Raw genomic sequence first — 55,808 nt, 5'->3', positions numbered from 1 at the left:
TTTCAGGAAGTTTATATTCTGAAAGGCCGTGAGGATAAGCGCCTGCTGCCGCTGATCCATGCCCTGGAAGCGCAGGGCGTGGTGATTCAGGTGGCCAACCGCCAGTTCCTCGATGAGAAGAGCGAAGGCGCGGTGCATCAGGGGATCATTGCCCGCGTGAAGCCAGGACGTCAGTATCAGGAGAACGATCTGCCGGATCTGCTGGCGCAGCACGATCAGCCGTTCCTGCTGATCCTCGACGGCGTAACCGATCCGCACAACCTCGGCGCCTGCCTGCGTAGCGCTGATGCCGCTGGTGTGCATGCGGTGATCGTGCCAAAAGATCGTTCCGCTCAGCTGAATGCGACGGCGAAGAAAGTGGCCTGCGGCGCGGCGGAGAACGTCCCGCTGATCCGCGTGACCAACCTGGCGCGTACCATGCGTCTGCTGCAGGAAGCGAACGTCTGGATCGTCGGGACCGCTGGCGAAGCCGACCATACGCTGTTCCAGAGCAAAATGACCGGCCCGATGGCGCTGGTGATGGGCGCTGAAGGTGAAGGTATGCGTCGTCTGACCCGCGAGCACTGCGATGAGCTGATCAGCATCCCGATGGCGGGTAGCGTCTCCTCGCTGAACGTCTCGGTGGCCACCGGCATCTGCCTGTTTGAAGCGGTGCGCCAGCGCAGCTAAGCTGAACCGTCGACGAATCCAAAAAAGCCATCCTCCGGGATGGCTTTTTTGTGACCGCTTTCGCGGGCGAGAATCCCCCTGGAAAACCATACTTATGGCTATCGCCATTGATGGAGGGAGACACGATGCACTGGCAAACGCACACCGTTTTTAATCAACCGACTCCGCTGAATAACAGCAATCTTTTCCTGTCCGATACCGCCTTGCGTGAAGCGGTGGTCCGCGAAGGCGCCGGCTGGGATGGCGATCTGCTCGCCAGCATTGGCCAGCAGCTGGGGACCGCCGAATCGCTGGAGCTGGGACGCCTGGCCAACAGTAACCCACCGGAGCTGCTGCGCTATGACGCCACTGGCGCCCGGCTGGACGACGTACGCTTCCATCCCGCCTGGCACCTGCTGATGCAGGGGCTGTGCGCGAACCGGGTGCATAACCTCGCCTGGCAGGAGGATGCCCGCGAAAGCGCGTTTGTGGCGCGTGCCGCCCGCTTTCTGCTTCATGCCCAGGTGGAGGCCGGGACGTTGTGCCCGATTACCATGACCTTCGCCGCGACGCCCCTGCTGCAGCACGCCCTGCCCGCGCCCTTTCGCGACTGGCTGTCGCCGCTGCTGAGCGACCGTTACGATCCCCACCTCGCGCCTGGCGGCCAGAAGCGCGGCCTGCTGATCGGCATGGGGATGACCGAGAAGCAAGGGGGCTCCGATGTGCTGAGCAATACCACCCGCGCGGAGAAAACGGCGGAAGGGTTTTACCGGCTGGTGGGACACAAGTGGTTCTTCTCAGTGCCGCAGAGCGATGCCCACCTGGTGCTGGCCCAGGCCCCCGCGGGACTGTCGTGCTTCTTTGTGCCGCGTCTGCTGCCCGACGGGCAGCGCAACGGCGTGCGTCTTGAACGCTTAAAAGAGAAGCTCGGCAACCGCTCCAACGCCAGCAGTGAAGTGGAGTTTTATGATGCCTGCGGCTGGCTGGTGGGCGAAGAGGGCGACGGCGTGCGGCAGATCCTCAGGATGGGCGGCCTGACCCGCTTTGACTGCGCGCTGGGCAGCCATGCCCTGATGCGTCGCGCCTTCTCGGTGGCGCTGTATCACGCGCTACAGCGTCAGGCGTTTGGCAAAAACCTGGTCGATCAGCCGATGATGCGCCAGCTGCTGGGGCAAATGGCGCTGCGTCTGGAGGGGCAAACCGCCTTTCTGTTTCGCCTGGCTCGCGCCTGGGACCGTCGGGAGGATGCCCGGGAAAGCGCATGGGCGCGCCTGTTTACGCCGGCGGCCAAGTTTGCCATCTGTAAGGCCGGCATCCCGTTTGTCGCCGAGGCGATGGAAGTGCTCGGCGGCATCGGCTATTGCGAGGAGAGCGAACTCCCGCGCCTCTACCGTGAGATGCCGGTCAACAGCATCTGGGAAGGTTCCGGCAACATTATGTGTCTCGATGTCATGCGGGTGCTCAGCAAGCAGCCGGCGGCGATGGAGCTGCTGGCGGCAGAGTGCGCGGAGGTGAAAGGACAGAATCGCCATCTCGACCGCGCGTGGCGTCAACTGCAGCAGCTGCTGAGACGGCCCGCCGAAGAGCAGGGGAGAGAGATTGCCCGGCTGGTCTATCGTCTTGGCGCGGGGGCGCAGATGCTGCGCCACGCTTCGCCGCCGCTGGCTGAAGCCTGGTGTCGGATGATGCTCGACACCCGCGGCGGCATGCGTCTTGATGCGCCGACCCTCGACGACCTGCTGCTGCGGGCCATGGGGCGAGGGCGCCAGGCGCCTCAGGCGTAGAGAATGGCCTGAACGCGCCAGCTGTCCGGCTGTTGTTCTTCGTACATCTGAATAATGCGATACCAGGAGGCGCCTTGCTCGTCCGCTTTGCGGGCAATGGCGTGCTCCACATCCTGTTGGCTGCCGGAAAGATTAGTGACGGAGATCAGACCGATTTCATTCAGGCCAGTGACGCAATCCGCGCTGGCGAATTCGGCTGACTGCGCGGACGTATTGGCCGTCGCAGCGGTAAACAGCAGGCTGGGTAGGGTAAAAGATCGTTTCATCGTCAGCTCCATTTCACGTAGTCCCAAGGGCAGTCCGTTGCTAACGTCCTGCCAGGTGGCTGGCCGAACGTTATTATGCACAGGAGAACGTGAATGGACGCAAAGCTGTGTAAAGCAGATTTAAAGACGCCGCCTCGTCATCGACGATAGAGGATCGCCTGCGAATACCACTGGCCGGGTACCATGGTGTCATCGATCATGATGATGACGTAGTAATCGGCTTTGGCCGCTTCTGCTTTGGCCTTCAGTGCCGCTTCGACATCCATCGGCGAACCGTACATCAGCACACTCACCGTGGCCATTTTCTGCAGGCCAGCCGTCTGGTTACGCTGGATCTCCTGCGGATGGTCGGTGGCGGGCGGCGGGGCTTCCGGCGTTCCCTGCAGGGCACTACACCCGCTGAGGACGATAGCCAGTAACCACGGTGAAAACCTGCGCATAACCATATCTCGTTTCCTGATAGTGATAGTGTAGTGGTAGCCTTAACAGGATTGCCGGGGAATGTTCCCGAACTGTTATCTCTGACGCGATTTTCGAATGAAAATGTTGTGAAAGCGTAACCGGGTTCTCAACATTATGAATCGTAGCAAACTGGGTTGCCCGGTGAATGAATTTTCCCATGACGCCTTACCACGATAGAGAAGGGAGACGATAAATGATTGCACTAGAAATGCGCAACCTCGGCGGCGGTGAAATTTTGCATGCCTGCCCGCAGGAGAGTCTGGATAAACCCTTGCCCTGTATCGTCTTTTATCATGGCTTTACCTCCTCGAAGCTGGTCTACAGCTACTTTGCGGTGGCGTTGGCCGAGGCGGGCTTCCGGGTGATCATGCCGGATGCGCCGGAGCATGGGGCGCGTTATCAGGGCGACGAGGCCGGGCGGATGCAGCGCTTCTGGCCGATCCTGCAGCAGAATTTCAGGGAGTTTCCCGCGCTGCGCGAGGCGATTATCGCCGAGGGATGGCTGGAGGGAGAGCGGCTGGCGGTGGCTGGCGCCTCGATGGGAGGGATGACGGCGCTGGGCATCATGACGCACCATCCCGAACTGAACAGCGTCGCTTGTCTGATGGGGTCGGGCTATTTTCGTTCGCTGTCGCAAACCCTGTTTCCCTCGCCTGGCTTTGATGCTGACAGTCTCCGCGAATGGGATGTCAGCCATCAGCTGGCGTCCCTTGCCCGGCGGCCGCTGTTGCTCTGGCATGGGGACGCTGACGATGTGGTGCCGCCGGAAGAGACCTTCCGTCTTGAGCAGGCGCTGCGGCAAGGCGATCTTACCGCCAGGCTGACCTGCGTCTGGCAAAAGGGCGTCCGCCATCGCATTACGCCAGAGGCGCTGGCCGCGACGGTCGCCTTTTTCCGCCAGCATCTTTAAACGCGGATCACGCTGACGCCCTGATCCTCAAGCTGTTTGAGGATTGCGGCATCAGCCTGTTTCCCGGTGATCACCACGTCAATTTGCCCGGCCTGGCTGAATAACATCCCGGCGCGCTCGCCGACCTTGCTGCTGTCGACCAGCACCGCCAGTTTGCCGACCACGTTGAGCATTTTCTGCTCGGCCATGGCGGTCAACATATCGGTTTTGTAGAGCCCTTCGGCGGTGAGTCCTTTGCCGCTGGTGAACATCCAGTGCCCGGCATACAGGCTGTTTTCGCTACCGTGGGGGCTGAGCGTGATGGCGTGGCTGCGGTTGTACTGTCCACCCATGATAATCACGCTGTCGTGCTCCTGGTCGATCAGGTAATTAGCCAGCGGCAGATAGTTGGTGATGATCTGCACCGGTTTACCGCACAGTTCCCGCCCCAGCAGAAAGGCGGTGGAGCCGCAGTTAATGACGATACTTTCCCCCGGCGCGATCAGCTGCGAAGCGGCGCGTGCGATACGCACTTTTTCATCCAGGTTTTGCGCCTGATGGATATTCATCGGCGTCCAGCGGGGGCGCTGCTCACTAATGGCTTCCGCGCCATTGCGAACCTTTTTCAGTTTGCCGCTTTCATCCAGCTTGTTGATATCACGTCGGGCGGTTGCGGGTGAGATCCCGAGCCGCGACATCACCTGCTCTACGGTAACAAACCCCGTTTGGGCGAGCAGATCCAGCAGAATTTGGTGCCTTTGCGCTTCCGTCATGAGCGAATCCGATTAAAAGTGAACGGCAAAGATGATATTTGAAATCATGTGAAAATACTAACCCTGAGACGGGGTATTTCCGGCAGGCAGTGCCTGCCGGAGGCGGCTTACAGGAAGGATTTGAACGGCAGGTCCGGCTCAATGGTAAAGCAGTCATCGAAGCCGCGCGGGTAGTGATATTCGAAATTGTCTTTATCCAGCGGCCAGGTAAATTTGCCGCCGACCTGCCAGATAAACGGCTTGAAGCCGTACTTCAGACGATCCTTTTTCATCTCCCACAGGACGCGGATCTCCTGCGGATCGGCCTGAAAGTTTGACCAGATATCATGGTGGAACGGGATCACCACTTTGGCGTTGAGCGACTCCGCCATACGCAGGATATCGGCGCTGGTCATTTTGTCGGTGATGCCGCGCGGGTTCTCGCCATACGAGCCGAGGGCGACGTCAATTTGATGCTCGTTGCCGTGCTTCGCGTAGTAGTTGGAGTAGTGGGAATCGCCGCTGTGGTAGAGATTGCCGCCCGGCGTTTTAAACAGATAGTTGACTGCGCGCTGGTCCATGCCGTCCGGCAGCACGCCGGCGGCTTTTTGATCCGCCGGGAGGGTGATCAGCGCTGTGCGATCGAACGCGTCGAGCGCGTGGATCTCAATGTCTTTGATCTTCACCACATCACCGGGCTTCATGACGATACAGCGCGCTTTCGGTACGCCCCAGCCGATCCACAGGTCGACACAGGTTTTCGGCCCAATAAAGGGCACATCGGCCGGGCAGTTCTGCATCACGGCGGCGGCGACGTTGACGTCAATATGATCGTTATGATCATGGGTCGCCAGTACGGCGTCAATCTGGCGAATGGCGAACGGATCGAGCACGAACGGCGTGGTGCGCAGGTTCGGCTGCAGTTTCTTCACCCCCGCCATCCGCTGCATTTGATGGCCGGTTTTCATCAGCGGATTGCCGTGGCTCTGTTTACCGGTGCCGCACCAGAAATCGACGCAGACGTTAGCCCCTCCCTCGGATTTTAACCAGATGCCGGTACAGCCCAGCCACCACATGGCGAAGGTGCCTGGCGCAACCTGCTCTTGTTCAATCTCTTCATTCAGCCAGCTACCCCATTCCGGAAAGGTGTTCAGGATCCATGATTCTCGGGTGATGGTTTGGACTTTACTCATCGCGGTCTTCCTCATGCATTTTCAAAAGTGATCAGTATTTGATTGGTTTTGATTTATGTTGTCACTGTGTTTTCAAGATTGCAATCTCGTTTTCCTGCATTTTTGCGAGGCGTCGCGCATAATTTCCGGGCTCCATCCGCTCAAATTGACGTTAGATGTTGTTTTATCTATATGATTTAAAAATGTTTATTTGTGTGTCTACGTACATAATTGGTAATGACCAGAGTGAAAGTGAGGATTATTGCGGCGTACGTCACATTTAATCAAATTCAATCTTGTTGTGATTATTTTTGATTATTAGAGTGAGGGCGACGACAACTGCTGAGCGACATGCGCGTTCAAAGCCTTCCTCTTCTGGAGTGTGTTATGGAGATCCTCTACAACATCTTTACCGTCTTCTTTAATCAGGTCATGACCAATGCCCCGCTGCTGCTGGGTATCGTGACCTGTCTTGGCTATATTCTGTTGCGTAAAAGCGTCAGCGTGATTATCAAAGGTACGATCAAAACCATCATTGGTTTCATGCTGTTACAAGCTGGTTCCGGCATCCTCACCAGCACCTTTAAGCCGGTGGTGGCGAAAATGTCAGAGGTCTATGGCATCAATGGCGCGATCTCCGATACTTACGCCTCGATGATGGCGACCATCGACCGGATGGGCGAGGCCTACAGCTGGGTAGGGTATGCGGTGCTCCTGGCACTGGCGCTGAACATCTGTTACGTCCTGCTGCGCCGCATTACCGGTATCCGCACCATCATGCTGACTGGCCATATCATGTTTCAGCAGGCGGGGCTGATTGCGGTCTCGTTCTTCATCTTTGGTTACGGGATGTGGACGACCATTATCTGCACCGCGGTACTGGTCTCTCTGTACTGGGGGATCACCTCCAACATGATGTTCAAGCCTACCCAACTGGTCACCGACGGCTGCGGTTTTTCCATCGGTCACCAGCAGCAGTTTGCCTCGTGGATTGCCTACAAAGTGGCGCCGTATCTGGGGAAAAAAGAGGAGAGCGTCGAAGACCTCAAGCTGCCCGGCTGGCTGAATATCTTCCACGACAACATCGTCTCTACCGCGATTGTGATGACCATTTTCTTTGGCGCGATCCTGCTTTCCTTCGGTATTGATGTGGTGCAGGCGATGGCGGGCAAAACCCACTGGACGGTCTATATCCTGCAGACCGGTTTCTCCTTCGCGGTGGCCATTTTCATCATTACCCAGGGCGTGCGGATGTTCGTCGCCGAACTGTCCGAAGCCTTCAACGGCATCTCGCAACGCCTGATCCCCGGCGCGGTGCTGGCGATTGACTGCGCCGCGATCTACAGCTTTGCGCCGAATGCGGTGGTGTGGGGCTTTATGTGGGGCACCATCGGCCAGCTGATTGCCGTCGGCATTCTGGTCGGCATCGGCTCTTCAATTCTGATTATTCCAGGCTTTATCCCGATGTTCTTCTCCAACGCGACGATTGGCGTTTTTGCCAACCATTTCGGCGGCTGGCGTGCGGCGCTCAAGATCTGCCTGGTGATGGGCATGGTTGAAATTTTCGGCTGCGTATGGGCGGTGAAGCTCACCGGTATGAGCGCCTGGATGGGGATGGCGGACTGGTCGATTCTGGCGCCGCCGATGATGCAGGGCTTCGCCTCCATCGGGCTGGCGTTTATGGCCGTCATCATCCTGATTGCACTGGCTTATATGTTCTTCGCCGGCCGCGCGCTGCGTGCCGAGGAAGACGCGGAAAAACAACTGGCAGAGGCCTCTGCCCAATAAGGAGTTCTGATTATGACCGTACGTATTCTGGCTGTGTGTGGCAACGGGCAAGGCAGTTCCATGATCATGAAAATGAAGGTGGATCAGTTCCTGACGCAATCCAACATCGACCACACGGTAAACAGCTGCGCGGTAGGTGAATACAAAAGCGAACTGAACGGCGCGGATATCATCATCGCTTCAACCCATATCGCGGGTGAGATTACCGTCTCCGGCAATAAACACGTGGTGGGCGTACGCAATATGCTGTCGCCGGCGGATTTCGGCCCAAAACTGCTGGAGGTGATCAAAGCTCACTTCCCGCAGGACGTGAAATAAGGAGCGGCCATGAAACTGCATGACTCACTGGCGCAGAACCACTCCATTCGCCTGCAGGCGGAAGCGGAAACCTGGCAGGAGGCGGTGAAAATCGGCGTCGATCTGCTGGTGGCCGCCGACGTCGTGGAACCGCGTTACTACCAGGCTATCCTCGACGGCGTCGCGCAACATGGCCCCTATTTTGTTATCGCGCCGGGGCTGGCGATGCCGCACGGGCGGCCGGAAGAGGGCGTTAAGAAAACCGGCTTTGCGCTGGTGACGCTAAAAAAACCGCTGATTTTCAACCATGAAGATAACGACCCGGTCGACATTCTGATCACCATGGCGGCGGTTGACGCCACCACCCACCAGGAGGTGGGCATCATGCAGATCGTTAACCTGTTTGACGATGAAGCCAATTTCGACCGTTTACGCGCCTGCCGTAGCGAGCAGGAAGTGCTGGATTTAATCAAAAACGCCACCGCGGCGGCTGTTTAAAAGGAACACCATCATGTCATTACCTATGTTACAGGTCGCTCTGGACAACCAAACGCTGGCCAGTGCCTATGAAACGACCCGCCTGATCGCCGAAGAGGTGGATATCATTGAAGTCGGTACTATTCTTTGCGTCGGCGAAGGGGTGCGTGCGGTGCGCGATCTGAAGGCGCTGTATCCGCATAAAATCGTGCTGGCGGACGCCAAAATTGCCGACGCCGGCAAGATCCTGTCGCGGATGTGCTTTGAAGCCAACGCCGACTGGGTCACGGTGATCTGCTGTGCCGATATCAATACCGCCAAAGGGGCGCTGGACGTCGCCAAAGAATTTAACGGCGATGTGCAAATTGAGCTGACCGGCTTCTGGACCTGGGAACAGGCGCAGGCATGGCGCGAGGCGGGTATTCAGCAGGTGGTCTATCACCGCAGCCGCGACGCACAGGCGGCAGGCGTGGCGTGGAGCGAGGCGGATATCAGCGCGATTAAACGTTTGTCCGATATGGGCTTCAAAGTGACTGTCACCGGCGGTCTGGCGCTGGAAGACCTGCCGCTGTTCGCGGGTATCCCTATTCACGTCTTTATTGCCGGGCGCAGCATCCGCGATGCCGCCTCGCCGGTGGAAGCGGCGCGCCAGTTTAAACGCTCTATCGCCCAGCTGTGGGGTTAAGGAGCGGTTATGTTGGCGAAATCCATTCCGCTCGGCATCTATGAAAAAGCGCTCCCCGCCGGGGAGTGCTGGCTGGAGCGGCTGCAGCTGGCGAAGGCGCTGGGCTTTGATTTTGTGGAAATGTCTCTCGATGAAACGGACGTGCGCCTTGCGCGACTGGACTGGAGCCCCGAGCAGCGTCTGGCGCTGGTCAAGGCGGTGGCTGACACCGGCGTCCGGGTACCATCGATGTGCCTTAGCGCCCATCGCCGTTTTCCGCTGGGTAGTGAAGACGACGCGGTGCGTCATCAGGGGCTGGAAATTATGCGTAAAGCCATCCAGCTGGCGCAGGATGTGGGGATCCGGGTGATCCAGCTGGCAGGCTACGACGTCTATTACCAGCAGGCGAACGATGAGACGCGCCGCCGCTTTCGCGATGGCCTGAAACAGAGCGTCGAAATGGCCAGCCGTGCCCAGGTCACGCTGGCGATGGAGATCATGGATTACCCGCTGATGAACTCGATCAGTAAGGCCTTAGGCTACGCCCATTACCTGAATAATCCGTGGTTCCAGCTTTACCCTGATATCGGCAATCTGTCAGCGTGGGATAACGATGTCCAGATGGAACTGAAGGCGGGGAGCGGGCATATCGTGGCGGTACACGTCAAAGACACGAAACCTGGCGTCTTTAAAAACGTGCCGTTCGGCGAAGGGGTGGTCGATTTTGAACGCTGCTTCGAAACGCTCAAGCAGACCGGCTACTGCGGACCGTATCTGATTGAGATGTGGAGCGAAACCAGCGCTGATCCGCTGGCGGAGGTGGCGAAGGCACGTGACTGGGTGAAGGCGCGGATGGCCCGCGCGGGCCTGATGGAGGCGGCGTAATGCAACAACTGAAACAGCAGGTGTTCGAGGCCAATATGGATCTGCCGCGCTACGGTCTGGTGACCTTCACCTGGGGCAATGTCAGCGCCATTGACCGGCAGCGCGGGCTGGTGGCGATCAAGCCCAGCGGCGTCGCCTATGAGACCATGAAGGCGGACGATATGGTTGTCGTGGATCTTGAGGGCAACGTGGTGGAAGGGCTGTATCGCCCCTCCTCTGATACCGCCACCCATCTGGCGCTCTATCGTCGTTATCCCGACCTTGGCGGAGTGGTGCATACCCACTCGACGCATGCCACCGCCTGGGCGCAGGCGGGGCTGGCGATCCCGGCGCTTGGCACCACCCATGCGGACTACTTCTTCGGTGATATCCCCTGTACCCGGGCGCTTAGCGCACAGGAGGTGGACGAGGCTTACGAGCTGAACACCGGGCAGGTGATTATCGAAACGCTGGGCGCGTCGAATCCGCTGCATACGCCTGGGATCGTCGTCTATCAGCACGGACCGTTTGCCTGGGGCAAAGACGCCCACGAGGCGGTACACAACGCGGTGGTGATGGAAGAAGTGGCGCGCATGGCGTGGATTGCCTGCGGGATTAATCCGCAGTTGCAGCCCATCGATAGCTGGCTGATGAATAAGCATTTTCAGCGTAAGCATGGGCCAAACGCCTACTATGGGCAAAAGTAGATAGCGCGCTCCGGGGCTTTCACCCCTCACGGTGAAGCAACTGGTCTGGCCCCGGAGCCGTTTTTTTAGCCCTGACGATAGGCCGACGGCATCACGCGCATGCCGATGAGCGTGACCATACAAATTATCGCGCCGGCGTAAAACGTCGAGGCGGCGCCGAAGGTTTCCCACAGTACCCCTGCGCCGGTACTGGCCAGCAGCAGCGCCAGGCCGCTCATCAGGTTGAACATGCCGAATGCCGTACCGCGTAGTTCCGGCGGCGCGGTATGCGCAACCATCGCTGCCAGCAGGCCCTGGGTCATTCCCATATGAATCCCCCACAGCGCGACGCCGAGCAGTAGCGTACTCCAGTGGCCGCTGAGCGCCAGCACGATATCGGCGAGGATCAGCACCAGCAGTCCCCACTGCAGCAGTTTGCTGTGGCTCATGCTGTCTGAGAGTTTACCGAACGGGTAAGCCGTGAGGCTGTAGACCAGGTTCATCGCCACCATCACCAGCGGGATGGTAAACAGCGGGATCTCCATTTGCTGGGCGCGCAGCACCAGAAAGGCTTCGCTGAAGCGGGCGAGGGTGAAGATGCTGCCGATGGCGACTACCCACCAGTAGGCGGCGGAGAGCTTTTTCAGGTTTTCGCGCTTCAGCGGATTGCTGCGTTTGTGTGCGATGGCGGATTTTGGCTCCTGCAGGCCAAACCCGAGCAGGAGAATGGAGAGCACGGCGGGAATGACCGCCACCCAGAAAATAGCGTGAAAATCGTTGGCCCAGATAAACATCAGCAGCACCGCCAGCAGCGGGCCGAGAAAGGCGCCGACGGTATCCAGCGCCTGGCGGAGCCCGTAGGCGGCGCCGCGGATCTCCGGCGGGGTGACGTCGGCAACCAGCGCATCGCGCGGCGCGCCGCGAATACCTTTGCCTACGCGGTCAATCATGCGGGCGCTAAACACCACTCCGGCGGTGGGGGCGATGGCAAACAGCGGCTTACTGAGCGCGCCCAGGCCGTATCCCAGCAGCGCCAGTCCTTTGCGCTTGCCGACATAGTCGCTGATCACGCCGGAGAAGACTTTCAGGATCAGGGCGGTGGCTTCCGCCAGTCCCTCGATAAGACCGATAATTATCACGCTGGCGCCGAGGGTGGTGGCCATAAACAACGGTAAGAGGCTGTGGATCATCTCGGAGGAGACATCCATCAGCAGGCTGACGCCGCCGAGTACCCAAACGCCTTTGGGGATACGGCCTAAGGTGGCGAAACGCGGAACCATCAATCACTCCTGATTATCAAATGGCGAGTGGCTGATTAAATCAGGTTGCGATGGCGCTGATAAGTCGGTTTGTAAAATAATTCTCAATTGCGTTTAGGTGAAAACCTCGCTTCGCCCCTCGCGAAGAGAGGCGAAGAGTCGGGCAGGCGTTAGCGGTATATCACCGCGCTGGCGCGAAGCGGGCCGTTGGTTTCGGGTTCGTGCATCAGGATAGGCTGAAAGTATTTCGCCCCCTGCGCATCGCTCATCTGGCTAAGGGCCTGCTCGGCCTCGTGCTCAGTGGCCATGTTATGATTGATATAGATAACGCCGAGGCTCTGCACGTCGTCCATGTTGCGGGCCTGACGTTCGGTGATTTGGATAGCTGCCAGCGCGTTGGCGCTGAAGAAAAGCGCAGCCATCATGGCGATGATTTTCAGTTTCATATACTACGCTCCTGACTGACAGTCCTGACGCTGACTCGGGGGCTCTCCTGTGGTCGTTTGGCTCTGATATAAGTGTAATCGCTGCGCGTTCGTCGCATGGCGACCTTTTCTGATGCAGTCGTTCAAAAAAATGCCGCTTCCTTTATTGGTTGATTTTAAATCACCCACTTAGCGCCACTTGGCGCTTAGTGCGAATTATTTGTGCAAATCCGCTTGTGTTCCTGGGGGGGCGCCATTAGAATGACGCGTCAATTTTTCAGCCGCCCTTTAACACGTTCCTTGCCTCCATGGGCCGCGGCTGACCCAGACAGGAGGCTGAATAATCCGTAAGGAGCAATTCGATGCGTCATTACGAAATCGTTTTTATGGTCCATCCTGACCAGAGCGAACAGGTTCCGGGCATGATCGAACGTTACACTGGTGCAATCACTGCAGCAGCAGGTACGATCCACCGTCTGGAAGACTGGGGCCGCCGTCAGCTGGCTTATCCGATCAACAAACTGCACAAAGCTCACTACGTTCTGCTGAACGTTGAAGCGCCGCAGGAAGCGATCGATGAGCTGGAAACTAACTTCCGCTTCAACGACGCCGTTATCCGCAGCATGGTAATGCGTACTAAGCACGCTGTTACCGAAGCATCTCCGATGGTTAAAGCGAAAGACGAGCGCCGTGAGCGTCGCGAAGATTTCGCCAACGAAACCGCAGATGATTCTGAAGCTGGGGATTCTGAAGAGTAATCCTGATGACCAACCGTCTGGAGCTGTCCGGCATTATTTGCAGGACTCCACTTCGTAAGGTCAGCCCGTCAGGAATTCCTCACTGCCAGTTCGTGCTTGAGCATCGTTCAGTGCAGGAGGAAGCCGGTTTTCACCGGCAGGCATGGTGTCAAATGCCCGTTATTATTAGCGGTCACGAAAACCAGGCCATTACTCACAGTATAACGGTCGGTAGCGCAGTAACCGTTCGAGGGTTCATCTCTTGCCATAAGGCAAAGAACGGCTTGAGCAAAATGGTTCTGCATGCCGAGCAGATTGAATTGATAGATTCTGGAGACTAGCCATATGGCACGTTATTTCCGTCGTCGCAAGTTCTGCCGTTTCACCGCGGAAGGCGTTCAAGAGATCGACTATAAAGATATCGCTACGCTGAAAAACTACATCACCGAAAGCGGTAAGATTGTCCCGAGCCGTATCACCGGTACCCGTGCAAAATACCAGCGTCAGCTGGCTCGCGCTATCAAACGCGCTCGCTACCTGTCCCTGCTGCCGTACACTGATCGTCATCAGTAATCGGTCACGGTCCATTAATACGACTTTGAGAGGATAAGGTAATGCAAGTTATTCTGCTTGATAAAGTAGCAAACCTGGGTAGCCTGGGTGATCAGGTTAACGTTAAAGCGGGCTATGCTCGTAACTTCCTGGTCCCGCAGGGTAAAGCTGTTCCTGCTACCAAGAAAAACGTTGAATTCTTCGAAGCACGTCGCGCTGAACTGGAAGCCAAACTGGCTGACGTTCTGTCAGCTGCTGAAGCTCGTGCTGCGCAGATCAACGCCCTGGAATCCGTAACCATCGCGTCCAAAGCTGGCGACGAAGGTAAACTGTTCGGTTCCATCGGTACTCGCGACATCGCTGACGCTGTTACTGCAGCAGGCGTTAAAGTTGCTAAGAGCGAAGTTCGCCTGCCGAACGGCGTTCTGCGTAACGTTGGCGAGCACGAAGTGGACTTCCAGGTTCACAGCGAAGTATTCGCTAAAGTTATCATCAACGTGGTTGCTGAGTAATCGGCCTCTGACGTTCTGGTAACAACAAATCGCCGGCCTTGTGCCGGCGTTTTGCTTTTTAGCGCCTTTCATTTTGCGGCGGCGTAACGCTTGCTGTCGTCTTCTCCGCTATCGCGCACGCACAAAGCTGCCGTTCGACTGGCGGGTAAACAACACCTGCTGGCCGTTGCCGGTATCGATAGTGAGGCCGGTGACTACGCCGTTGGCGTTCTGCCGAATTTGCACCGTCTGTCCGCTCTGCAACGTGCTTAATGGTTTGCCAGCGCCTTCAACCTGCGCCATCGCGTAGACGTCGGTGGCCGGCAGCCCATGATCGCGGAACAGCTGGGCCAGGGTTTTGCCTGACTCGATGCGATAGGTCCGCCACTGCTGCTCAATGCCCGGTGCGGACTGCTGCTGCGAGGATTGATACGGTTGGGAAGCAGGCTGCTGCGTCTGCGCCTGATCTGGCTGCTCGTCCTGAATCGGCTCCGGGGCGACGGGCGCCATCTGATCGGCATCGCTCACGGTCGGCGTATTGGTGATCGGCGGGAGCGGAACGGCCTGATTGCCGCCAGCTTGCGGCTGGGACTGCGACTGAAGATTCAGGTTCGCTTCGCGGCTGTTTGTCGCCGGGCTTTGGCTATCGTCGGAAGGAAGAAGGATACCGATAATGACCAACAGGAAGCCTGCGATGATACCCCGGCGGTGCATCGGGGGAAGCGGGTCCAGGAGGCGAAAATGATCCGGGGCGTGCCAGATCTTCGCCAGGGTAGATGTCAGTTCAAAGCGCCCGGGCATGGCTTTCCTCCTGCTCCGCATATTTTTATCCTGCATATGAGTATAGATGGCTAACGTCCTGATGACCGGAACAAAGTAAAGTTAACCTGCTGCCGCCTATTGTTTCTGTTTCGCTGAGATTTGTCATCATCCGCCGACAAAGTTTTACCCATTTCGCTATGGCTGTTATGCTTTCGCACGCTTTTCTCTTGATGTTTATCACCCAAAAAGGAACAAAGATGGCAACCCCAACTTTTGACACTATCGAAGCGCAGGCAAGTTACGGTATCGGCTTGCAGGTTGGACAACAGCTGAGCGAATCCGGCCTGCAGGGGCTGCTGCCGGAAGCGCTGGTGGCGGGTATCGCTGATGCGCTGGAAGGTAACCAGCCGCAGGTGCCGGTAGAAGCCGTTCACCGCGCGCTGCGTGAAATCCACGAGCGTGCTGACGCCGTACGCCGCGAACGTTTCCAGGCTATGGCCGCCGACGGCCAGAAATACCTCGATGAAAACCGCGAGAAAGAGGGTGTGAACAGCACCGAATCTGGTCTGCAGTTCCGCGTACTGGCCCAGGGCGAAGGCCCGATCCCGGCACGTACCGACCACGTACGCGTGCACTACACCGGCAAACTGATCGACGGCACCGTCTTCGACAGCTCCGTCGCCCGTGGTGAGCCAGCTGAATTCCCGGTGACCGGCGTGATCGGCGGCTGGATTGAAGCGCTGACCCTGATGCCGGTCGGTTCTAAATGGGAACTGACGATCCCGCACAACCTGGCCTACGGCGAACGCGGCGCTGGCGCGTCGATTCCTCCGTTCAGCACCCTGATCTTCGAAGTTGAACTGCTGGATATTATCTAAACAGCAGAGGCTTCCTCTTCCCCTGAGGTGGGGGAAGCCGCAAAAATAGCGTAAAATCCTTAAGTTAAAAATTAATTAGAATTATGTTTTGCATTCATCGCGTATGGGTGTATTTTTGTGAGCTATTTCGCGGTGGATGAGTGATATAACACTCACTTTAAACATAAAATTAACATTATATCTAAATCATAGTATTCATCCCTCCGATTCTTACCTAATATCGACTAGCCCTTGCTGGGGTTAATGACAGACGACGGGCCATCAGAGCCTGAACAACACAGACAGGTACAACAGGAAGAAATCACATGGTAGATCAGGTTAAAGTCGCTGCTATTGAGCAGGAGCCGACTGAACAATCGCTACGGCGAAATCTCACAAACCGACATATTCAGCTGATTGCGATTGGCGGGGCGATCGGCACTGGGTTATTTATGGGTTCTGGCAAAACTATCAGCCTTGCCGGGCCATCTATTATTTTTGTTTATATGATTATCGGTTTTATGCTGTTTTTCGTTATGCGAGCCATGGGCGAATTACTGCTGTCGAACCTCGAATATAAATCCTTCAGCGATTTTGCGGCCGATCTGCTGGGGCCGTGGGCGGGTTACTTTACCGGCTGGACCTATTGGTTCTGTTGGGTCGTCACCGGAATGGCGGACGTAGTGGCGATCACCGCCTACGCGCAGTTCTGGTTTCCCGGACTCTCCGACTGGGTCGCCTCGCTGGCGGTGATCCTGCTGCTGCTGGGCCTGAACCTGGCCACCGTCAAAATGTTTGGCGAAATGGAGTTCTGGTTCGCGATGATCAAAATCGTCGCCATTGTGGCGCTAATCGTCGTCGGCCTGGTGATGGTCATGATGCATTTCAAATCGCCGACCGGCGTCGAAGCCTCTTTCGCCCATCTGTGGAATGACGGCGGCTGGTTCCCGAAAGGGCTGAGCGGCTTCTTTGCCGGCTTCCAGATTGCGGTGTTCGCCTTCGTGGGGATTGAGCTGGTGGGGACCACCGCCGCCGAAACCAAAGACCCGGAGAAATCCCTGCCACGGGCGATTAACTCCATCCCGCTGCGTATCATTATGTTCTACGTCTTCGCGCTGATTGTGATTATGTCGGTGACGCCGTGGAGCTCCGTGGTGCCGAGCAAGAGCCCGTTCGTTGAGCTGTTCGTGCTGGTCGGCCTGCCGGCGGCGGCGAGCCTGATCAACTTTGTGGTGCTGACTTCCGCAGCCTCCTCGGCCAACAGCGGCGTGTTCTCTACCAGCCGTATGTTGTTCGGTCTGGCGCAGGATGGTCAGGCGCCGAAGATGTTCGCCAAGCTGTCGAAGCGTGCGGTGCCGGCGAAGGGTTTAACCTTCTCCTGCATGTGCCTGCTGGGCGGTGTGGTCATGCTGATGGTCAACCCGAGCGTGATTGCCGCGTTCACCATGATCACCACGGTGTCGGCGATCCTGTTTATGTTCGTCTGGACGATTATCCTCTGCTCTTATCTGGTCTACCGTAAAAAGCGCCCGCAGCTGCATGAGAAGTCCAAATACAAGATGCCGCTGGGCAAATTCATGTGCTGGGTGTGCATGGCCTTCTTCGTCTTCGTACTGGTGCTGTTGACCCTGGAAGATGATACCCGTGAAGCGCTGATGGTTACCCCGCTGTGGTTTGTTCTGCTGGGCGCGGGCTGGCTGTTTGCCGGCAAAAAACGTCTGGCGAAATAAAAAAGGCCACCCGGAGTGGCCAAAGTAAGACGGACAATGTCGAGGGCGCCTGCGGGCGCCTTTTTCTTTATTTTCCGGCAAGGGCGCGCGGGAACAGTACGTTATTTTCCAGACTGATGTGCTCCATCAGATCGTCAATCATCTCGTTGATACCGTTATACATCGCCTTCCAGGTGGTGCAGGCTTCCGGCGGCGGCGTCACGTTATGGGTGATGTGCTTAATGACCTCCAGCAGTTCACCCGCTTCATCGTGCTCGCTTTCCATTACGCTGATCGGACCCCCGGCCTGGGCGCCCATCCCCTGTTTGATCATCGGGAACAGGATCTGCTCCTCTTTCATCATGTGGCTGGAGAGTTCCTGATGCAGCATGGTCAGGTATTTGGTCAGCCCTTTCGGCACGTTCGGTTTATCGGCATGCACACGTTCAACCTTGGTGGCCTGCAGGATCAGCTCCGGCAGCTGTTCGCGGTGCCGGTCGTGATAGCGGACGATGATATGGTCGATAATCTCCGGGAGGGGCGCCGCGCGCCAGTCGCGGGAGAGGGGCTGCTCGGCCAGTTTCGCCAGCTCGGCTTCAATCACCGCGACATCCAGCGCTTTCCGCGATGCAGCGCGCGCCAGGGTCTGTTTGCCACCGCAGCAGTAATCCATATCGTATTGACGGAACAGGGCGGAGGCGCGCGGGATGGTCAGCGCCAGCTCGCCTAAAGGTTGGTCACGGAAAGCCATAGCAGTTACCTCGTCATCAGGAATATAAGATGTATTTTAAATGCATCTTTGTGGCGAGAGAATACCCCTTAAGGAGGCCTGGCTACTTTTTTTCGTCCGTCAGCGGCTGCAGCATCGGTTTTTCCGGTCTGGCGCGTACGGCGGAGACCACGCCGAGCACCAGCAACAGGATCCCGCTCAGGGTCAGCAGCGGCGGTAAACTTTGCCGCAGCAGGAAGGTATACAGCAGCCCGGCCAGAGTTTCGAAGACGATCAGCGGCCCGAGGATCACCGTCGGCAGCCGCTGGCTGGCGATATTCCAGCACAGCGCGCCGACCCATGAGCAGAGCACCGCGATGGCCAGCATCAGCGTAATGAACACCGCCGGGCGCGGGCCGAAGGGCAGGGGAAACCCGGCCTGCTGGCCGTGCAGCCAGGCGCAGGCGGCGAGATAGCCGGCCAGCGAAACCGGAAGCGTGACCAGTGCCTGAGCGGTAGCCCACATCATCGGCGGCTGATGCGGATTTTCCCGCAACCAGCGGGCGTTGCGCAGGGCATACCAGGCCCAGCAGGCCACCGATCCCAGCGCCAGCGCGATGCCGGAGCCGTAGCGCCACGGGCTAAAATCAGGCAGCCCCTGGCGCAGTTCTGCGACGTTAACGCAGATCAGGCCCACGGCGATGCAGACCAGCGCCGGAAACAGACGCCGCCACGGCAGCTTTCCGTCGCGCTGGCTGTAGAGCAGATTGGCGAAGACCGGCAAGACCACCGGCAGCGTGCCGATAATCATGGTGGAGACCGGCGCCCCGGTGCGCTGAATGGCGCTGGCCAGGCAGGCGTAATAGATAAGATTTCCCATCATCGTCAGGCCCAGCGCAGTCCACCAGTCGTTCCGGCTCAGCTGGCGCAAACGCGCGCGCCCGAGCCACGCCAGCGGCAGGGCGATCAGGCCCAGCGCCAGATAGCGCCCCATCGACTGCAGCATCGCCGGGTACTCTGGCACCAGCAGAGGCCCGACAAAAATTAATCCCCACATCAGCCCCGCCAGCAGGGCGTACAGCACACCACTAATCATCATTGCATCCGTTTTCATCACTGTTGGTCTGCAGTGTAGAAGGGGGCCGGGCAGGAATATTGTATGAGATTGCGCATTAGCGCCTGGCGACCTGCTTCTGATAGCGCACCGGCGTAATGCCGTAACGCAGGGTGAAGGCGCGGGTCAGGTGGGACTGGTCGGTGAGGCCGACGGCTATCGCCACTTCGGCGGCGGGCATACCGTGGGTGAGAAACGCTTTGGCGCGCCACAGACGGATGGCCATCAGCATCTGATGGGGCGTCACGTGATAGTGGGCTTTAAACTGGCGCTGAAAATGGTATGGGCTAAGCGCCGCCACCTGCGCCAGCTCGTCGAGGGTGATGGGGCGCATATAGTTATCGTGCAGGTAGTCGCGCACCCGGTCGAAGCGATGCCCGGCCTCACCCTGCGCAGAGGCATGGTGGGCCAGAGGGCGGAAGGCGTCGATGAGGTCGAGCAGCAGTCCCTGCTGGGCCAGCGGATCGTCGCTATGCCACAGGCCATAAATCAGCTGGCCAATCTGTCGGGAACGCAGGGGATCCTCGCGGACCACCTCGCTGAACCACCAGTCGCGCACCCCGGTGATGGCTTCCAGACGGTCCGGCTCCAGATAAATCATCCGGTAGCGCCAGCCGTCAGCGGTTTCCGCTTCGCCAGTATGCAGCTCGTCGGGATTCATGGTGACAATGGCGTTCGCGGCGGCGATATGCTGGCTGCCGCGGTAGCGAAAGCGTTCAGCGCCTTGCTCAATCACGCCGATGCCGAAGGCTTCGTGGGTATGGGGTTCAAAGGCGTAGCGAGAGATATGGGCGTGGTAAAGCTCCACCCCGGGCAGCTGTTCGAGATGGCGAAAGCGCGCGCGGTCTTTTTCATCACTAAATTGGGGTGGTACGCCCTGCATGCCTGCCTCCCGACGGTTATTCCTTCAATATGAGAGAGGAACCGCCGGGACGCAACCGCAAAAGCTGACAGGGGTGGTTACAGAATGCCTTTCACGCTTTCAGCAAGGGAGGTGGTCGGACGGCCGATCAGCGTACTCAGGGTGCGGCTGTCGTCAAACAGCCCGCCTTTCGACGCGCCGACATCGGAATCCGCCAGCATATCCGCCAGACCCGCCGGCAGACCGACGCTTTTCAGCGCGGCGGCGAAATCGGCTTCGCTGAGGTTCTGGTAGACCACGTTTTTTCCGCTTTGCGTGCTCAGCTCAGCAGCCAGGTCGCTCAGCGTCCAGGCGTTATCACCCGCCAGTTCGTAAATCTTCCCTTCATGGCCTTCACCGGCGATAACGCGGGCGGCAGCGGCGGCATAATCCGCGCGGGTGGCGGAGGCAATTTTACCCTCGCCGGCGGCACCGATAAACACGCCATGCTCCAGCGCCGGCGGTGCGCTGGCCAGATAGTTTTCGGTATACCAGCCATTGCGCAGCAGGGCGTAAGCGATACCAGAATCGGCCAGCATCTGCTCGGTTTCAATATGCTCTGCGGCCAGGCCCAGCGGCGAGGTGTCGGCGTGCAGCAGGCTGGTGTAGGCGATGAATGTCACCCCAGCGGCTTTGGCGGCGTTGATGACGTTGCGGTGCTGAACGGCGCGCTGACCGACTTCGCTGGAGGAGATTAACAGCAGTTTATCCACGCCCTGCAGCGCGGCGGTTAGTGCCGCTTCATCGCCGTACTCGGCCTGACGGACAACGACGCCCTGCTGGCTGAGGGACTGGGCTTTGGCCGGGTTGCGGACAATCGCCACAATCTGGCTGGCAGGGACGGTTTTTAACAGGTCTTGCAGAACGTAGTGGCCAAGCTGGCCGGTGGCACCGGTAAGGGCGATCATGAGTCTTCTCCTTCGTGTTTAGTGGCAGTTGTGGTAAGCTAACACCTTAACTAACTTTTAGTAAGTACGTACAAAAAGGTAAGTGTGAAAATGGCCGAACCGACGCTGAGCGAGAAACTGCGCAACGGCAACCTGTTTGCGGAACAGTGCCCGTCGCGCGATGTGCTTAAACATGTCACCAGTCGCTGGGGCGTGTTGATTCTGGTGGCGCTGCGCGAGGGGACCCATCGCTTCAGCGATCTGCGCCGCAAAATGGGCGGGGTCAGCGAAAAGATGCTGGCGCAGTCGCTGCAGGCCCTGGAGCAGGATGGTTTTATCGACCGCGTCTCTTATCCGGTGGTACCGCCACACGTTGAATATAGCCTGACGCCGCTCGGCCTGCAGGTGAGCGAGAAAGTGGCGGCGCTGGCGGACTGGATCGAGAGCAATCTGCCTGCGGTGTTGGCTAACCACGGGGAGTGAAAATGTATCACTCCCTGTAGCCCCGCCACCGGGGAGATATTCCCGGATAGCGGCTGGCGTCTTATCCGGGCTACCAGCCAGCCCCGGTTTGTAGCCCCGGTAAGCGCAGCGCCACCGGGGAACAGGCATTACTTGCTCAAATCCAGCTGATAAATGGCGAAGCCGATATCATCGGTGGCCACCTGGCGCATTGGATACTGTGCTTTCTCTTTGATAAACGCCGCGGCTTTGTCGCCTGGCGAGGTCTCAAAACGAATATCCAACGGCGTGTTGCTGTGGATCGGCGCCAGACGCCAGTTGTTATCCGCCGCCGGATGGATCGCGCCATCCTTCTTCGATTGCGCGCCTATCCACGCCGCCAGCACTGAACGGTTTTCATCCGGTGAGGCAAAGGCGATATGGCTCTCACCGGTGCCGGCGAATTTGCCGCCGTAAGCGCGATAGTTATTGGTCGCGACCAGGAAAGTGGCCTGCGGATCGACAGGTTTACCGTTAAAGGTCAGGTGCTTAATACGCTCTGCCTGCGGATGGATCATCTGACATTCGCCGTCGTAGCGGGCCGGCTGGGTGACGTCAATCTGGTAGTTCACCCCGTCAATGACGTCGAAGTTATAGGTGCGGAAGCCGTCCCAGTTGATCAGCGACTGCGGCTTGCTGCTGGCGGGATCGATCTGGTTAAACTGTCCGGCGGAGCACTCCAGCCACTCCTTGACCTCTTTCCCGCTGACCTTCATCACCACCAGGGTGTTGGGGTAGAGATAGAGGTCGGCGGCATTGCGGAAGGTGAGCTGACCTTTCTCCACTTCGACAAAGCTCGCCGGATCGTTTTTACGTCCGCCGACTTTAAACGGCGCGGCGGCGGAGAGCACCGGCAGCTTCGCCAGATCCGGGTCGCCCTGAATATAGTGTTCTACATAGGCTTTCTGCGCCATGTTGACCACCTGCACCGTCGGGTCGTCCTGCACCAGCGCCAGATAGCTGTACATGTTGTCGGCGGACTTGCCGATCGGCTTGCTGACGAATTCGCGAGTGGCGTCGTGGTCGGCTTTCAGCACCGCCACCAGCTTGCCGTCTTCGGCCGCCAGCGATTTCTTCGCCACCGCGTCATAGATTGGCCGCGCTTCCGCTCTATTCTGAGTTACCTGCCATTTGCCGCTGTCGTTGTTCAGCACCAGATCAACCACCCCGAGATGATCGCCCCACATTCCCGGCATCACTGCCGGTATGCCGTTCAGCGTCCCTTTGGCGATATCCGCGCCTTTGATGTTGGCGAAGTCTTTACCCGGGAACACCGCGTGGGCATGGCCGAACATAATGGCGTCCACGCCGGGCACCTGGCTTAAGTAGTAGACCGAGTTTTCGGCCATCGCCTGATACGGGTCGGCGGAGAGGCCGGAGTGCGCGACCACGACCACCACATCAGCCCCTTTCGCCCGCATCTCCGGGATATATTTGCGCGCGGTTTCGGTAATGTCGTTGACCGTCACTTTACCGCTGAGATTGGCTTTATCCCAGGTCATGATCTGCGGCGGCACAAAGCCGATATAGCCGATGCGCAGAGTATGGGGTTGACCATCGCTATCCTGAACCTGGGTATCCTGAATCAGATAGGGCGTAAACATCGGTTTGCCAGTTTTGGCATCGATGATATTGGCGTTCACGTAGGGGAATTTCGCCCCGGCCAGCGCCTTATGCAGGAAGTCGAGGCCATAATTGAATTCATGGTTGCCCAGGTTGCCGACGGCGTAATTCAGGGTATTCATCGCCTTATACACCGGATGCACATCGCCTTCTTTCAACCCTTTCGCGGCCATGTAGTCGCCTAACGGGCTCCCCTGGATAACATCCCCGTTATCCACCAGCACGCTGTTTTTCGCTTCTGCCCGCGCCTGTTCGATCAGGGTGGCGGTACGGACCAGGCCGAATTTCTCCGTGGCGGCATCTTTGTAATAGTCAAAGTCCATCATATTGCTGTGCAGATCGGTGGTTTCCATGATCCGCAGGTCGACCGTCGCGGCGTTGACGCTGGCGGCGATCAGCGTGGCCAGGAGCGTTGCGCTAAACTTAATCATCAGAGGCGTCCTTTTTTTATGAGCGATAGCACAGTAGAAAATGTATTTATATTCTGTTGCTTACAGAAATGTGAATCTTGCCAGAAAAACGGGCAGAGAAACCGCCATCGTTATCACAGATAGCGGAACTCGCGGTGATGCGATATAAATAAAACAACGAGTTAACGCCACTGTAACCAGACGAGGTGGAGAATGTTAGAACAAGTATGTCAGCTTGCACGGAACGCGGGCGATGCCATCATGGAAGTCTACGATGGAAACCAGCCGATCAACGTCGCCAGCAAGAAAGATGATTCTCCGGTCACGGCGGCGGATATCGCAGCGCACAACGTCATCATCAGCGGTCTGAAAGCGCTGGATCCTGACACCCCGGTTCTTTCCGAGGAGGACCCGCCGGCCTGGGAGGTACGTCAGCACTGGCAGCGCTACTGGCTGGTCGACCCGCTGGACGGCACCAAAGAGTTTATTAAGCGTAACGGCGAATTCACCGTCAATATCGCGCTGATCGAAAACGGCAAGCCGACACTGGGCGTGGTTTATGCGCCGGTGATGAAGGTGATGTACAGCGCGGAAAAAGGCAAAGCGTGGAAAGAAGAGTGCGGGGTGCGCAAGCAGATCCAGGTCCGCGATGCCCGTCCGCCGCTGGTGGTGATCAGTCGCTCTCACGGTAACGATCCGGAGCTGCAGGAGTATCTTGAGCAACTGGGCGAGCATCAAACCACTTCTATCGGATCTTCGCTGAAGTTCTGCCTGGTGGCGGAGGGTCAGGCCCAGCTCTATCCGCGCTTCGGGCCGACCAGCACCTGGGACACTGCCGCCGGCCACGCGGTCGCGGTGGCCGCCGGGGCGCATGTTCACGACTGGCAGGGCAAAACCCTCGACTACACGCCGCGTGAATCCTTCCTCAACCCCGGCTTCCGGGTCTCTATTTATTAAGCAATTTATGCAGCAGGTCGATCACCTGCTGCACCTCCTGCTGGGTCAGCGCACCGTCTTTGGCCCACTGCACACGCCCGTTCTTATCCAGCACCACGATCGCGGAACTCTTCTCGTCCAGTTGCCAGGCTTTACGCACCAGCCCGTTGCTGTCGACGATAAACTGCGACCATGGAAAAAGCTTTTTATTACTCTCAATGCTGCTGCGCACGAACATGCCGGTGCCCGGAATGGCATCGTCGGTGTTAACGATGGTGGTAGTCTGGTAACGATCGTGCGGGAAACCTGCCGCTTTAATCGCCTCGATCAGGTTGGCATTTTTCTCTTTGGCTGACGAGCGACCGGCAATGTGCTGGATAACTCGCACTTTTCCCACCAGCTGCGAGCTGTTCCAGTTTTTATAGCTAAACTTATCCTTATCCAGAATGAGTTCTCCCCGATCCGCGACGCCGACCGGCGCCACACGCTGGCCGTCGACGAAGTTATGCGCTGTGGCCAGCAGCGGGAGAAGCAGTAACGAGGCGGCCAGTATGCTACGTAGGGTCATGCGTAATCCTTAATCATTTTTATGCAGGTGATCCGACCACTTGGTCTCGTTTAATCATAAGTGCGATTGGCGGCGATTACCCGCAATGAGGATGCCAGTTTGCGTGTTGACGCACAAATTAGTAGAAAAACGGCGACTTATACTTACTTCATCGTATGTCCGAAACGAAAATTCTGAATTATTGTCATCAAACGGTAAATAAACTTATACACACTGGGTCCCTCTGAGATTCTGGACTATAGTTTTAGGGCATTAAAATTTGCGCTCCCGATACGTGGGCTAACTGTGGCACCACAGGAGCGTAACCCTGGCAGGAGAGAAGAATGAAAATTTTCCAACGCTACAATCCGCTGCAAGTGGCGAAGTACGTGAAGATCCTGTTTCGTGGACGGTTGTACATCAAGGACGTTGGCGCATTTGAATTTGATAAGGGCAAAATCCTTATCCCGAAGGTCAAGGACAAGCTGCATCTGTCAGTGATGTCCGAAGTCAATCGTCAGGTGTTGCGTCTGCAAACTGAGATGGCATAACCTGAAACGTAGCAGTACGTAGTAGGTAAAAGACGGCTCCCGATGGGAGCCGTTGATGTTTTTAGCCCTTCATTTCCGCATAGCGTTTGCGATATTCGCCCGGTGGGATGCCGTTATGTTTACGAAAAAGGCGGGTGAAATAGACCGGATCGCTGTAACCCACCGATAAAGCAATTTTGTTAAGTGGGAGCGAGGTGCTCTGAATAAGCCACCTGGCGCGGTTGATGCGCTGCGTTTCCCGCCACGCATAGACCGTTTGCCCCAGTTCATTTTTGAAAAGGTGCGCCAGACGTGAAGGGGAGATAAACACCATCGCCGCCAGGGTCTCGATTTTTACCTCCTGCGCAATATGGGCGTTAAGATAGTCGCAGATGGCGTTAATCCGTGGGTCGTGGGCATGGCGGTTGCTAATGGGCTGCTGCTGAAAACAGCGGAGAATTAATCTCTCCAGCGCGTTCATTGCCAGCGCTTCTGACAGCGGTACGGACGCAGAGTGGTGGCGTATTACTTCGTAGAAAAGATCGCGCAGCTGCTGGAGCTGGTCGGGATCGTTAATGGTTGTTTTGCCGATACCGTGGGTGGTTTGGTCCCACTTTAGCCAGTCTATCCAGTAGGGGCGGGGGATAAAGTAGATCCACAGATGGTCCCAGTACTCGCTGTGTTCGTCCCTGCCGTAATGATGGGGCACGCCGGGAGGAAACAGCAACAGATCGTTTTCCCGGCACAGCAGGAAGCCATCGCCCGCTTTCGCCCGCGCCTGGCCGCGCAGGGTCAGATTAATGATGTAACCTTTCATCCCCTGCGGGCGATTAATGTAGTAGTCCAGCGTGGAGCCGCGGGTAATCGGCGTGAAGCCTGCGACGACCCAGGCATTGAAGGTAAAGGTCTTCATCAATGGCGAGAAATTGAGTAGCTCATTGATATCCAGTTCCATTCTCTCTCCCACCTGGGCGCCGCCGCGTCGTTAGCTTTCGATGATAGTAAATTCCCAGGCCCTGAGGCGCAACGGCTGGCTGACGTCTACAGCCTCCCCGCTCAGCAGCGCGGTACCCGCGGTCTCGCTGACAACATCCAGCGCCTCGCCGGAGTAATTGAACAGGAAGTGGATAGTATTTCCGGCTCGGTTACGCATCTTTTTAACCACTAACGGATAGCGATAGGCGGAAGTTCGCGAGTTCAGCATGAGATCCGCCGTCAGGACATCAAACAGCTGGCTAATCAGGCGCTTCTGCGGCAGGAAGCCAACGTACAGGGCGCGTCCCTGACCGTAATCCGCCGCCGTTGCGGCGGCGTATTCGCCCCATGCCGGATGCTGATAGCGCAACAGTGTGCGGGTTCCGCCATCGGGCGTCAGCAACTCCATCCACAGCTCAGCCTGATTATCATTGCGGCAATCAATCTCTGCGCAGCAAGAGCTTACCGTCGCCGCTTCCGGCAGGGTGAACTGGCTGTAGCTGACGCCGCAGCTCTGGTGCAAAATCCCCGGCTGCGCGCTGCTGCGCACCTTGACATTTTCATCGCTAAAGCCTGATTTAAAGCCGATCAGCGCTCTGCCGCCCCGGGCGATATAGTCGTTAATCCGCGTTAGCAGGCCATCATCGGCGGCGTACAGACCGGGAACGAGCAGCACCCGGTAGCGCGAGGTTTCCTCGTTCACATCGTGGATGATGTCGAGGCTGATATTGTGGTCATACAGCGCATCGTGGAAGCGGCGGAAGATATCGTTATAAATGTTGCCCTCGGCATCGCCGGGACGGAAGTGATTGAGGGCGTCCATCGCCTCATTGCTTATTAGCAACGCGACGTCATTTTCGGCCTTCAGCTCCGCCAGCTGCGGCGACAGGCGGGCGAAATCGGCGCCGATGGTGGTGGCTTCCTGCCAGGTTGGGTTGCGCGAGAAGTCGTGGCTGAGCAGCCCCTTCCAGTAGGTTTCGAAGGCGTTATGAATCGAATGCCAGTGCCAGTAGGAGACCATGGCGGCGCCGGAGGCGATATGGCTGAATGCCTGCAGGCGTAGCTGGCCCGGGAAGGGGGTCCACTGGGCGAAGCCCTGTGCCTGGGTTTCCAGCACGAAGTAGTTCTGGCCCGGCTTAAGCGAGCGGGTGATGGCGCCGCCAAAGGCGATTTCCCGCCCGGTCAGGTGCGCCTGACTCGGGTGATAGATATCGACACCGGCGATATCCAGCGCCTGCGCCGCCGCAAAATGGTCGACCCGCGGCTGCACGCCGTAAGAGTAACCGCGCCATTCGAAATCGAAGTTGTGGGTGACGAACTGGTGCGGCTGGGCGTATTCCCGAGCGATGGCCGCCTGCCAGGCCAGATACTCGGTGACCTGCTGACGCTGATAGCGGGAGAAGGCGCAGGCGAGGCTGGCGTTGATGGTGTTTTCCACCGGCGGAAAATCCTGCCAGCGGTCAATGCGGTTGCTCCAGTAATCCAGACCGAAATCGTGATTCAGCTGCCGGAGGTCAGGATATTTCTCCTGCAGGCTGCGCACGAAGCCCTCCTGCATATAGCGGCCAATATTGTCGTAATGCTTGGTTTCGTTATCCAGTTGCCAGCCGATAATCGCCGGATGATGTTGCACATGGGCCATCAGCGTGCGGATAATTTTTTCGGCATAGCGGCGAAAGGTCGGATTGACGATATCCATGATCTGCCGCGGGCCATATTTTTGCTGCCCCGCGACGGTGGTGACCAGAATATCGGGATGTTTCGCCGCCAGCCAGGCCGGTACGGCGTAGGTCGGCGTCCCGACGATGACCGCAATGCCGGCCTCATACATCGCCTCCAGCACCCGGTCGATATGGTAGAAATTGTACTGGCCCTCTTCAGGCTCCAGCGTACTCCAGGTGGACTCGGCAATACGCACCACGTTAATGCCGGTTTCGCGCATTAAGGCGATATCCTTCGCCAGCCGATCTTCCGGCATATATTCATCGTAATACGCCACGCCATAAAATAAATGAGACATACACACTACCTCCTGACATTAATTCGCGGGCACCGGTTGTGAAGCGAAGACACGCGCTTTATCCAGCGTAATAAAAGAAATGAGCGTGAAGCACAGAGCGATACCGCCGAGTACGATATAACTGCTGGTAAAGCCCATGCTCTGGTACATATGGCCGATACCGGTCGAGAGAAAAATAGAGCTAAAGCTTTTCGAAAACTGGAAGCCAATTAAGTAAACGGTCGCTGACAGCAGAGGGTTAAAGTTAGCGGTAATATATTTTAGCGCCGCGACGAGGAGCACCGAGCTTTCAAAGCCGTGGAGGAGTTTAATCAGGCTGATGGATACCGGGCCAATAGCCCATGCGGAGCCGATAATGCGCAAGCTCATAATCAGCCCGCAGTATAACAGCGCATTTTTCGGGCCGATTTTATTCACAAACCATGGCGCAAAGAACATCACGATGGCATCAAGGAAAATCTGACCCGTGGTTAAATAACCGAAGACTTCTGCACCCCGGGCTTTACTCTCAAAGAAATGGCTGTAATAGATAGCGAACTGCTGGTCATAGGTTTCATAGACCGCCCCGACGCCAATGACATAGAGGGCGAAGAACCAGAATTTTTTAATTTTTAACAGCGAGACGGCATCGCGGAGGGTAACCGGCGAGGCTTTGCCAGACAGCAATCCCTGCTGCGGGTGGGCGCTGATCTGCATTTTCCAGACAATGACCAGCAGGCAGACGCCTGCGCCGCTGGCCAACCAGAAAATCATATTCTGATCAATGCCGTAGAGTTTTCCTGCCGCAAAGGTGCCGATCGCGGCGCCGATGCCGCCGAACATCCGCGCCCGGCCAAATTCGAAACCGGAAGCGCGGCTGACTTTATCAATGTAGGCTTCGCAAACCCCGCAGCCTGCGCCGTAGGCCATGCCAATATAAAGGCCGCCAGCCAGCGCGCCGAGGAACACATTTATTTTTAACAGGGGAGCAAAGACATAGATCCAATAAGGGGCGAATAACGTGATTATAATCGCCAGCATCCACATCAGATTTTTACGATATACCAGTTTATCGGAGATGAAGCCGAATAACGGCTGAACGCAGACGGCGACAATAGCGATAAAGGAATAGACCAGACCGACGTCCGTATAATTGATGCCGATGGTCTCCGTTAACCACAGTGATAAATAGGGGTAGCAGCATCCCCAGCCTATAAAGAAGAACAGGAAAAACAGACAGCTGATAAAGTAATTTTTATTTGACGTTATCATGGTAACCCTCGCTTCCTTTATTCAGGAATATGATCGTGTAGACGCGGGCAACGTTACCTTTTTGCGTGGCGAGGAGTCATGAACGTTCCGCTATCGAGCAGGAGTAATCTGCTATCGGCAGAGGGGCGTGAGCCGCTTCACATTCGGGACATAAAAAAAGGGCGGATGGTTATCCGCCCTTGAGAGAGAAAAGGTCAGGCTCAGGCGTTCTGGCTTTCCGCCGCTTCGGCCTGCTTGGGCACCAGCACCGTTGGCTTGTTATCGATACGGGTCACCAGCAGCTGGTCGATCCGGTAGTTATCGATATCCACGACCTCAAACTTATACCCGGAGAACTTCACCGCGTCGGTGCGTTTGGGGATTTTACGCAGCATAAACATCATAAAGCCGCCGATGGTCTCGTAATTCCCGGACTGCGGGAACTCGTCGATATCCAGCACACGCATCACGTCATCAATCGGCGTACCGCCATCGATCAGCCACGAGTTTTCATCGCGGGCGACAATCTGCTCTTCCAGCCCCTGGCCGACGAGGTCGCCCATCAGGGTGGTCATGACGTCGTTGAGGGTGATGATCCCGACCACCAGCGCGTATTCATTCATGATCACCGCGAAATCTTCGCCGGCGGTTTTGAAGCTTTCCAGCGCTTCTGACAGGGTCAGGGTATCCGGCACGATCAGCGTGTTGCGGATCTGCACGCCGCCGGTCAGGACCAGGCTCTGGTTGGCCAGTACGCGGTTCAGCAGATCTTTTGAATCGACGTAACCGATAATGTGGTCGATATCTTCATTACAGACGAGGAATTTCGAGTGCGGATGTTCGGCCACTTTATTTTTCAGGCTCTGCTCGTCTTCGTGTAAATCAAACCAAATGACGTTTTCGCGCGAGGTCATGGAGGAAGGAACGGTACGGGACTCCAGCTCGAACACGTTCTCAATCAGCTCGTGCTCCTGCTTGCGCAGCACCCCGGCCAGCGCGCCGGCTTCAACGACGGCATAGATATCGTCGGAAGTAATATCGTCTTTACGCACCATCGGCAGTTTGAAGATGCGGAAGATCATGTTGGCCATGCCGTTAAACAACCACACCAGCGGGCGGAAGACTAACAGGCAGAAGCGCATCGGGTTGATGATGCGCAGAGCCACGGTTTCGGGCGCAATCATACCGATGCGTTTCGGAGTCAGGTCAGCAAACAGGATGAACAAGCTGGTGACCAGGGTAAAAGAGATGATGAAGCTCAGCTGCTCGGACAGCTCCGGCGACATATACCCGCTGAGCAGGCTATGAAACGCCGGGGAGAAGGCCGCGTCGCCCACGATACCGCCAAGAATGGCGACGGCATTGAGGCCGATTTGCACGACGGTAAAGAAGGTGCCCGGGTTCTCCTGCATCTTCAGCACGCGCTGTGCGTTGACGTTGCCTTCATCGGCCAGCAGTTTCAGTTTGATTTTACGTGAGGCGGCCAGTGAGATTTCCGATATCGAAAAAAAGGCACTGACGGCTATCAGACAGAGTATTACTAAAATACTGTTTAACATATCTTTTCTGACCGTTGAGGTCAGATCCTCGGAAGGGAAGTTGATCGAACTATAAGGAAGCTACTTGAACACCCGCCCACAGGCGCGGGCTGGCAATTTCAGAAGGTAGTATAGCGTAACAGTCAGCAAAATCGCCAGAGCATTGATTAATCATTGTTAATTACGCGGTTATCTCTCCGCCACGCGTCAGCGTAAACGCGTACTTATGATGACAGGCGCGCGCCGGTTATTTACCACAACAAGAGCGACTCGCTGCAGGTGAAAGGGAAGGTGATGATCGGCTAATAAAGGGAGCGGAGTCGATCACAGAAATTCACCTGCCATGATAATAACGGATGAAAATTTGTGATGAGAATAGCATCGGTATTTTTACCGTCTTGACCATTGGTATTTAGTAATAGAAATATATCTGTAATTGAAAACGATACTGCAAACGATTTCATATTGATTTGTAAAATATATAGATACGGTCATATTCTTTTCCGTTTTATTTCGAGATGATTAATTTTAGGGATAAAATATGCGTACAAAAACCGCTTTTATTATGTGTTGCGTTCTTGGCATTCCTGCAGCCGGCCACGCGCTGACCTTTGATGTCAGGGGAGGATATCGGGCGGGAAGCCACTCTTACGAGTCCCGCTATAAGGTCAGCCAGGGGTGGGAAACAGGCTGGTGGGCGAGTATGGAGATGGATAACAAAAACAACAAAAATAACCATCAGGGCAACCAGGGTACCGACAGAGCTGATGGTTCCCACTCCTTTGGCGACAGTACGGTCGATTATAATGAAATAGAGGCTAACTATAGCTGGCCATTCGCCGATAAATGGGCCTTGCAGCCTGGCGGCATCTATCACTGGAGCAGCAAAGGCACTCAGCTACGGCCTTATCTGCGCGTTAATTATAAAGCCACGCCCGACCTTACCTTTGGGCTGCGTTATCGCTATGACTACAACACTTATGAAACGGTCAATAGTGCCGGTGAGTCGCATCGGGATAGCGTCAATCGTCTGGATTTATATGTTGCCTATAAATTTAATGCACAATGGAGCGCCTTATATCAAGGCACGGTCTATCGCCACGTCAATGACGACTATAAGTATAAAAATGATAAGTCTTCGGCGACAGAAAATGCGCTAACGCTACGCTATAAATGGAATGACTGGTTTAGTCCCTATATCGAATATGATTATCTCGGGAAACAGGGCTACCATGACGGCCAAAATAAAATCTCAGAATCACGGTATCGTATTGGCATGACGTTTACGCTATAACCTCCCCCTGAAGAGCAAGAATCAATATCTGATAACATTAGCTGGCATAATATTAAATACTGCCCCGGCCCTGTCACACCCTTTGGGCCGGGAACCTTCGCCGCTTAGCGATAAGGCCGCGTGGAAGCGCGCGGGATCAGCGTCGGCAGAGAATAGCGCTGGGGATTTTCCGCATGGTTGCTTAACAGTAATTCGACAGCATGGCTGGCAAGCTGATCAAGCGGCGTTTTTACCGAGGTTAAGGGGATCGGCAGGCGGCTGACCAAAGGAATATCGTTATAACCCACCAGCGAAACGTCGCGGCCTATCTCCAGCCCGAGTCGATGTGCCGCCGCCATCACGCCGATCGCCAGGTCATCATTGACGGCGAAAATGGCGCTGGGGCGCGCAGGACTATTCAGTATTTCATAACCGGCGTTTTCACCGGCCACAATGGTAAAATCGGAATCTCGCCACCACTGGGGATTCACCTCGGCCTGCGCTTCCTGCATGGCCCGCAGGAAACCCTTTTGCCGGTTTAAGGTGCTTGATGAAAAATTCGGCCCGGCAATGATGCCGATTTCCCGGTGCCCTAAATCCAGTAAATGGCGGGTCGCCAGATAACCCCCCAGTTCGTCATCACCAATGGCCGATGGGCTTATACCGTCGGTGCGTAGCGCCAGAACATGATTGATCTGTTTTTCCCGTAGCTGCTGGGGCAGGCGATCGCCCAGGCGGCAGGTGGAAAGGATCAGGCCGTCCACCCGGCGGTCTAACAGAGATTGCGTGGCGCGCTCTTCCGTTTCTGGATCGTTGCCACAGGTGGCCACTACCGTGAAATACCCATGGCGCGCAGCGGCCTGAGAGACGGCTTCATAGAACATCGCCGTCACCGTGTCAGTCAATCTGGGGACCAGGACGCCTATCGTGCCGGTATCGCCCCGGCGCAGACTTGACGCCACATAGTCACGTCGATAACCCAGCTGCTTCGCCGCTTCGCGTATTTTTTCAGCGGAAGGGCTGCGGGACGGGGGGAGACGTTCATCCAGCACGCGTGAAACAGTTGAAACACTCACGCCTGCAGCGCGTGCCACATCCTGCATCGTGATCGTTCTTCCATTTTGCTCTGAAGATGACTGATTTCCCATGACCGATTCCCTGTTTAAATTCAGCTGAGATTGTATTCGTAGTTATTTCGCCCACGCAACTGAATTGGCGTGAGCGGTAACAGGCAATAATGTGGGAAATAGATCACGTAATGCAGATTGATAAACATTTAAGCCGCTCTTTTTTGTGATTCGAATTGCATTTATTCGCAGAGTACCCTTGATCTTGCGGAGTAAAGGGAAGACATTTCAATTCACTTGCAATCGTTCCTGCAATCGATTTCAAGAAGGGGATTTTATCATCTTTATTGTTGAAATGTGTAAGGAGTTAACATGAAAGCACTTGATTTGCGTGGTATTGTTCCAGCCCCCGTTACCCCTTTTACCCGCGATGGACGCATCGATCATCAAGCGATCAAACGCTTAGGTTCCTGGCTTGGCAGCGTGAAAGGCGTGAAAGGTCTGGTGGTGCTGGGACATGCCGGGGAAGGTACCTTCCTGACTCAGCAGGAGCAGGCCGATGTTATCCGTAGTTTTGTGGACTCGACCGAAGGCCGCGTGCCGGTTATCGCCGGTATTACCGGCGAAGGGACGGAAGTGGCGGCGCTGGAAGCACAGCGTGCCGTCGACGCTGGCGCCTCTGCTGGCCTGCTGTATCCCTCCCATGGCTGGCTGCGTTTTGGCTACCAAAAAGGGGCGCCGCAGGATCGTTATCGCGTGGTATACGAAGAGAGCGGCCTGCCGCTTATTCTGTTTCAGTATCCGGATGTCACGAAAGCCACCTATAACCTCGAAACGATGCTGGATATCTCCGCGCAACCGGGAGTCTTTGCGATGAAAAATGGCGTGCGGAATATGCGCCGCTGGGATACGGAAATTCCGGTGATTCGCCGCGAACGCCCTGATTTACAAATCCTCAGCTGTCATGATGAATATTTGCTGCATACCGCTTTTGATATTGATGGTTTCCTGGTGGGGTATGGCAATATTGCGCCGGAACTCCTGTTAGAGCTGCTGGAGGCCGGAAAAGCGCAGGATTATGTGAAGGCCAAAGCGGTTCACGATCGTCTGCTGCCGGTTACCAAGGCCGTTTATCACCGTGGCTCGCATATGGAAGGCACGGTCGCGCTGAAACATGCTCTGGTTGAACGTGGCATCCTGGAACACGCGACCGTTCGTTCACCGTTGTTACCGCTGGAACCCGGCGCGGAAGAAGAGATCAAAGCGGCTATCCGTGAAGCAGGTATTAAAAAAGCGGTTATTTAATTCATTATTTGTATGTTAAACCCGTATTCTTCATGAATACGGGTTGGTTTTACCAGGGACTATCCGGTTTTATTCAATATATAAGGTTGGCCATATAATATTCTGTAAAGATAATATAATGAGGCTGTCATGAATAATTTAGAAAAAACATCTTCCACTGTACCCGCACAAATAGAAAAACTTCCCTTCTCTCAATTAATTCGCCGTATTGGTCCGGGTATTGTTCTTACCGGGGTCGTTGTCGGTCCCGGCGCTATCACCACCGCGTCGATGTTAGGGGCGGACTATGGCTACTCTTTGTTATGGCTGCTGATCCCCATTGCCTTTATGGGGATCACGTTTATGTTGACGACCTATCGTATCTCGATGCTCACCGGAATGCCGTCAATCGAGGCGATACGTCACTATTACGGTAAAGTCGCCTCGGGGTTTGTGGGGGTGGCTACTTTTTTAGCCTGTCTTTTTTTTACCATGGGGAATATCTCGGGTACCGGGGCCGGCATGAACCTGGTTTTCGGCATTGACTGGAAACTCGGTGCGTTAATTATGATTGCGGTGATGATCTATTGCTATTTCTCTAAAGGCGTTTATTCCAAAGTCGAAAAAGGGATCACTATTTGTATTGTGGCAATGATTATCGCTTTTTATATTACCCTGGTAGGGACGGGGGGACCAGACTGGAAAGCCAGTGGCGAAGGGTTAACGCATTGGATGTTTCCTGCGGGGAGTTTAGTCACCGCCCTGGGCTTTATCAGTACCAATGCCTCCCTGACGACCGGGATCTACGGCACTTACCTTGGCAAAGAGAAAAAATGGAAAAAAGATGACCTCTTTAATGGCGTGATGGTGGCGGATACCGTCGCCCATATTATCGGTGTGCTGCTGATCAGCGGGGCGATTATTCTGGTGGGGGCCATCGTCCTTTTTCCGCAAGGGATATCAATCAATACGCCGACGCAGCTGGCCGATTTGTTAACGCCCAGTATGGGACGGGCGGCAAAATACATTATGGGTGTCGCCCTATTGGGGGCGGGTTTCTCATCTCTACTGGGGAATACTCAGCGTGGGGTTGTGCTGCTCAATTCCGGTTTCAATAAATCTACCGCGCTGGAGAGTAAAGCGGTCCAGTGGGGATCCATGGTGGTGCTGGTGGTGGCGGGGTTAATCTGCTTTAGCTTTGGCGGTTCGCCGGTGCAGTTAATTTACTTAGCGAATGTGGCAACGGCGGTATCCACGCCGGTCGCCGGCTTGTTTATTTGCCTGCTGCTGTGGCGAAAGGATATTAATAAAGGATACAAGGCGCCACGGTTATTACAAATATGCATGGCGATCAGCTATCTCTTTTGTTTGTTGCTCACTCTCGTTGCGCTGATAAATACCTTACCTAAGTTTATGTCCTCTCTTTCAACCCTGTTTTGAGGTGGGGTATGACTGATGCTGCGCGATTAAGCGAAGGCTGGAATCAGATGCGTCCCGGCATGGGCGTTGTGCAAGTACGTATAACAGAGGGAAAATAAAATGGAAGAGACTGTTTTACTGGATGTGCAGAGAATACAGACCTCCGAACAGAGCAGCATTATTCTTCACTCTGTCCGGGCGGTGGATTTAGTGAATCACCTGGTACCTGAGTTACACCTCCTCGATAGCCACAGCGAGCCATACAACGTCCAAAAAACAGTGGTTAACTGCCTTTATGCCGGACAGCAGCTTGCCAGAGAACGGCGGGTTGTTTTGCCATTATTGCCAGAGTCGCTCTATTTGCTGGGTGGGATGGTGATTGCTGCCGGGAAGACCATCGAGAAAAAAGAGGTTATTACCCATAATCGTCTGTGCGAAGAGGCCGGGAGGCTGCTGAAAGACGAGGCGGTATGGGAGAGTATCGACATTATAAGAAGTGTTGCTCTGCCTGTTTACCGCCGGCTGGTGAAAGAGCAGCGCACCCACGTCGCCTCTTTATTACAGGCTCTGCTGCATATCCTTGCCTGGCGTAGCGAGAGTGGCTGGGCGCGGGACCAGGCGCAAAGAATACTATGGGCCGGGGGCGTGTTCGGAACGGCAGGCATCGATTCGCTAATCGCTTTCGATCGGGCATTGGCAGAGAAAGAGATGACGTTTCCGTCATTGCGTGAATGGTTAACCGTGACGGCATTTCTGGCCCACTTCCCTGCGGGCCCGGTCTTTTCTGATTAACCACCACTCCCCGATAGCGCAATCGGGTTGTTACTGAGGCGGCAGGCACACGCCGATGCCGCCGATGCCGCAATAGCCGTGCGGGTTTTTATACAGATACTGCTGATGATCGTCTTCGGCATAGTAGAAGGGTTTGGCGGTAGCGATCTCGGTAGTGATGTGACGAGTATCGTGCGCGTCGTTCATCGCCGCCTGGAAGCGGGCGAGGCTGGCCTTTGCCGCTGCCGTTTGTTCCGGCGTCAGCGGGTAAATCGCCGAACGGTACTGGGTACCGTGGTCGTTGCCCTGTCGCATGCCCTGCGCCGGATCGTGATTTTCCCAGAACACCTGTAATAACTGCTCATAGCTAATGACCTGCGGATCGTAAACCACGCGCACTGCTTCCGCGTGACCGGTCTGGCCGCTGCACACTTCGCGATAGGTCGGATTTGGCGTATAGCCGCCGGTATAGCCTGCGGCGGTGCTGTAAACCCCCGGCAATTGCCAGAACAGGCGCTCCACTCCCCAGAAGCAGCCCATGGCGAACAGCGCCACTTCCATCCCCGCCGGGACGTTGGTCATCGAGTGGCCGTTAACTGCGTGGAGCGTCGCCACTGGCATGGGGGTATTGCGTCCAGGCAGCGCATCCGCCTGGGCGACAAGATGCGTTTTATCAAATAGACTCACGGTTGGCCTCTCAATACAGAAATCGTCGTTAAGGTTGTAACGAAGCGTGTCTTTTAACACAATAAACACGCGTAATACGTCTAGATTAATACATAAGAATTATTTGGGTTATTGCCACTTTTTCAACCCTGGTTGTTAGGGTTTTGTTAAGCCGTGGAGCGGCGCCAGTGTTTCCTGTAGGGGGAAACAGGGAGATTCAGGAGAAAATGTGCTAAAAATCCGCCAGTTATGTATCACCAGCCTTTTGCTGGTCAGCGGGGTCGCCAGCGCAGCGAATGTGCGTTTGCAGGTTGAGGGATTATCCGGGGAGCTGGAGAGAAACGTTCGCGCCCAGCTTTCCACCATCCAGAGTGATGAGGTCACGCCGGATCGTCGCTTTCGCGCGCGCGTCGATGACGCCATTCGCGAAGGTCTGAAAGCGCTGGGTTATTACGAGCCGACGATTGAATTTGATTTACGTCCGCCGCCGAAAAGGGGGCGTCAGGTGCTGATCGCCAAAGTGACCCCGGGTGAACCGGTGCGCATTGGTGGAACCGAGGTCATTCTGCGCGGCGGCGCCCGTACCGATAGCGACTATCTGGCGCTGCTAAAAACGCGTCCGGCCATCGGGACGGTGCTGAACCATGGCGATTATGACGGTTTCAAGAGCTCGTTGACCCGCGTCGCCCTGCGCAAAGGCTACTTTGACAGCGAGTTCAACAAAAGCCAGCTCGGGGTCTCCCTTGACCGCCACCAGGCGTTCTGGGATATCGATTACGACAGCGGCGAGCGCTATCGCTTTGGTCACGTCACCTTCTCCGGATCGCAAATTCGCGATGAATACCTGCAAAACCTCGTGCCGTTTAAAGAGGGCGACTACTACACCTCGCAGGATCTGGCCGAGCTAAACCGCCGCCTGGCGGCGACCGGCTGGTTCAGTTCAGTCGTGGTGGCGCCTGATTTCGCTAAATCACGGAAAACCAAGGTGCTGCCTCTGCAGGGCGTTGTTTCGCCACGCAAAGAGAACACCGTGGAAACCGGGGTTGGTTTTTCAACCGATGTCGGGCCGCGCGTGAAAGCCACGTGGAAAAAACCGTGGATGAACTCGTATGGCCACAGCCTGACCTCCAGCGTCAGCCTCTCCGCTCCGGAGCAGCAGTTCGACTTTACCTATAAAGTCCCGCTGCTGAAGAGCCCGCTCGAGCAGTACTATCTGATGCAGGGCGGCTTTAAGCGCACCGATCTTAATGACACCCAGGCCGACTCCACCACGCTTGGGGTATCGCGTTTCTGGGAGATGTCGAGCGGCTGGCAGCGGGCGATCAACCTGCGCTGGAGCCTGGACCACTTTACCCAGGCGAACGTCACCAACACCACCATGCTGATTTACCCTGGGGTCTCGGTGAACCGCACTCGCTCTCGCGGCGGTCTGATGCCCACCTGGGGCGATTCACAGCGCTACTCCGTGGACTACTCCAACACCATGTGGGGCTCGGACATCAACTTCATCGTGATGCAGGCCCAGGACGTCTGGATCCGTACCCTCTATGACCGCCACCGCTTTGTGGTGCGCGGCAACCTTGGCTGGATCGAAGCGGACAACTTTGACAAGGTGCCGCCGGATCTGCGCTTTTTCGCCGGGGGCGACCGCAGTATTCGCGGCTATAAATACAAATCTATCTCGCCGAAGGACGATGACGGCAAGCTGATCGGGGCCTCGAAGCTGGCGACCGGCTCGCTGGAGTATCAGTACAACGTCAGTGGTAAATGGTGGGGCGCCGTGTTTGTCGATAGCGGCGAAGCGGTCAGCGATATTCGCGAGAGCGATTTCAAAACCGGCGCCGGGGTGGGCGTGCGCTGGCAGTCGCCGGTGGGGCCGATCAAGCTGGATATCGCCCGGCCGATCGGCGACAAAGAAGAGCATGGTTTACAGTTTTACATCGGTCTGGGGCCTGAATTATGAGTTTATGGAAGAAGATAAGCCTCGGCGTCTTAATCGTGTTGGTGCTCCTGCTGGGCACCGTCGGGTTCCTGGTGGGGACGACCACCGGCTTGCATCTGGTGTTCAAAGCGGCGGATCGCTGGGTACCGGGGCTGGATATCGGCAAAGTCACCGGTGGCTGGCGTGATTTAACCCTCGATAATGTTCGCTACGAGCAGCCCGGCGTGGCGGTCACCGCCGGCCAGTTTCACCTCAGCGTCAGGTTGCGCTGCCTGTGGGACAGCAGCCTGTGCGTGAACGACATCGCGCTGCGCGATATTTACGTCGCTGTCGATACGAAGAAGATGCCGCCCGCCGCGCCGGTCGAGGAAGAAGACAGCGGGCCGCTGAATCTCTCCACCCCTTATCCGATCACCCTCAGCCGCGTCGCACTGCATAACGTCAACGTCAAAATCGACGATACCGCAGTGTCCGTGCGCGATTTTTCCACCGGCCTGAACTGGCAGGAGAAAAACCTGACCCTGACGCCGACCTCGCTGCAGGGGCTGCTGATCGCCCTGCCGAAGGTGGCGAAAGTGGCGCAGGAGCAGGTGGTCGAGCCGAAAATCGACAACCCGAAGCCGCAGGAAAAACCGCTCGGCGAGACGATGACCGACCTCTTCTCGCAGCCGGTGCTGCCGGCAATGACCGATGTCCATCTGCCGCTGAACCTCAATATTCAGGCGTTCCGCGGGGAACAACTACGCCTGACCGGCGATACCGACATCACCGTGTATAACCTGCTGCTGAAAGTCAGCAGTATCGACGGTCAGATGAAGCTCGACGCCCTCGATATCGACTCCGATCAGGGCAAGGTCAGCGCCTCGGGCCACGCGCAATTGCAGGATAACTGGCCGGTGGACATTACCCTCGCCGGAACGCTGAACGTTGACCCGATGAAAGGGGAGAAGGTGCAGCTGAAGGTGGGCGGCGAAGTGCGTAAAACGCTTAAGGTCGGGGTGGACTTAAGCGGGCCGGTCGCGGCCACGCTGCGCGCGGATGCGCAGCTGGCGGAGGCCGGGCTGCCGCTCAATATGGAGCTGAAGAGTAAGCAGCTCGCCTGGCCATTCAGCGGCGAGAAGCAGTTCCAGGCCGACGACGTCCAGCTGAAGTTTAGCGGCAAAATGACCGACTACGCGCTGGCCTTCTCCACGGCGGTGAAAGGTCAGTCGCTGCCGCCGGCGAAAATCACCCTCAACGCCAAAGGCAATGAGCGGCAGATTAATCTCGACAAGCTGACGGTCAACGCCCTGGAAGGGAAAACCGAGCTGAAGGCGCTGCTCGACTGGCAGCAGGCGATCAGCTGGCGCGGCGAGCTGACCCTCGATGGGATCAACACCGCCAAAGAGGTGCCGGACTGGCCGTCGAAGCTCAACGGCATGATCAAGACCCAGGGCAGCCTGTACGGCGGCAGCTGGCAGATGTCGGTGCCGGAGCTGAAAATTACCGGCAACGTGAAGCAGAACAAAGTGGATGTTTCGGGCTCGCTGCAGGGTAACAGCTATCTGCAGTGGAAAATCCCGGGCCTGCACCTGGCGTTAGGCCCGAACAGCGCCGATATCAAAGGTGAGCTTGGGGTGAAGGATCTTAACCTCGACGCCACTATCGATGCCCCGCATCTGGATAATGCATTGCCGGGGCTTGGCGGAACGGCGAAGGGGCTGGTGAAAGTGCGCGGCACTGTCGATGCGCCGCAGCTTCTGGCCGACATCACCGCCCGGGCGCTGCGCTGGCAGGAACTGACGATCGCCCAGGTCAACGTCAAAGGGGACGTGAAATCCACCGATCAGATTGGCGGTAATCTGGATGTGCGGGTCGATCGCATTAGCCAGCCGGGGGTCAATATCAGTTTGGTGCAGCTCAATGCCAAAGGTACTGAGAAGCAGCATGAGCTGCGGCTGCGCGTGCAGGGCGATCCGGTTTCCGGCCAGCTGACGCTGGCAGGCAGCTTCGATCGTCAGGCCGAACGCTGGAGAGGCTCGCTGAGCGATACCCGCTTCCAGACGCCGGTAGGGCCGGTAGCGCTGACGCGCAGCATTGCGCTGGACTACCGCAACCAGGAGCAGAAAATCAGCATTGGGCCACACTGCTGGACCAACCCGAACGCCGAGCTTTGCGTCCCGCAGACCATCGACGCGGGCGCCAGCGGGCGGGCGCGAGTGAACCTCAACCGCTTCGATCTGGCGATGCTTAAGCCGTTTATGCCGGAGGCGACCCAGGCCAGCGGCGTGTTTACCGGTAATGCCGATGTGAGCTGGGACACCACCAAAGAGGGGCTGCCGCAGGGCAAAGTGACCCTCAGCGGGCGCAACGTCAAGGTGACCCAGGTGGTCAACGACGCGCCGCTGCCGGTGGCATTCGATACGCTGAACCTCAGCGCCGACCTGCATAACAATCGCGCCGAGCTGGGCTGGCTTATCCGCCTGACCAACAATGGTCAACTGGATGGGCAGGTGCAGGTCACCGACCCGCAGGGGCGGCGTAATCTCGGCGGCAACGTCAATATCAGCAACTTCTCGCTGGCGATGATCAACCCGATTTTCGCTCGCGGCGAAAAAGCCGAGGGGAGGCTCAACGCCCGTCTGCGTCTGGGCGGCAACGTGAAAAGCCCGCAGCTGTTCGGCCAGATGCAGCTCAGCGGGGTGGATATCGATGGCAACTTCATGCCGTTTGATATGCAGCCGAGCCAGCTGGCGATGAACTTCAACGGCACGCGCTCGACCCTGCAGGGGACGGTGAACACCCGCCAGGGGCAAATTGCTCTCAGCGGCAACGCCGACTGGACGCAGATCGATAACTGGCGGGCGCAGATTGCAGCGAAGGGCAGCCGGGTGCGGATCACGGTGCCGCCGATGGTGCGTCTCGATGTGTCGCCGGACGTGGTGTTTACCGCCACGCCGAGCCTGTTCAGCCTTGATGGCAAGGTGGATGTGCCCTGGGCGCGGATCGTGGTCAACGAGGTGCCAGAGAGCGCGGTTGGCGTCTCCTCTGATGAAGTGATGCTGGATAAAAACCTCAAGCCGATTAATCAGCAGAGCGCCGGTATCCCGATCAACAGCAACCTGACGATCCACGTCGGCAACAACGTGCGTCTGGAAGCCTTTGGTCTGAAAGCGCGTCTGACCGGTGATTTGAAAGTGGCGCAGGACAAGCAAGGCTTGGGCCTCAACGGGCAGATCAATATTCCGGACGGCCGCTTCCACGCCTATGGTCAGGATCTGATTGTTCGCAAAGGGGAGCTGCTGTTCTCCGGTCCGCCGGATCAGCCGCTGCTGAATATCGAAGCGATTCGTAACCCGGATGCTACCGAAGACGATGTGATCGCCGGCGTTCGCGTCACCGGCTCCGCCGATCAGCCGAAAGCGGAGATCTTCTCTGACCCGGTGATGTCCCAGCAGGAAGCGCTATCTTATCTGCTGCGCGGCCAGGGTTTGAGCAGCGGACAGAGCGATAGCGCCGCGATGACCTCAATGCTTATTGGAATGGGGGTTGCACAAAGTGGTCAGGTTGTGGGTAAAATCGGCGAGACGTTTGGCGTAAGCAATTTGGCGTTGGACACCGAAGGGGTAGGCGACTCTTCCCAGGTGGTGGTCAGCGGCTATGTACTGCCGGGTCTGCAGGTAAAATATGGGGTCGGTATTTTCGACTCCCTGGCGACGCTGACTTTACGTTATCGCCTGATGCCTAGGCTATATGTGGAAGCGGTGTCTGGCATTGACCAGGCGCTCGATTTGCTCTATCAGTTTGAGTTTTAGCAATGCGAATATTTGTTTACGGCAGTTTACGACGCAAACAAGGCAACAGCCACTGGATGACCAACGCCCAGTGGCTGGGCGCTCATAGTGTCAACGATTATCAGCTGTACAGCCTGGGCCACTATCCAGGCGCGGTGCCCGGCGAAGGCACAGTACATGGTGAAGTTTATCGTATTGATGCATCGACGCTGGCCGAACTGGATGCGCTACGCACGAAGGGGGGCGAGTATGCGCGCCACCTCATTCAGACGCCTTACGGCAGCGCATGGATGTATGTGTATCAACGTTCCGTTGAGGGATGCACGTTGATAGCGAACGGCAACTGGTTGGATCGCGACCAGTACTAACCACGACAGCGCCACCTTCGGGTGGCGTTGTTTTTTCTGCTCCATGCCTTACCAGAGTGGCAGACGATCCTTCGCCAGCCACATCGCGGAAGCCAGCGTCGTCAGCGCGAGAAAGAATAATCGTCGTGTTGGAGTACTGAACATTACATGATCTCCTCGAGCGCGGTATGGCGGGCCACTCCCTGCAGGTAGCGCCGCATCGCCGAGCGCATCTTCAGCCAGTCAGCTACCCGGTGTGATAATAACCAGGCCGTTGGGCCAATCAGCTCCAGTACCGCCAGGATCCCGCCGAAACTGAGTAATAATAGGGACAGCATGTCCAGTGAATCCTGAACCTGCCACCAGACGCTCCGGCCTGACTGAAGGGCACTGATGAGTTCAACAGCGAGAAATAGCAGATACATCACCAGCGCGAGGCCGTAAAACAGGTAATAGAGCAGCGCCAGTTGTCGGCGACCTGGATAGAGTGGATGGTTTTTTATATAAGCCGCGCCGTCGCTGGCATTGTATAGCGCGTGGATCGCACGGCTGTCGCGCTCGTACACGGCGACGAGGCGATCGCCAATGGCGATAAACGGTGGCTGACGACGATAGAGAACGGGATGCAGCGCGAAATTGGCGCAGCCTGCCTGCCACCAGAAGGCCAGCGGCGCCGTGTCGCATTGTATCCCAACGCCATGGTATTCCCGCGTTGGGTTCCCCGCGAACCACTTCTTAAAAATGATATTGCTAATTTTTCCCGTCCGGACGGCATAGCGTTCCGGCAGGGCTTGCGTAAAAGGCATTGCCGACTGGCGGACGGCCCGCGCCGTTGCAGGTAGCCGCTGGCAAAAGGAAAAGTCGCGGCGGCGGGCCTGCGCCATCTTCGTCAGCAGATCGCGCATGGCGGGGTGCCGTTTTAGCGCCGGGTGGAACAGTCGCTCATAGAGCCCTGTTAACAGTCCGATGAAGGCCAGTATCGCGATAATGCCGCAGCCGAACCTTCCCCATTCTGAGGTGCTCATCACGAGCGGGATAAGAGCGACGATGAGCGTCAGCAGGCTGATAATCAGCAGCGGACGGGCCCAGCGCGTTACCCGTTGACTGGGTTCAAGGAGCGTTTCGCCATCGCTGAGCCAGTGGATCCAGTAACAGCCGTTGTCCAGACGGCGGACGCCAAGGTGCAGAGGCTGATTGATCGTCAGGTGGTCAAAAAGCGCGGGGTCGTTAAAATAGCGTTTATCGGTATAAAAGACATGCTCGCCGGCGATAAGGCGCAGATATCCCTGTTTTTCACAGGCGGCGGTGGTGAAACCGGTATAGTTCAGAGTGAAATAGCGAACGCTTTTCACGGGACACCCTCCATGGTGTTATCGCGGCTATCCGTGCCGCAATCAGGCAGGGGATGACCCTGCCTGAGACAGAATTACTTCTGCTTTGCGCGCTCGAAAGAGGCAACGATTTCAGCTTTCGCTGCTTCCGCGTTGTCCCAACCGTCGACTTTAACCCACTTGCCTTTTTCCAGATCTTTGTAGTGCTCAAAGAAATGAGTGATCTGGGCTTTCAGCAGTTCCGGCAGGTCGTTCACATCGTTGATGTGATCGTATTCTTTGCTCAGCTTGGTGTGCGGTACGGCAACCAGTTTCGCATCTTCACCGGATTCGTCGGTCATCTTCAGAACGCCAACCGGACGGCAGCGGATCACGGAGCCCGGCTGCAACGGGTACGGCGTCGGGACCAGCACGTCAACCGGGTCACCGTCCAGGGACAGGGTGTGGTTGATGTAACCGTAGTTGCACGGATAGAACATTGCTGTGGACATGAAACGGTCAACGAACAGTGCACCGCTCTCTTTGTCGACTTCATATTTGATAGGATCTGCGTTCGCCGGGATTTCGATCACGACGTAGATGTCTTCCGGCAGATCTTTGCCCGCAGGTACGTTGAGTAAGCTCATGTCTGTTTCCTTTAAAATGTATGGCAAACAAGTGCTCGGTATTATAGCCAACTCACATCGAAAGTCTTCGCTTCTTTTTCCCGATATCGCCGCGGAGTGCTCCGAATTTTTCGCGTAATAATGACATGAAAATCCATAAACATAGCCACATCATGAATAAATTTATGTAACCGTTTTCATTGCATGTGATTGATTTATCAAACTGCTTAAAAAAACGTCATAAACCGCAACAGCCGCGCTCCCTGCGAAGCCTTATCGGCTCTCCGCTGGGCAGCGGGGCCATCATTAACATCTCATTTACTTTTTTGAAGTGTGATGTAACGCATTCAGTTACATCACCGATTGTCTATAGTTTGTCCGCAGGTGAGACTTTAACCAACAATAACCCTACGAGGATACCCTTATGTGGAAGCGCTTACTTCTTGTCACAGCAGTTTCCGCAGCTATGTCGTCTATGGCGATAGCTGCCCCGCTAACCGTAGGTTTTTCGCAGGTCGGTTCTGAATCCGGCTGGCGTGCGGCGGAAACCAGCGTCGCGAAAGAGGAGGCCGCCAAGCGCGGTATCACCCTGAAGATCGCTGATGGTCAGCAAAAACAGGAAAACCAGATCAAAGCAGTGCGCTCCTTTATCGCTCAGGGGGTCGACGCGATCTTCATTGCACCGGTGGTGGCCACCGGCTGGGAACCGGTGCTGAAAGAGGCGAAAGAGGCCAAGATCCCGGTCTTCCTTCTCGACCGTTCCATTGATGTTAAAGATAAAGATCTCTACATGACCACCGTGACCGCCAACAACGTGCTGGAAGGCCAGCTGATTGGCGACTGGCTGGTGAAAACCGTCGACGGTAAGCCGTGTAACGTCGTTGAACTGCAGGGCACCGTTGGGGCCAGCGTGGCCATCGATCGTAAGAAAGGGTTCGCCGACGCGATTGCCAAAGCGTCGAATATCAAAATTATCCGCTCTCAGTCCGGCGACTTCACCCGCAGCAAAGGGAAAGAGGTGATGGAGAGCTTTATCAAAGCTGAGAATAACGGCAAAAACATCTGCATGGTCTTCGCCCATAACGATGACATGGTAATCGGCGCCATCCAGGCCATTAAAGAGGCGGGTCTGAAGCCGGGCAAAGATATCCTCACGGGCTCCATCGACGGCGTGCCGGATATCTATAAAGCCATGATCGCTGGTGAAGCCAACGCCAGCGTCGAACTGACGCCAAATATGGCCGGCCCGGCGTTTGATGCGCTGGAGAAATACAAAAAAGACGGCACCCTGCCTGAGAAGCTGACCATTACCAAATCGACGCTGTATCTGCCGGATACGGCGAAAGAAGAGTTAGAGAAGAAGAAAAATATGGGCTACTGAGTGGGGAGCCCCTCATTCCATCCCTCTCCCCAGTGGGAGAGGGTAAAAAGCAGCGTTCCAGTAACCCCGGGAAGCCCAGCGCGACCCGGGGTAACCTGACATCATTTGAAGGTGACATCGATTATGAGCGCCGAGGCACACCAGGAGATCCTTCGTACCGAAGGACTCAGTAAATTCTTCCCCGGCGTTAAGGCGCTGGATAACGTCAACTTTAGCCTGCGGCGCGGCGAAATCATGGCCCTGTTGGGCGAAAACGGCGCCGGAAAATCGACGCTGATCAAAGCGCTTACCGGCGTTTACCATGCCGATCGCGGCACCATCTGGCTGGAAGGCCAGGCTATTTCGCCCAAAAATACCGCCCATGCCCAGCAGCTGGGGATTGGCACCGTCTACCAGGAAGTGAACCTGCTACCCAATATGTCGGTGGCGGATAACCTGTTCATCGGCCGTGAGCCGCGGCGGTTTGGCCTGCTGCGACGCAAAGAGATGGAGGCGCGGGCGACGGCGCTGATGGCCTCCTACGGCTTTTCTCTCGACGTGCGCGAACCGCTGAACCGCTTTTCGGTGGCGATGCAGCAGATCGTCGCTATCTGTCGGGCCATCGACCTGTCGGCCAAAGTGCTGATCCTCGACGAGCCCACCGCCAGCCTCGATACCCAGGAGGTGGAGATGCTGTTCACCCTGATGCGCCAGCTCAGGGATAACGGCGTCAGCCTAATCTTCGTCACCCATTTTCTCGATCAGGTCTATGCGGTCAGCGATCGCATCACCGTGCTGCGCAACGGCAGTTTCGTCGGCTGCCGCGAGACTCGCGAGCTACCGCAGATTGAGCTGGTGAAAATGATGCTGGGTCGCGAACTGGACCACAATGCCCTGCAGCGGGCGGGCCGTACCCTGCTGAGCGATAAGCCGGTGGCGGCGTTTGAAGGCTACGGTAAAAAAGGCACCATCGCCCCGTTCGACCTGCAGGTCCGTCCGGGCGAAATTGTGGGCCTCGCCGGCCTGCTGGGTTCCGGACGCACGGAAACCGCCGAGGTGATCTTCGGTATTAAAACGGCGGACAGCGGGAAGGCGTGGATCAAAGGCAAACCGCAGACCCTGCGCTCTCCGCATCAGGCTTCCTGCCTCGGGATCGGCTTCTGTCCTGAAGATCGCAAAACCGACGGCATTATCGCCGCCGCTTCGGTGCGGGAAAATATCGTCCTCGCCCTGCAGGCGCAGCGCGGCTGGCTGCGGCCGATCCCCCGGCGTGAACAGAACGAGATCGCCGAGCGCTTTATTCGCCAGCTGGGGATCCGTACCCCGAGCGCGGAGCAGCCGATCGAGTTTCTCTCCGGCGGCAATCAGCAGAAGGTACTGCTCTCCCGCTGGTTACTGACCAAACCGCAGTTCCTGATCCTCGATGAGCCGACCCGCGGCATCGACGTCGGCGCCCATGCGGAAATTATTCGCCTGATTGAAACCCTCTGCGCCGATGGTCTGGCGCTGCTGGTTATCTCCTCTGAACTGGAGGAGCTGGTGGGTTACGCCGATCGGGTCATTATCATGCGCGATCGCCGACAGGTGGCGGAGATCCCGCTCGCCGAGCTCTCTGTACCGGCGATCATGAACGCTATTGCGGCATAAGGAGTAACTCATGATGCCTCGATCTCTTTCGCAAACCGGCCCGGAGAAGCGACGCTTCAGCTGGCCGAAGGGCACCCCGCAGATCATTGCCTTGCTGCTGGTGCTGCTGGTCGACAGCCTGGTCGCGCCCCATTTTTATCAGGTGGTGCTCCAGGATGGCCGCCTGTTTGGCAGCCCGATCGATATTCTTAACCGCGCCGCGCCGGTGGCGCTGCTGGCCATTGGCATGACGCTGGTGATCGCCACCGGCGGCATCGACCTGTCAGTGGGGGCGGTGATGGCGATTGCCGGCGCGACGGCCGCCTCGATGACCGTCGCCGGGCACAGCCTGGCGGTGGTGGTGCTGGCCTCACTGGGGGCCGGTGCGCTGGCCGGGCTGTGGAACGGCATCCTCGTGGCGATCCTTAAGATCCAACCTTTCGTGGCGACGTTGATCCTGATGGTGGCCGGGCGCGGGGTCGCGCAGTTGATCACCGCCGGGCAGATCGTCACTTTTGATTCCCCGGCCCTGGCGTGGCTCGGCAGCGGATCGTTTCTGCTGTTTCCAACGCCGGTGATCATCGCTGCCGCCACCCTGCTGTTGTTCTGGCTGTTTACCCGTAAAACGGCGCTGGGCATGTTTATCGAAGCGGTGGGGATTAACATCCGCGCGGCGAAAAACGCCGGCGTGAATACTCGTATCGTGGTGATGCTGGCCTATGTCCTGAGCGGCGTCTGCGCAGCGATTGCCGGGATTATCGTGGCGGCGGACATACGCGGCGCGGATGCGAATAACGCCGGGTTGTGGCTCGAACTGGACGCCATTCTGGCGGTGGTCATCGGTGGCGCCTCCCTGATGGGCGGGCGCTTCAACCTGCTGCTGTCGGTGGTGGGGGCGCTGATTATCCAGGGAATGAATACCGGCATTTTGCTTTCTGGCTTTCCGCCGGAGCTCAACCAGGTGGTGAAAGCGGTGGTGGTGCTGTGCGTACTGATTGTCCAGTCGCCGCGCTTTATCGGTTTACTGAAAGGGGTACGCGGCCATGATAAAACGTAATTTACCGTTGATGATCACCCTGGCGGTGTTTGTACTGGGCTATCTCTACTGCCTGACGCAGTTCCCCGGCTTTGCCTCAACGCGGGTGATCTGCAATATCCTGACGGATAATGCCTTCCTCGGGATCATCGCCGTGGGCATGACCTTTGTGATCCTCTCCGGTGGGATCGATCTGTCGGTGGGGTCGGTGATCGCTTTTACCGGCGTCTTCCTCGCCAAAGCGATTGGCTTTTGGGGAATATCGCCGCTGGTGGCGTTTCCGCTGGTGCTGGTGATGGGCTGCGCCTTCGGTGCGTTTATGGGGCTGCTTATCGACGCGCTGAAGATCCCGGCTTTTATCATCACGCTTGCCGGCATGTTCTTCCTGCGCGGCGTCAGCTATCTGGTGTCGGAGGAGTCGATTCCGATTAACCATCCGGTCTACGACACCTTGTCCGGGCTGGCATGGACCATCCCCGGCGGCGGTCGTCTCAGCGCCATGGGGCTATTGATGCTGCTGGTGGTGGTGGCCGGTATTTTTGTCGCCCATCGCACCCGCTTTGGCAACCAGGTGTATGCCATCGGCGGCAACGCGACGTCGGCGAATTTAATGGGGATTTCGACTCGCAGCGCCACGATCCGTATCTATATGCTTTCCACCGGGCTGGCGACGCTGGCCGGGATCGTCTTTTCCATTTATACCCAGGCGGGCTATGCGCTGGCGGGCGTCGGCGTGGAGCTGGACGCGATTGCCTCGGTGGTGATCGGCGGTACGCTGCTCAGCGGCGGTGTTGGCACCGTGCTGGGAACGCTGTTCGGGGTGGCGATCCAGGGGCTGATTCAGACTTACATCAACTTCGATGGCACCCTCAGCTCATGGTGGACGAAAATTGCGATCGGTATTTTGCTGTTTATCTTTATCGCGCTGCAGCGTGGGCTGACGGTGCTGTGGGAAAATCGGCAGAATGCGGCGGTGACGCGGGTGAGTGGAGCGGGAAGTCGCTGACAGGGAACTCCCTTCCCGCAAGGCGGGAAGGGAGGGCAGGGATCAGGCGTCCGGGAATGCTTTAATGAAGTTCTCGACGTCTTCAACCATGTGGTTGTTACCGACAAAGAAGGAGCGGCGCTGGTGCAGGCTTTCCGGGATAATATCCAGAATACGCTCTTTACCGTCGCTGGCCTTACCGCCCGCCTGTTCGGCGAGGAAGGCCATCGGGTTGCATTCATACAGCAGGCGCAGCTTGCCGTCCGGGTGGCTGGCGGTGCTCGGATACAGGTAGATGCCTCCCTTCAGCAGGTTACGGTGGAAGTCCGCCACCAGCGAGCCGATATAGCGTGAGGTATAAGGACGCTGAGTCTCTTTGTCCTCTTCCTGGCAGTACTTAATGTACTTCTTCACGCCCTGCGGGAATTTGATGTAGTTGCCTTCGTTGATGGAGTAGGTATTGCCCTTCTCCGGGAAGCGCATGCGCTCCTGACACAGACAGAAGACGCCGAGGGACGGGTCGTAGGTGAAGGCGTGGACGCCGCAACCGGTGGTATATACCAGCATCGTCGAAGAGCCGTAGACCACATAGCCCGCGGCCACCTGCCTGTTACCCGGCTGCAGGAAGTCTTCTTCTGTCACCGGCGTGCCGACAGGCGTGACGCGGCGGTAGATAGAGAAGATCGTTCCGACAGAGACGTTAACGTCGATGTTAGAGGAGCCATCCAGAGGGTCCATCAGCACCACGTATTTGGCGTGTTCACACCCTTCGAAGACGACAATTTCATCTTCTTCTTCGGAGGCGATCCCGGCAACAATATCGCGTGCTCGCAGTGCGGCTTTTAATTTTTCATTAGCGAACAGATCGAGTTTTTGCTGAACCTCGCCCTGAACGTTTTCAGCACCGCTGGCACCCAGGATATCGACCAGACCGGCCTTGTTGATATCGCGGTGGATGATCTTGGCGCCCAACTTTATTGCTGACAACAAAGCAGTCAGCTCACCGGTGGCGTGGGAGAACTCGTGCTGCTTTTCAACAATAAACTCACCTAACGTTTTCATAACTCGTTCCCTGCATTTTTATGTTGAGTAAAACGAACGCAACAATCTTAACAAAGAATCAAAAAAGTGCGCACTGGTGAATCGCGCCAGCAAAATACAGATTCGCCTGAAATGCATTTCGCCAGGGCCCGGGATATGGGTAAAATGTGCCCCGGATAAGAGAAGGAAATGACGAATGCGCATTCATATTTTAGGAATCTGTGGCACGTTTATGGGGGGCCTGGCCATGCTGGCGCGCTCCCTCGGTCATGAGGTAACAGGGTCGGATGCTAACGTCTATCCGCCGATGAGCACCCTGCTGGAAAACCAGGGGATTGATTTAATTCAGGGTTATGACCCCAGCCAGCTGGATCCCCGGCCGGATCTGGTGATCATCGGTAATGCCATGACTCGCGGCAACCCGTGCGTTGAAGCGGTGCTGGAAAACAATATTCCGTATATGTCCGGCCCGCAGTGGCTGCACGACTTCGTGCTGCGCGATCGCTGGGTGCTGGCCGTCGCCGGGACCCACGGCAAAACCACCACCGCCGGGATGGCGACCTGGATCCTCGAAGCCTGCGGCTATAAACCGGGCTTCGTGATCGGTGGCGTACCGGGGAACTTTGATGTTTCCGCACGCCTGGGCGACAGCCCGTTCTTTGTGATTGAAGCCGACGAATATGACTGCGCCTTCTTCGACAAGCGCTCCAAGTTTGTTCACTACTGCCCGCGGACGCTAATCCTCAACAACCTTGAGTTCGACCACGCGGACATCTTTGACGACCTGAAGGCGATTCAGAAACAGTTCCACCATCTGGTGCGTATCGTGCCGGGCAAAGGCAAAATTATCCTGCCGGAGAACGACATCAACCTGAAGCAGGTGATGGCGATGGGCTGCTGGAGCGAGCAGGAGCTGGTGGGCGAGCAGGGCCACTGGCAGGCGAAGAAGCTGAACGCCGACGCCTCGCAGTGGGAAGTGCTGCTCGACGGCGAAAAGGTTGGTGAAGTGAAGTGGGCGCTGGTCGGCGAGCATAATATGCATAACGGCCTGATGGCGATTGCCGCGGCGCGTCACGTCGGCGTGCTGCCGGCGGATGCCGCGAACGCGCTGGGCAGCTTTATCAACGCCCGCCGTCGCCTGGAGCTGCGCGGCGAAGCCAACGGCGTTACCGTGTATGACGATTTCGCCCATCATCCGACGGCAATCCTCGCCACGCTGCAGGCGCTGCGCGGCAAAGTGGGCGGCACCGCGCGCATTCTCGCCGTGCTGGAGCCGCGCTCTAACACCATGAAAATGGGCGTCTGCAAAGACGATCTGGCGCCGTCTCTCGGTCGCGCTGATGAAGTGTTCCTCCTGCAGCCGCAGCATATTCCGTGGCAGGTGGCGGAAGTGGCGGAAGCCTGCGTCCAGCCGGCCCACTGGAGCGCCGACGTCGATACCCTGGCGGAGATGGTGGTCAAAACCGCCCACCCGGGCGACCATATCCTGGTGATGAGCAACGGCGGCTTCGGCGGCATTCATCAGAAGCTGCTGGATAAGCTGGCGCAAAAAGCGGCCGCGGCAGAATAAGCGCGAACGCCTCCGATCACTGCCCTCCGTGTGAGGGCAGTTTTGTTTTCGCCACCAGGGATTGTGCCATGCTGACCTGCGAAAGATTACGTTCTACCGACTCGCCCCATTTCGCCACGCTGGACGCGCTCTACGCGCGCGCCTTTCCGTGGCACGAGCAGCGCGAAAGCGACGCCAAACTTCAGGCGCTGAGCCACCCGCGCTACGCGCTGGAAGCGTGGTTCGATGAGGGCGTATTTATCGGCCTCAGCGGCTGCTGGCAGTTTGCCGGCTACGGTTATATCGAACATCTGGCGATCGACGATACGCTGCGCTCCCGCGGCTATGGTAAACAGCTACTGGCGCAGATCCTGACGCGCGCGCCGCTGACCATTCTGGAAATCGATCCGCTAACCACGGCAATCGCTCATAAACGGCTGCGCTTTTATCAGTCGATGGGGTTTCATGCCAATGCGTGGGCGCATCATCACCCGAGCTATCATCAGGGCATCGCGGATCATGAGCTACTGGTACTGAGCTACCCGCAGCCGATCGATGAGCGACAGTACCAGCAGTTTGCCCGGGATCTCGGGCGCGAGGTGATGGGGCGGGAGTAGCCCGGAACGGGGCGTCGCCCCGCTCCGGGAATTCACTGGTTACAACCTTACTCTTTGGCGATCGGCGTCTCGTTCTCCGCGACTTTATTGTCGCCCTGAATCTGCGCGATTTTCTGCTCAACGGCGGCAACCTGAGCGCTGTCGTGCAGCAGGGTGTAGGTCAGATCAAACTGCGCGCTGGCGCCCGGCTGCAGCTGCTTCACGCGTTTTTGTTCGCGTTCAATGGTGACCGGATAGGCGTAGCTGGTGCCCGGTTCGATACCGGTGACGTAGCCCTGTTTGATGGTGTCGGTGTTTTTCCATAGCGTCAGGACCGGCAGCTGACGGGTATCAAACTGAATGGAGGCCCCTTTATCGCCCGCTTTGTTGACCACCGCGGCCAGGGTCTGGTGATTTTCATCGGCCAGCGGCTGAATATTAAATACCATCTCGTCAAAATCTTTGGTCGGTCCCTGATAGGTCTGCCAGGTTTTTAACCCGCTCTTCGCGTAATCATTGAACGGGCTGATGCTGGACATCGGGGCGAGGAAGCGCGCGCCTTCTTCCAGAATCGGGGTGCCGAAGTTGCTGTGGTAGATAATCTGATAATCATGCGGATAGTCAGCATGGTTGGTTAAGACATCATGCAGGCTGAAGCTGTTGCTGCCCGGCACGTAGCGCAGTTCGGTCAGGGTCTGCAGATCGGCTTTTTTGAAGGTGCTCTCTTTCACCAGGCCGCGGATGCGGATTTCATACGGCGCGCTGTCAGCCACCTCGACTTCTACCCGCGAGGCCGGAGTGTTGCCCGCCTTGCCGTGCAGGGTATAAATCTGCCCGTCCGCGGTCACCGGATGGCCGGTCCATTCATAGCCGCAGCGGACCATCATCTCGTTGAATCCTTCCAGCCAGCCGAGTCCATTGCGGCTTTCCAGGTTGATAAACGCCGGGTTGACGACCTCTTTAACCGGCGAATCCCAGCCCATCCGGCTGCCGAAACCCTCAATACGCAGTAAGTTCATGCCACGGGTTGGGCTGAGAGTGATGGTCAGGCCGTCTTTACTGTGAATGGTGAGGATTTTGCTGCCTTCCTGCTTACCGCCGTGCAGGACTTTTTGCTCAATGCTGAACGCATGGTCTTTTACCTTCAGCTGATCGCTGCTGATCTGCCAGTTTCCTTTATCCATGCCCTCTTCAGCGTTCGTCAGCACCCATGTTTTTGCCGCGGCTGAGCCAGAAACCAGCAGGGCGATCGTCGTCAGAACCAATGTCTTTTTCATTTTTATTCCCTTTTTGCTGAATCGATTGTGTCATTGACGTGTGAAATCTACCGGCATGGGGGTGATTAAAATGTGAAGCGCCTCACCTGGTGAGAAAGTGGCCGTTTTTATGATGTTAAATGAGATGAAAGTCGTATTATTTTGCTAAGTAATGCGAATTTATCACCAGGGTATGTGATCTACATTGTTTTTAGCTTTAACGATTCAGCTTGGCAACAAGGCAAAAAACAAACGTATCGTCGTGCGGATGAGGGGCCCCAGGCGATACGGAAGGTACATCCCTGCTGGCGCAAACCTTAGAACTGGGGTGAAGGTAGGCCGGATAAGGCGTTAGCCGCCATCCGGCACAATGACGGGAACGGAGCATGGTACAGCTTGCCCGGCGGCGCTGCGCTTGC

Annotated in this window: 54 protein-coding genes (1 of these 54 running past the window's edge); 31 read left to right on the top strand and 23 right to left on the bottom strand. The window is 56.8% G+C overall.

Annotated features, from left to right (window positions below; genetic code table 11):
• Window positions 1–669 carry the 3' portion of a 23S rRNA (guanosine(2251)-2'-O)-methyltransferase RlmB gene (gene rlmB / locus HMPREF3096_RS07325; protein ID WP_008807188.1) on the top strand. It extends 63 nt beyond the left edge of the window, so only the last 669 of its 732 coding nucleotides appear in the window; its start codon lies off the left edge, out of view; it ends in the stop codon at window positions 667–669.
• Window positions 670–794: 125 nt separating this feature from the next.
• Complete coding sequence (locus tag HMPREF3096_RS07320) at window positions 795–2,432, top strand: isovaleryl-CoA dehydrogenase (protein WP_016160152.1); 1,638 nt, start codon at window positions 795–797, stop codon at window positions 2,430–2,432.
• Here the strand turns inward: HMPREF3096_RS07320 and yjfN are convergent.
• The gene (gene yjfN / locus HMPREF3096_RS07315; RefSeq protein WP_008807186.1) at window positions 2,423–2,698 is read right to left on the bottom strand and encodes a DUF1471 family protease activator YjfN; all 276 of its coding nucleotides are present in this window, start codon (window positions 2,696–2,698) and stop codon (window positions 2,423–2,425) included. The two genes, HMPREF3096_RS07320 and yjfN, sit on opposite strands and share 10 nt — an antisense overlap.
• Window positions 2,699–2,835: 137 nt before the next feature.
• Entirely contained in the window at window positions 2,836–3,144 is a 309-nt protein-coding gene (gene bsmA, locus HMPREF3096_RS07310) for a biofilm peroxide resistance protein BsmA (RefSeq protein ID WP_008807185.1), read from the bottom strand.
• Between the two features lie 209 nt (window positions 3,145–3,353).
• On the opposite strand from bsmA, the gene yjfP reads away from it, so the two are divergent.
• A complete protein-coding gene (gene yjfP, locus HMPREF3096_RS07305) occupies window positions 3,354–4,070 on the top strand; it encodes an esterase (protein ID WP_016160153.1) in 717 nt (238 codons plus the stop codon).
• Here the strand turns inward: yjfP and ulaR are convergent.
• A complete protein-coding gene (gene ulaR / locus HMPREF3096_RS07300) occupies window positions 4,067–4,822 on the bottom strand; it encodes an HTH-type transcriptional regulator UlaR (RefSeq protein WP_008807183.1) in 756 nt (251 codons plus the stop codon). The two genes, yjfP and ulaR, sit on opposite strands and share 4 nt — an antisense overlap.
• A gap of 107 nt (window positions 4,823–4,929) precedes the next feature.
• Entirely contained in the window at window positions 4,930–5,994 is a 1,065-nt protein-coding gene (gene ulaG, locus HMPREF3096_RS07295; protein ID WP_008807182.1) for an L-ascorbate 6-phosphate lactonase, read from the bottom strand.
• 366 nt (window positions 5,995–6,360) lie between these two features.
• Between ulaG and ulaA the strand changes: the two genes are divergently transcribed.
• The 6 genes from ulaA to HMPREF3096_RS07265 are packed head-to-tail and all read left to right on the top strand — an operon-like array spanning window position 6,361 to window position 10,770.
• Window positions 6,361–7,761, top strand: coding sequence for a PTS ascorbate transporter subunit IIC (ulaA, locus tag HMPREF3096_RS07290; RefSeq protein ID WP_012543107.1), 1,401 nt, complete (start codon window positions 6,361–6,363; stop codon window positions 7,759–7,761).
• Between the two features lie 12 nt (window positions 7,762–7,773).
• Window positions 7,774–8,079, top strand: coding sequence for a PTS ascorbate transporter subunit IIB (gene ulaB, locus HMPREF3096_RS07285; RefSeq protein WP_002885682.1), 306 nt, complete (start codon window positions 7,774–7,776; stop codon window positions 8,077–8,079).
• 9 nt (window positions 8,080–8,088) lie between these two features.
• Entirely contained in the window at window positions 8,089–8,556 is a 468-nt protein-coding gene (gene ulaC / locus HMPREF3096_RS07280; protein ID WP_008807180.1) for a PTS ascorbate transporter subunit IIA, read from the top strand.
• A 13-nt stretch (window positions 8,557–8,569) separates the two neighbouring features.
• A complete protein-coding gene (gene ulaD / locus HMPREF3096_RS07275; protein WP_008807179.1) occupies window positions 8,570–9,220 on the top strand; it encodes a 3-keto-L-gulonate-6-phosphate decarboxylase UlaD in 651 nt (216 codons plus the stop codon).
• A gap of 9 nt (window positions 9,221–9,229) precedes the next feature.
• A complete protein-coding gene (locus tag HMPREF3096_RS07270) occupies window positions 9,230–10,084 on the top strand; it encodes an L-ribulose-5-phosphate 3-epimerase (RefSeq protein ID WP_008807178.1) in 855 nt (284 codons plus the stop codon).
• Window positions 10,084–10,770, top strand: coding sequence for an L-ribulose-5-phosphate 4-epimerase (locus HMPREF3096_RS07265; RefSeq protein WP_032731779.1), 687 nt, complete (start codon window positions 10,084–10,086; stop codon window positions 10,768–10,770). Before HMPREF3096_RS07270 ends, HMPREF3096_RS07265 begins: the two co-directional genes overlap by 1 nt.
• Window positions 10,771–10,835: 65 nt before the next feature.
• Here the strand turns inward: HMPREF3096_RS07265 and HMPREF3096_RS07260 are convergent, their stop codons facing one another.
• Both HMPREF3096_RS07260 and HMPREF3096_RS07255 read right to left on the bottom strand, forming a co-directional pair.
• The gene (locus HMPREF3096_RS07260) at window positions 10,836–12,029 is read right to left on the bottom strand and encodes an MFS transporter (protein ID WP_008807176.1); all 1,194 of its coding nucleotides are present in this window, start codon (window positions 12,027–12,029) and stop codon (window positions 10,836–10,838) included.
• A 149-nt stretch (window positions 12,030–12,178) separates the two neighbouring features.
• Window positions 12,179–12,454 carry a YdgH/BhsA/McbA family protein gene (locus HMPREF3096_RS07255; RefSeq protein ID WP_002885689.1) on the bottom strand — a complete coding sequence of 92 codons (276 nt, stop codon included), beginning with the start codon at window positions 12,452–12,454 and terminating at the stop codon, window positions 12,179–12,181.
• Between the two features lie 341 nt (window positions 12,455–12,795).
• Between HMPREF3096_RS07255 and rpsF the strand changes: the two genes are divergently transcribed.
• The 4 genes from rpsF to rplI are packed head-to-tail and all read left to right on the top strand — an operon-like array spanning window position 12,796 to window position 14,234.
• The gene (gene rpsF, locus HMPREF3096_RS07250) at window positions 12,796–13,191 is read left to right on the top strand and encodes a 30S ribosomal protein S6 (RefSeq protein ID WP_008807174.1); all 396 of its coding nucleotides are present in this window, start codon (window positions 12,796–12,798) and stop codon (window positions 13,189–13,191) included.
• A gap of 5 nt (window positions 13,192–13,196) precedes the next feature.
• Entirely contained in the window at window positions 13,197–13,511 is a 315-nt protein-coding gene (gene priB / locus HMPREF3096_RS07245) for a primosomal replication protein N (protein ID WP_002885722.1), read from the top strand.
• Window positions 13,512–13,515: 4 nt separating this feature from the next.
• The gene (rpsR, locus tag HMPREF3096_RS07240) at window positions 13,516–13,743 is read left to right on the top strand and encodes a 30S ribosomal protein S18 (protein WP_000135199.1); all 228 of its coding nucleotides are present in this window, start codon (window positions 13,516–13,518) and stop codon (window positions 13,741–13,743) included.
• A 41-nt stretch (window positions 13,744–13,784) separates the two neighbouring features.
• Window positions 13,785–14,234 (top strand): 50S ribosomal protein L9, encoded by a 450-nt coding sequence (gene rplI, locus HMPREF3096_RS07235; protein WP_008807173.1) that lies wholly within the window; start codon window positions 13,785–13,787, stop codon window positions 14,232–14,234.
• A gap of 108 nt (window positions 14,235–14,342) precedes the next feature.
• Here rplI and HMPREF3096_RS07230 read toward each other — a convergent pair whose 3' ends face one another.
• Window positions 14,343–15,014, bottom strand: a complete 672-nt coding sequence (locus HMPREF3096_RS07230) for a LysM-like peptidoglycan-binding domain-containing protein (RefSeq protein ID WP_022064856.1) — start codon at window positions 15,012–15,014, stop codon at window positions 14,343–14,345.
• Between the two features lie 218 nt (window positions 15,015–15,232).
• On the opposite strand from HMPREF3096_RS07230, the gene fklB reads away from it, so the two are divergent.
• Together fklB and cycA are read left to right on the top strand one after the other, a co-directional pair.
• Window positions 15,233–15,853, top strand: a complete 621-nt coding sequence (gene fklB, locus HMPREF3096_RS07225) for an FKBP-type peptidyl-prolyl cis-trans isomerase (protein ID WP_032731786.1) — start codon at window positions 15,233–15,235, stop codon at window positions 15,851–15,853.
• Window positions 15,854–16,158: 305 nt separating this feature from the next.
• A complete protein-coding gene (gene cycA / locus HMPREF3096_RS07220) occupies window positions 16,159–17,562 on the top strand; it encodes a D-serine/D-alanine/glycine transporter (protein ID WP_008807170.1) in 1,404 nt (467 codons plus the stop codon).
• A 67-nt stretch (window positions 17,563–17,629) separates the two neighbouring features.
• Here the strand turns inward: cycA and ytfE are convergent, their stop codons facing one another.
• From ytfE to HMPREF3096_RS07200, 4 genes are all read right to left on the bottom strand, one after another.
• The gene (gene ytfE / locus HMPREF3096_RS07215; protein ID WP_012543104.1) at window positions 17,630–18,292 is read right to left on the bottom strand and encodes an iron-sulfur cluster repair protein YtfE; all 663 of its coding nucleotides are present in this window, start codon (window positions 18,290–18,292) and stop codon (window positions 17,630–17,632) included.
• Window positions 18,293–18,374: 82 nt separating this feature from the next.
• Window positions 18,375–19,346 (bottom strand): DMT family transporter, encoded by a 972-nt coding sequence (locus HMPREF3096_RS07210; RefSeq protein WP_012969105.1) that lies wholly within the window; start codon window positions 19,344–19,346, stop codon window positions 18,375–18,377.
• Window positions 19,347–19,422: 76 nt separating this feature from the next.
• Entirely contained in the window at window positions 19,423–20,247 is an 825-nt protein-coding gene (locus tag HMPREF3096_RS07205; protein WP_012543102.1) for an AraC family transcriptional regulator, read from the bottom strand.
• Between the two features lie 77 nt (window positions 20,248–20,324).
• On the bottom strand, window positions 20,325–21,173 hold the full coding sequence (locus HMPREF3096_RS07200) for an SDR family oxidoreductase (RefSeq protein WP_022064859.1): 849 nt from the start codon (window positions 21,171–21,173) through the stop codon (window positions 20,325–20,327).
• A 90-nt stretch (window positions 21,174–21,263) separates the two neighbouring features.
• Here HMPREF3096_RS07200 and HMPREF3096_RS07195 point away from each other — a divergent pair, with 90 nt between their 5' ends.
• Window positions 21,264–21,635 carry a winged helix-turn-helix transcriptional regulator gene (locus tag HMPREF3096_RS07195; protein WP_012543100.1) on the top strand — a complete coding sequence of 124 codons (372 nt, stop codon included), beginning with the start codon at window positions 21,264–21,266 and terminating at the stop codon, window positions 21,633–21,635.
• Window positions 21,636–21,763: 128 nt separating this feature from the next.
• On the opposite strand, the gene cpdB is transcribed toward HMPREF3096_RS07195, so the two are convergent.
• Complete coding sequence (cpdB, locus tag HMPREF3096_RS07190; protein ID WP_032731789.1) at window positions 21,764–23,707, bottom strand: 2',3'-cyclic-nucleotide 2'-phosphodiesterase; 1,944 nt, start codon at window positions 23,705–23,707, stop codon at window positions 21,764–21,766.
• Window positions 23,708–23,899: 192 nt separating this feature from the next.
• On the opposite strand from cpdB, the gene cysQ reads away from it, so the two are divergent.
• On the top strand, window positions 23,900–24,643 hold the full coding sequence (gene cysQ / locus HMPREF3096_RS07185) for a 3'(2'),5'-bisphosphate nucleotidase CysQ (protein ID WP_012543098.1): 744 nt from the start codon (window positions 23,900–23,902) through the stop codon (window positions 24,641–24,643).
• Here cysQ and HMPREF3096_RS07180 read toward each other — a convergent pair.
• Window positions 24,633–25,190, bottom strand: coding sequence for a YtfJ family protein (locus HMPREF3096_RS07180; RefSeq protein ID WP_032731792.1), 558 nt, complete (start codon window positions 25,188–25,190; stop codon window positions 24,633–24,635). The two genes, cysQ and HMPREF3096_RS07180, sit on opposite strands and share 11 nt — an antisense overlap.
• 323 nt (window positions 25,191–25,513) lie before the next feature.
• Between HMPREF3096_RS07180 and HMPREF3096_RS07175 the strand changes: the two genes are divergently transcribed.
• The gene (locus tag HMPREF3096_RS07175) at window positions 25,514–25,720 is read left to right on the top strand and encodes a DUF1107 domain-containing protein (protein ID WP_002886707.1); all 207 of its coding nucleotides are present in this window, start codon (window positions 25,514–25,516) and stop codon (window positions 25,718–25,720) included.
• A gap of 61 nt (window positions 25,721–25,781) precedes the next feature.
• Here HMPREF3096_RS07175 and araC read toward each other — a convergent pair whose 3' ends face one another.
• The 4 genes from araC to HMPREF3096_RS07155 form a co-directional block, all read right to left on the bottom strand.
• Entirely contained in the window at window positions 25,782–26,654 is an 873-nt protein-coding gene (gene araC / locus HMPREF3096_RS07170) for an arabinose operon transcriptional regulator AraC (protein WP_004178353.1), read from the bottom strand.
• Window positions 26,655–26,684: 30 nt separating this feature from the next.
• Entirely contained in the window at window positions 26,685–28,694 is a 2,010-nt protein-coding gene (locus HMPREF3096_RS07165; protein WP_032731796.1) for a beta-galactosidase, read from the bottom strand.
• An 18-nt stretch (window positions 28,695–28,712) separates the two neighbouring features.
• Entirely contained in the window at window positions 28,713–29,945 is a 1,233-nt protein-coding gene (locus tag HMPREF3096_RS07160; RefSeq protein WP_032731798.1) for an oligosaccharide MFS transporter, read from the bottom strand.
• Window positions 29,946–30,145: 200 nt separating this feature from the next.
• Window positions 30,146–31,483 (bottom strand): polyamine export protein PaeA, encoded by a 1,338-nt coding sequence (locus HMPREF3096_RS07155; protein WP_008807158.1) that lies wholly within the window; start codon window positions 31,481–31,483, stop codon window positions 30,146–30,148.
• 520 nt (window positions 31,484–32,003) lie between these two features.
• On the opposite strand from HMPREF3096_RS07155, the gene HMPREF3096_RS07150 reads away from it, so the two are divergent.
• Window positions 32,004–32,756 carry an oligogalacturonate-specific porin KdgM family protein gene (locus HMPREF3096_RS07150; RefSeq protein WP_008807157.1) on the top strand — a complete coding sequence of 251 codons (753 nt, stop codon included), beginning with the start codon at window positions 32,004–32,006 and terminating at the stop codon, window positions 32,754–32,756.
• Between the two features lie 104 nt (window positions 32,757–32,860).
• Here HMPREF3096_RS07150 and HMPREF3096_RS07145 read toward each other — a convergent pair whose 3' ends face one another.
• Window positions 32,861–33,883: a LacI family DNA-binding transcriptional regulator gene (locus HMPREF3096_RS07145; protein WP_012543095.1), complete on the bottom strand. Its 1,023-nt coding sequence runs from the start codon at window positions 33,881–33,883 to the stop codon at window positions 32,861–32,863.
• A 291-nt stretch (window positions 33,884–34,174) separates the two neighbouring features.
• Here HMPREF3096_RS07145 and HMPREF3096_RS07140 point away from each other — a divergent pair, with 291 nt between their 5' ends.
• The 3 genes from HMPREF3096_RS07140 to HMPREF3096_RS07130 all read left to right on the top strand — a co-directional run bounded on the left by HMPREF3096_RS07140 (window position 34,175) and on the right by HMPREF3096_RS07130 (window position 37,297).
• On the top strand, window positions 34,175–35,107 hold the full coding sequence (locus HMPREF3096_RS07140; RefSeq protein WP_008807155.1) for a dihydrodipicolinate synthase family protein: 933 nt from the start codon (window positions 34,175–34,177) through the stop codon (window positions 35,105–35,107).
• 129 nt (window positions 35,108–35,236) lie between these two features.
• Entirely contained in the window at window positions 35,237–36,526 is a 1,290-nt protein-coding gene (locus HMPREF3096_RS07135) for an Nramp family divalent metal transporter (RefSeq protein WP_012543094.1), read from the top strand.
• A 99-nt stretch (window positions 36,527–36,625) separates the two neighbouring features.
• Window positions 36,626–37,297, top strand: coding sequence for a hypothetical protein (locus HMPREF3096_RS07130; RefSeq protein ID WP_008807153.1), 672 nt, complete (start codon window positions 36,626–36,628; stop codon window positions 37,295–37,297).
• Between the two features lie 30 nt (window positions 37,298–37,327).
• On the opposite strand, the gene msrA is transcribed toward HMPREF3096_RS07130, so the two are convergent.
• Window positions 37,328–37,963: a peptide-methionine (S)-S-oxide reductase MsrA gene (msrA, locus tag HMPREF3096_RS07125; protein WP_008807152.1), complete on the bottom strand. Its 636-nt coding sequence runs from the start codon at window positions 37,961–37,963 to the stop codon at window positions 37,328–37,330.
• A 208-nt stretch (window positions 37,964–38,171) separates the two neighbouring features.
• On the opposite strand from msrA, the gene tamA reads away from it, so the two are divergent.
• The 3 genes from tamA to HMPREF3096_RS07110 are packed head-to-tail and all read left to right on the top strand — an operon-like array spanning window position 38,172 to window position 44,025.
• Window positions 38,172–39,905, top strand: coding sequence for an autotransporter assembly complex protein TamA (gene tamA / locus HMPREF3096_RS07120; protein ID WP_008807151.1), 1,734 nt, complete (start codon window positions 38,172–38,174; stop codon window positions 39,903–39,905).
• Window positions 39,902–43,678 (top strand): autotransporter assembly complex protein TamB, encoded by a 3,777-nt coding sequence (tamB, locus tag HMPREF3096_RS07115; protein ID WP_008807150.1) that lies wholly within the window; start codon window positions 39,902–39,904, stop codon window positions 43,676–43,678. The genes tamA and tamB overlap by 4 nt, the downstream gene beginning before the upstream one ends.
• Before the next feature lie 2 nt (window positions 43,679–43,680).
• Window positions 43,681–44,025: a gamma-glutamylcyclotransferase family protein gene (locus HMPREF3096_RS07110; protein ID WP_008807149.1), complete on the top strand. Its 345-nt coding sequence runs from the start codon at window positions 43,681–43,683 to the stop codon at window positions 44,023–44,025.
• A gap of 143 nt (window positions 44,026–44,168) precedes the next feature.
• On the opposite strand, the gene HMPREF3096_RS07105 is transcribed toward HMPREF3096_RS07110, so the two are convergent.
• Together HMPREF3096_RS07105 and ppa are read right to left on the bottom strand one after the other, a co-directional pair.
• Window positions 44,169–45,356, bottom strand: a complete 1,188-nt coding sequence (locus tag HMPREF3096_RS07105; protein ID WP_032731800.1) for a hypothetical protein — start codon at window positions 45,354–45,356, stop codon at window positions 44,169–44,171.
• Between the two features lie 74 nt (window positions 45,357–45,430).
• Window positions 45,431–45,961, bottom strand: coding sequence for an inorganic diphosphatase (ppa, locus tag HMPREF3096_RS07100; RefSeq protein ID WP_002886766.1), 531 nt, complete (start codon window positions 45,959–45,961; stop codon window positions 45,431–45,433).
• Between the two features lie 403 nt (window positions 45,962–46,364).
• On the opposite strand from ppa, the gene ytfQ reads away from it, so the two are divergent.
• The 4 genes from ytfQ (at window position 46,365) to yjfF (ending at window position 50,968) form a co-directional block, all read left to right on the top strand.
• Window positions 46,365–47,321: a galactofuranose ABC transporter, galactofuranose-binding protein YtfQ gene (ytfQ, locus tag HMPREF3096_RS07095; protein ID WP_008807147.1), complete on the top strand. Its 957-nt coding sequence runs from the start codon at window positions 46,365–46,367 to the stop codon at window positions 47,319–47,321.
• A gap of 123 nt (window positions 47,322–47,444) precedes the next feature.
• Entirely contained in the window at window positions 47,445–48,947 is a 1,503-nt protein-coding gene (ytfR, locus tag HMPREF3096_RS07090) for a galactofuranose ABC transporter, ATP-binding protein YtfR (RefSeq protein ID WP_008807146.1), read from the top strand.
• Between the two features lie 10 nt (window positions 48,948–48,957).
• Window positions 48,958–49,983: a galactofuranose ABC transporter, ATP-binding protein YtfT gene (gene ytfT / locus HMPREF3096_RS07085; protein WP_008807145.1), complete on the top strand. Its 1,026-nt coding sequence runs from the start codon at window positions 48,958–48,960 to the stop codon at window positions 49,981–49,983.
• Window positions 49,970–50,968, top strand: coding sequence for a galactofuranose ABC transporter, permease protein YjfF (gene yjfF, locus HMPREF3096_RS07080; protein ID WP_002886825.1), 999 nt, complete (start codon window positions 49,970–49,972; stop codon window positions 50,966–50,968). Before ytfT ends, yjfF begins: the two co-directional genes overlap by 14 nt.
• Window positions 50,969–51,010: 42 nt before the next feature.
• Here yjfF and fbp read toward each other — a convergent pair whose 3' ends face one another.
• Complete coding sequence (gene fbp / locus HMPREF3096_RS07075; RefSeq protein WP_008807144.1) at window positions 51,011–52,009, bottom strand: class 1 fructose-bisphosphatase; 999 nt, start codon at window positions 52,007–52,009, stop codon at window positions 51,011–51,013.
• Window positions 52,010–52,184: 175 nt separating this feature from the next.
• Between fbp and mpl the strand changes: the two genes are divergently transcribed.
• Window positions 52,185–53,558, top strand: coding sequence for a UDP-N-acetylmuramate:L-alanyl-gamma-D-glutamyl-meso-diaminopimelate ligase (mpl, locus tag HMPREF3096_RS07070; protein ID WP_023296931.1), 1,374 nt, complete (start codon window positions 52,185–52,187; stop codon window positions 53,556–53,558).
• A 68-nt stretch (window positions 53,559–53,626) separates the two neighbouring features.
• Window positions 53,627–54,154: a GNAT family N-acetyltransferase gene (locus HMPREF3096_RS07065; RefSeq protein WP_008807143.1), complete on the top strand. Its 528-nt coding sequence runs from the start codon at window positions 53,627–53,629 to the stop codon at window positions 54,152–54,154.
• Between the two features lie 47 nt (window positions 54,155–54,201).
• Here HMPREF3096_RS07065 and HMPREF3096_RS07060 read toward each other — a convergent pair whose 3' ends face one another.
• Window positions 54,202–55,410, bottom strand: coding sequence for an aldose 1-epimerase family protein (locus HMPREF3096_RS07060; RefSeq protein WP_023323523.1), 1,209 nt, complete (start codon window positions 55,408–55,410; stop codon window positions 54,202–54,204).
• Window positions 55,411–55,808: the final 398 nt, after the last annotated feature.

The organism is Klebsiella sp. HMSC25G12, from assembly GCF_001807705.1.
GTDB classification, from domain to species: Bacteria; Pseudomonadota; Gammaproteobacteria; order Enterobacterales; family Enterobacteriaceae; genus Klebsiella; species Klebsiella variicola.
This window is presented reverse-complemented; position numbering and strand designations above follow the sequence as displayed.

What these genes read in the sequence shown, in the direction of transcription:
- HMPREF3096_RS07195 (WP_012543100.1), top strand. Translation starts at nt 21,264, where the DNA reads ATGGCCGAACCGACGCTGAGCGAGAAACTGCGCAACGGCAACCTGTTT.
- rplI (WP_008807173.1), top strand. Translation starts at nt 13,785, where the DNA reads ATGCAAGTTATTCTGCTTGATAAAGTAGCAAACCTGGGTAGCCTGGGT.
- ytfT (WP_008807145.1), top strand. Translation starts at nt 48,958, where the DNA reads ATGATGCCTCGATCTCTTTCGCAAACCGGCCCGGAGAAGCGACGCTTC.
- ulaA (WP_012543107.1), top strand. Translation starts at nt 6,361, where the DNA reads ATGGAGATCCTCTACAACATCTTTACCGTCTTCTTTAATCAGGTCATG.
- yjfN (WP_008807186.1), bottom strand. Translation starts at nt 2,698, where the DNA reads ATGAAACGATCTTTTACCCTACCCAGCCTGCTGTTTACCGCTGCGACG.
- rpsF (WP_008807174.1), top strand. Translation starts at nt 12,796, where the DNA reads ATGCGTCATTACGAAATCGTTTTTATGGTCCATCCTGACCAGAGCGAA.
- HMPREF3096_RS07140 (WP_008807155.1), top strand. Translation starts at nt 34,175, where the DNA reads ATGAAAGCACTTGATTTGCGTGGTATTGTTCCAGCCCCCGTTACCCCT.
- HMPREF3096_RS07155 (WP_008807158.1), bottom strand. Translation starts at nt 31,483, where the DNA reads ATGTTAAACAGTATTTTAGTAATACTCTGTCTGATAGCCGTCAGTGCC.
- rpsR (WP_000135199.1), top strand. Translation starts at nt 13,516, where the DNA reads ATGGCACGTTATTTCCGTCGTCGCAAGTTCTGCCGTTTCACCGCGGAA.
- ulaC (WP_008807180.1), top strand. Translation starts at nt 8,089, where the DNA reads ATGAAACTGCATGACTCACTGGCGCAGAACCACTCCATTCGCCTGCAG.
- HMPREF3096_RS07145 (WP_012543095.1), bottom strand. Translation starts at nt 33,883, where the DNA reads ATGGGAAATCAGTCATCTTCAGAGCAAAATGGAAGAACGATCACGATG.
- cysQ (WP_012543098.1), top strand. Translation starts at nt 23,900, where the DNA reads ATGTTAGAACAAGTATGTCAGCTTGCACGGAACGCGGGCGATGCCATC.
- HMPREF3096_RS07060 (WP_023323523.1), bottom strand. Translation starts at nt 55,410, where the DNA reads ATGAAAAAGACATTGGTTCTGACGACGATCGCCCTGCTGGTTTCTGGC.
- cpdB (WP_032731789.1), bottom strand. Translation starts at nt 23,707, where the DNA reads ATGATTAAGTTTAGCGCAACGCTCCTGGCCACGCTGATCGCCGCCAGC.
- HMPREF3096_RS07180 (WP_032731792.1), bottom strand. Translation starts at nt 25,190, where the DNA reads ATGACCCTACGTAGCATACTGGCCGCCTCGTTACTGCTTCTCCCGCTG.
- HMPREF3096_RS07130 (WP_008807153.1), top strand. Translation starts at nt 36,626, where the DNA reads ATGGAAGAGACTGTTTTACTGGATGTGCAGAGAATACAGACCTCCGAA.
- HMPREF3096_RS07160 (WP_032731798.1), bottom strand. Translation starts at nt 29,945, where the DNA reads ATGATAACGTCAAATAAAAATTACTTTATCAGCTGTCTGTTTTTCCTG.
- HMPREF3096_RS07150 (WP_008807157.1), top strand. Translation starts at nt 32,004, where the DNA reads ATGCGTACAAAAACCGCTTTTATTATGTGTTGCGTTCTTGGCATTCCT.
- HMPREF3096_RS07200 (WP_022064859.1), bottom strand. Translation starts at nt 21,173, where the DNA reads ATGATCGCCCTTACCGGTGCCACCGGCCAGCTTGGCCACTACGTTCTG.
- mpl (WP_023296931.1), top strand. Translation starts at nt 52,185, where the DNA reads ATGCGCATTCATATTTTAGGAATCTGTGGCACGTTTATGGGGGGCCTG.
- ulaR (WP_008807183.1), bottom strand. Translation starts at nt 4,822, where the DNA reads ATGACGGAAGCGCAAAGGCACCAAATTCTGCTGGATCTGCTCGCCCAA.
- yjfP (WP_016160153.1), top strand. Translation starts at nt 3,354, where the DNA reads ATGATTGCACTAGAAATGCGCAACCTCGGCGGCGGTGAAATTTTGCAT.
- ulaD (WP_008807179.1), top strand. Translation starts at nt 8,570, where the DNA reads ATGTCATTACCTATGTTACAGGTCGCTCTGGACAACCAAACGCTGGCC.
- HMPREF3096_RS07265 (WP_032731779.1), top strand. Translation starts at nt 10,084, where the DNA reads ATGCAACAACTGAAACAGCAGGTGTTCGAGGCCAATATGGATCTGCCG.
- HMPREF3096_RS07255 (WP_002885689.1), bottom strand. Translation starts at nt 12,454, where the DNA reads ATGAAACTGAAAATCATCGCCATGATGGCTGCGCTTTTCTTCAGCGCC.
- ytfR (WP_008807146.1), top strand. Translation starts at nt 47,445, where the DNA reads ATGAGCGCCGAGGCACACCAGGAGATCCTTCGTACCGAAGGACTCAGT.
- HMPREF3096_RS07135 (WP_012543094.1), top strand. Translation starts at nt 35,237, where the DNA reads ATGAATAATTTAGAAAAAACATCTTCCACTGTACCCGCACAAATAGAA.
- tamB (WP_008807150.1), top strand. Translation starts at nt 39,902, where the DNA reads ATGAGTTTATGGAAGAAGATAAGCCTCGGCGTCTTAATCGTGTTGGTG.
- yjfF (WP_002886825.1), top strand. Translation starts at nt 49,970, where the DNA reads ATGATAAAACGTAATTTACCGTTGATGATCACCCTGGCGGTGTTTGTA.
- HMPREF3096_RS07205 (WP_012543102.1), bottom strand. Translation starts at nt 20,247, where the DNA reads ATGCAGGGCGTACCACCCCAATTTAGTGATGAAAAAGACCGCGCGCGC.
- HMPREF3096_RS07175 (WP_002886707.1), top strand. Translation starts at nt 25,514, where the DNA reads ATGAAAATTTTCCAACGCTACAATCCGCTGCAAGTGGCGAAGTACGTG.
- ytfE (WP_012543104.1), bottom strand. Translation starts at nt 18,292, where the DNA reads ATGGCTTTCCGTGACCAACCTTTAGGCGAGCTGGCGCTGACCATCCCG.
- HMPREF3096_RS07270 (WP_008807178.1), top strand. Translation starts at nt 9,230, where the DNA reads ATGTTGGCGAAATCCATTCCGCTCGGCATCTATGAAAAAGCGCTCCCC.
- HMPREF3096_RS07210 (WP_012969105.1), bottom strand. Translation starts at nt 19,346, where the DNA reads ATGATTAGTGGTGTGCTGTACGCCCTGCTGGCGGGGCTGATGTGGGGA.
- bsmA (WP_008807185.1), bottom strand. Translation starts at nt 3,144, where the DNA reads ATGGTTATGCGCAGGTTTTCACCGTGGTTACTGGCTATCGTCCTCAGC.
- HMPREF3096_RS07165 (WP_032731796.1), bottom strand. Translation starts at nt 28,694, where the DNA reads ATGTCTCATTTATTTTATGGCGTGGCGTATTACGATGAATATATGCCG.
- ulaG (WP_008807182.1), bottom strand. Translation starts at nt 5,994, where the DNA reads ATGAGTAAAGTCCAAACCATCACCCGAGAATCATGGATCCTGAACACC.
- HMPREF3096_RS07260 (WP_008807176.1), bottom strand. Translation starts at nt 12,029, where the DNA reads ATGGTTCCGCGTTTCGCCACCTTAGGCCGTATCCCCAAAGGCGTTTGG.
- araC (WP_004178353.1), bottom strand. Translation starts at nt 26,654, where the DNA reads ATGGAACTGGATATCAATGAGCTACTCAATTTCTCGCCATTGATGAAG.
- HMPREF3096_RS07110 (WP_008807149.1), top strand. Translation starts at nt 43,681, where the DNA reads ATGCGAATATTTGTTTACGGCAGTTTACGACGCAAACAAGGCAACAGC.
- HMPREF3096_RS07320 (WP_016160152.1), top strand. Translation starts at nt 795, where the DNA reads ATGCACTGGCAAACGCACACCGTTTTTAATCAACCGACTCCGCTGAAT.
- cycA (WP_008807170.1), top strand. Translation starts at nt 16,159, where the DNA reads ATGGTAGATCAGGTTAAAGTCGCTGCTATTGAGCAGGAGCCGACTGAA.
- ppa (WP_002886766.1), bottom strand. Translation starts at nt 45,961, where the DNA reads ATGAGCTTACTCAACGTACCTGCGGGCAAAGATCTGCCGGAAGACATC.
- HMPREF3096_RS07065 (WP_008807143.1), top strand. Translation starts at nt 53,627, where the DNA reads ATGCTGACCTGCGAAAGATTACGTTCTACCGACTCGCCCCATTTCGCC.
- ytfQ (WP_008807147.1), top strand. Translation starts at nt 46,365, where the DNA reads ATGTGGAAGCGCTTACTTCTTGTCACAGCAGTTTCCGCAGCTATGTCG.
- ulaB (WP_002885682.1), top strand. Translation starts at nt 7,774, where the DNA reads ATGACCGTACGTATTCTGGCTGTGTGTGGCAACGGGCAAGGCAGTTCC.
- fklB (WP_032731786.1), top strand. Translation starts at nt 15,233, where the DNA reads ATGGCAACCCCAACTTTTGACACTATCGAAGCGCAGGCAAGTTACGGT.
- priB (WP_002885722.1), top strand. Translation starts at nt 13,197, where the DNA reads ATGACCAACCGTCTGGAGCTGTCCGGCATTATTTGCAGGACTCCACTT.
- fbp (WP_008807144.1), bottom strand. Translation starts at nt 52,009, where the DNA reads ATGAAAACGTTAGGTGAGTTTATTGTTGAAAAGCAGCACGAGTTCTCC.
- HMPREF3096_RS07230 (WP_022064856.1), bottom strand. Translation starts at nt 15,014, where the DNA reads ATGCCCGGGCGCTTTGAACTGACATCTACCCTGGCGAAGATCTGGCAC.